Below are 55,717 nucleotides of genomic sequence, written 5' to 3' on the forward strand. Positions count from 1 at the left end.
CTCGGCGACCGACCGACCGGTGCGGATCGACTCGCCGAAGTCGCCGCGCAGGAGGTTCGTCACGTAGTCGAGGAACTGCACCGGGATCGGCTTGTCGAGACCGAGCTCGGCGCGGGTCGCGGCGACGAGCTCGGGCGAGGCCTGGATGCCGAGGGCCGCCCGCACGGGGTCGCCCGGCACGAGATGCACGAGGAAGAACGAGGCCACGACCACCACGACGAGCGAGACGAGGAGGCGGCCGAGACGGCGCAGGAGGAAGGTCGCCCGGGGCGACAGCCGCGGGACGGGCGCGCGCCCCTCCGCCCGCACCGCGAGGGCCGCGGTGGGGGCGCCGGCCAGGTCGGCGACGGCGGGCGGAGGGGTCGCGGTCATGTCAGCCCTGCATCCGGATCGAGGTCGGGTTGAGGAAGTTCGGCTGCTCGAAGGTCGCGCCGCTCATGTAGTTCGGCAGGATGTTGTCGATCACCGGGAAGGTGTCGAAGCGGTCGATCAGTTCCTTCTCGGCCTGCTGCCAGAGTCCGCACGCGGCATCCGGCGTCGCGGTCTTCGCCTGAGCGGCGAGGGCGTTGTACTCCGGGTTGTCGACGAACATGAAATTCAGACCGCCCTGATCGGGGGTCGCTCCCCCGAAGAACAGGTCGAGCACGACGGGGCTGCCCGGGGCGATCTGCACCCAGCCCGTGTCCCAATCGAAGCTCGTGTAGAGCTGGTCCGACCACGCTGCGGCGTCGTTGGCCGACAGTTCGGTGACGACGCCGAGCTTGTCCCAGGTCTCCTTGACGAGCTCCGCGGCGGGGGCGTGCGAAGCGGTCGGCGCGTCGTAGATGAACTTCACCGTCAACGGTTGGCCGTTCTTCTGGCGGATGCCGTCGGAACCGAGGGTCCAGCCGGCCTCGTCGAGCAGGTCCGCGGCGCGACCGAGGTCGGTCGCCGGCAGGGACCAGCCCGGCGGGTCCTGCACGCACAGGAGGGGCGTCTTCATGACGAGACCGCTGGAGGGCAGTCCCGTCGCCCCGGCGATGACCGGTCCGACCTCGTCGCGGTTGATCGCGGTCGACAGCGCCTCACGCACGAGCGGGTCGGAGAACGGTCGTCCCTCCCGCTCGTTGAAGAGGATCTGTCCGACGGGGTTGCGCACACCCGTGTACTCGATGCCCGCACCCTCGAGACGGTCCTGGTCGGGACCGGTGACCACACCGGTGTTCAGCTCGCCGGAGAGCAGGAGGTTGGTGACGGTGCTCTGGTCGGGCACGATGCGGGCCTCGATCGTGTCCGGGAGGCCCTCGGTGTCGCCGGTGACCCCGTACGGGCCCCAGGTGTACCCGTCGCGCTTGGTGAAGACGTAGGCATCGCCCGGTCGGGCTTCGCTGAGCTGGAACAGACCGGTGCCGTCGGTGGTGTCGGACAGCGAGGCGATGTCGGCGAGGCCCGCATCGCAGACCATCATGATCGAGCCGAGGTTGACCGCCAGGAACGGGTCGTTGACGGTGCTGGTGACCGTGACGACGTTGCCCTCGGCGGTGGCAGAGACGGCCTCGGTGATGACCGTGCCGTACGAGAAGGTCGCGTTCGCCGGGTCGGCGTTGTAGTTGAGGTTGTCGGCGACGGTCTGCCCGGTGAACGGCGAGCCGTCGGCGCAGGTGATGCCGTCTTTCAGGGTGAAGGTGGCGGAGGTGCCCTCGTCGGTCCAGCTCTCGGCGAGCCAGGGCTCGTACCCGCCGTCGGGAGTGACGTAGATGAGCGACTCGTAGGCGATCGTGACCACGTCGAACGTGTCGGGAGAGACCGTCTTCATCGGGTCGAGGTCGCCCGGGTCGTCGCTGATCGCTTTGACGAACGTGCCGCCCGAGACGACCGAGCCCCCACCTCCCCCGTTGTCGGACGGCGCGGCGCACGACGCCAGTGTCAGTGCGAGGAGGGCGGCCCCGGCGGCCGCCGGGACGAGGGTGCTGCGTTTCATGGCCTTGCTCCTTGATTCGGGTGAAGCGTCAGTGGTGCCAGACGTGGTGCTCGAGGGGTGGTGCGGGTGGGTGGTGCGGGCGTGTCAGCGCGCGGGGATGGGCGCGGCGAGGTGACTCAGGGGGCCGGCGGCTTTCACCGACACCTTGAGGGTGGGACGGGCCGTGTACGACAGCGACGTCTCGAGGACGTCGACGATCTCGACCGCGAGGGGATCGGCCCCCGCCTGGATGGCCTTGGCGATCGCCGTTTCCGAGGCGGCCGCGATCGCGGCATCCCGGTCGTCGGCGTCGGAGATCTGCTCGGCACGGCCTCCCGCGAGGGAGATGGCCGCACCGACCGCGTTGGCGACGTCGGCCCGGTCGGGGCGCAGGACGTCGCCGGCACCCGGCAAGTCGTCGGGGACGAGGAGGGCGCCACCGCCCACGACGACGAGGGGGAGGTCGACCCGGCCGAGCGACAGGCGCTCGACGGCCTCCTCGATGCGCTCGTGGGCGTGAGCGAGGGCGCGGCTCAGCAGGTCGCGCTGCCCCGACGACAGCGTCGGCAGCGAGCGGCCCGGGATGCCGTGGCCGGCCGCTGCGGCGGCATCGGTCAGGGTGGCGGTGGAGCCGCCGAAGAGCAGCCCCTCCTCGGCGATGCGGTACCCGACCGAGCGCGGGCCGACGGCACCGGTGCGCGGGTCGATGACCGTGCCGCCGCCGATGCCGAGGCTGAGGATGTCGGGCATGCGGAAGTTCGTGCGCACGCCGCCGATGTCGCGGGGGAGCGTGGACTCGCGGGGGAACCCGTCGACGAGCACGCCGAGGTCGCTCGTGGTGCCGCCGACGTCGACGACGATGGCGTTCTGCGCGCCGGAGAGGAACGCCGCGCCCCGGATCGAGTTCGCCGGTCCGGAGCCGATGGTCAGCACGGGGTAGCGCACGGCGTAGTCGAGCGACATGAGCGTGCCGTCGTTCTGCGCGAAGAACGTCGCGACGTCGAGACCCTCCTCCGCGACCACGTCGACGAGCGCGCGTGTGACGTCGCTCGCCACGCCGCGCAGGGCGGCGTTCAGCACGGTGGCGTTCTCTCGCTCGAGGAGTCCGTCGGGGCCGATGTCCTGGCTGAGGAACACCGGGACCGCCTCGCCGAGGTGGTCGTGCACGAGCTGCTCGACCTCACGCTCCTGCTCAGGGGAGGACGGGCTGAAGATGCCGCAGACGGCGACGCTGTCGAAACCGCCGCCCAGACCGTCGAGGAAGCGACGGATGCCGTCGCGGTCGAGCGGGGAGATGGGCGTGCCGTCGACCATGTGCCCGCCGCCGAGCATGGCCGCACCGGCCAGGACCTGGTCGCTGAGGTCGTCGGGCCATCCCGTGAGCGGCGGCCACTCGGTCGCGGCCGGCGCGCCGAGCCGCACGAGCGCGACCCGGTCGAGTCCGCGTCGCGCGACGATCGCGTTGGTGGCGTGGGTCGTGCCGAGCATCACGCGCGACACGCGATCGCGGTCGTCGTCGAGCTGCGCGAGCACCGCGGCGATCCCCGCCCGGATGCCGCCGATGACGTCGGCCGTCGTGGGCTGCTTCGTCCAGGCGATGACCGAGCCGGTGGCATCCACCACGACCGCGTCGGTGTTGGTGCCGCCGACGTCGACGCCGATGGACAGGTCGCGAACGGCGCTCATCGCGCGTCCTTTCGCTCGAAGGGGACGTAGGGCAGGTCGTAGCCGAAGGCGCGGGGCCCGGCGAGCTCGAGACCGCGCTCGGTGCGCCACAGCGGGTCGCACGCCCACGCGAGCACGGACACGCGCTGGCCGTACCGGAGCATCTCGGTGGAGATCGCGTGGCCCGTCTCGAGGTCGACGACGGTGATGAGATCGGGCACCGTGGCCAGCACTTCTCCGTCTTCCAGAACGACGAGGTTCTCGTTGCGCAGCTCGACGCGCTGCAGACGCCCGCGGTCGTCGCCGATGCCCGCGATCGTGATGGAGCCGCGGACGAAGCCGCCCTCGGTGCGCCGGGAGACGTCGACGATCTTGCCGGTGATCAGCACGTCGGCGTCGAGCTCCGCGGCGACCGCCGTCACAGGGTCGGTGGCCTCGAGGAGCGCGTGACCGACGCGGATCGCGGTGCTGATCGTGCCCGGGATGACGGCCCCCGGGGCCGTCTCGGCGGTGAGCAGGTAGTGCGCGCCGAGGCAGATGCCGCCGGCGGCGACGGTGACCGCGCGGGCGTGCCGTTCGAGCCAGCCGAGGTCGACGGTGCGCAGCGTGACGACGTTCCCGACGACGTCACTGAGCACCGCGAAGTCGCACGGCACGCCGGCGACGTTCGTGGAGATCATGGTCGCCTCGGGGAATGCGCGGCCCATGCCGTCGGCATCCAGGAGCGCGACGCCGAGGCGCGCGGCCCAGCCGGCCGGGGAGACGCCGTTGCTGCCGCCGATCTCGGCGGGCATGATCGCGGTGATCCTGCGCCCCGCGACGCGCTCGGCCTCGTGCAGGAGCGTCTCGATCTGCTGCACCGACGAGAGCATCTCGATTCCGACGGTGGGAGCGCCGATGCCGCTCATCATGATGACCGCGTCGTCCGGCCCGAGGTCGTCGACCGACAGCAGCCGCACCGGGCCGTGCTCGCGGATCGCGCGTTCGGTGGTGAGCTGCGAGGTGTAGACCGCCCCTCCGCCGCCGGTGCCGAAGATCGCGGCCCCCGCGGCGAGGGCGGCGATGTCGTCGGCGGTGACGTGCTCGGGGGCGCGGACCGCGGTCGACGGGACGAGGGACGGGGATGCCATGACACGACCCTAGGCAGCACCCGCGCGACCGACAATGTGGTGGCGCGACAGGGAATCGGCGTACATTGTGCTCGTGGCACAGCTCACCACCTCGGACCTCCTCTCCCAGGCTGAACGTCTCGGCGTCGCTCTCGCCGCGGGCCCCCGCGGCGGCGCCGTGATCGAGCGCGTCGACGTCGCCGCGCTGTCGGAGCTGCCCTCCCTCCCGGCGGGGACGCTCGCCGTCGTCGCGGGAGACGATCCGCCCGCCTCGTACCTCGTCGACGTGGCCCTCCGGCAGGCGAGCGCGCGGGGTCTCGCCGGCCTGGTGATGCCGGCCGGCTTCGCGCCCGCCGAGACCGCGAGCGCGCTCGCCGATCGCGGGGGCGTGCCCGTGCTCGTGTCGCTCGCGGCGCGCGCTCCCGACCTCGCCGTCACGATCGACCGCGTCATCAGCGGCGGCGCCGCGGAGTCGATGACGCGCGCGGCGTTCGCGGTCGAGAAGGCGACGGCCGCCGCGTCCGCCGGCGCATCCGACGCCGTGGCCGCGATCCTCGATGCCGCCGGCACCGCGCTCGGCGTGAGGGTCCGCGTGCAGGACGACCCCACGACGTCGTGGACCGACGCCGACGCCGTCTTCGCCGGCGAGGTGCCCATCGGACGGCTCGTCGCGGAGACCTCGGACCCCGCGGCGACGGTGGCCCTCCCCGTCGTCGCCTCCCTCGTGTCGCGGGCGATGCAGCGGCACCTGCAGGATCGCTTCGCCCCCAACCAGTCCCGCGCCGACCTCATCGTCGAGCTGATCCTCGCCGAGGCCGGTCGCGTCGACGGCTTCGTCGCGCCCGCCGCGCGTCTCGGCCTGCCCCTGCAGTTGTCGCACGCGGTGGCCTGGATGCGCCCGCAGCACCGCGTCGACACGGGGCTGCGCGCGCCGCGCTTCGTGGAGGCGGCCTTGGAGCTGTTCACGCTGCAGCTCATCGAGGACCGCGACGAGCTCTGGCACATCGCGTTCCTCCAGGACGACGTCATCCTCGTCAGCAGCGAGGACCACGGTGCCGGCGACCACCAGCGGCGCCTGCGCGACGTCATCGTGCGCGTGCAGGAGCAGGCGCGCCGGCTGGCGGGCGACGACTGGACGTACACGGTCGGACTCGGCACACCGCAGACGGGCGCCGCCGGGCTCCGGCAGTCCGCCGCCGAGGCTCGGGTCGCTGCGGACTCCGCGATCGCCGCGGGGCGACTGGATGCCATCGAGCTCACCGACGTGACGGGGCTGCGGCGCCTGCTGCTCGACTTCTACGCCTCCCCGGTCAGCCGCAACCTGCTCGACGACCTGCTGCATCCGCTCGACGCGCTCGGCGCGGAGCGATCGGCCACCGCCGTGCGTACCCTGCTGTCGTACCTCGGCAACCGCAACTCGCTGGCCCAGGCCGGACGCGAGCTGAACCTTCACCCGAACGCCGTGGGCTACCGCATCCGCCGCGTGCGCGAACTGCTCGACGTCGACCTCGACGACCCCGACACCCGCTTCGCCGTCGAACTGGCGTGCCGCGTGCGGCTCATCGGGTCGGGACGCTGAGGTCCTCGCGCGCGAGGTGTGCCCGGGGCACAGATCGACCCCTTGATCCTGTGCCCTGAAGACGATGAGCCGCGATCGGGCTCCGGGTAGCGTCGAAGGCATGCTCTCCACCGACTTCCGCGCGCTCGGGCTGGAGGAGATCCGCGGCACGCTGGGCGAACCCGAGGGGCCCTCGCTGCAGAAGATCACCGATCGCCTCGACGAGAACTGTCTGCGCTTCCTCGCCCACTCCCCCTTCGCCACCCTGGCCACCGCCGATCGCGACGGACGGTGCGACAACTCGCCGCGCGGCGACTACCCGGGCTTCGTGCGGGCGATCGACGACCGGACGGTCGCGATCCCCGATCGCCTCGGCAACAAGATCGCCGACTCGATGCGCAACATCGTCGACAACGGCCATGCCGCCCTGCTGTGCTTCGTGCCCGGCATGAGCGAGACGTTGCGCATCAACGGCACCGCGATCGTCACCGACGACCCGACGCTGCTGCGCACGCTCGAGCAGGACCACACGGTGCCGGACCTCGCGATCGTGCTGCGCATCGAGCAGGTGTACCTGCACTGCGGTCGCGCGCTGCTGCGCGGCGGTCTGTGGGATGTCGACATGCAGGACCTCGCGACGCAGGTACCGACCTCCGGCCAGATCTGGGCGAGCACCTCCGGGTGGGACGCCGAGGTGGGCGACGTCATCGACGAGGCGATGTCCGGCGCTTACCGGGCGCTGTACTGAATGCGCGGCCGGGAGGGACTGATGCCGCTGGTGGTGCAAGAGATCACCCGCGAGACGCCCGAGATCGTCAGCATCCGGATGCAGAACGCCGACGGCTCCCCCCTGCCGGCGTGGCAGCCGGGGGCGCACATCGACCTGCAGCTCATCACGCGGCACGAGCGCCAGTACTCGTTGTGCGGCGACCCGGCTGACACCGCGTCGTACCGCATCGCCGTGCGCCGCGAGGAGCTCTCCCGGGGCGGTTCGCACTACATCCACGCGTTCCTCCGCGCCGGCAGCACGGTCTGGGTGCGTCCGCCGCGCAACCTCTTCGAACTCGGCGAGGCTCCCGCGTACCTCCTGCTGGCCGCCGGGATCGGGGTGACGCCGATCCTCGCGATGGCGCGGCACCTGGCATCCGTCGGTGCGGACTGGCGCATGATCGTCGCCGCCCGCACCGGCGACGGGGTCGCGTTCGCCGACGAGATCGCCGCCCTGGGCGAGCGCGCGAGCGTCCACGTGAGCGGCGAGCGGGGCCGTCTCGACCTCGCCGCCGTCCTCGGCGGCATCGTCCCCGGCACCGACGTCTACGCGTGCGGCCCCGCGCCGTTCACCGACGCGCTGCTCGCCCTCGCCCCGACGCTGCCGGAGGGATCCGGCATCCACCTCGAGCGCTTCGAGCCGAGGAAGCGGGAGTTCGGCCCGAACGAGCCGTTCACGGCGACCGCGGCCCGCTCGGGCATCACCGTCGAGGTACCCGCGACCCGGTCGCTGCGCGAGACGTTGCAGGGGGCGGGGGTCGCGGTGAGCGGATCGTGCCTGCGCGGCGTGTGCGGGTCGTGCGCGATCCCGGTGCTCGACGGCGCGGTGGAGCACCGCGACTCGCTCACCGTCGACGACGACGCCCGCGTGATCTACACGTGCGTCTCGCGCGCGCGGGCGGGCTCGTCGCTGGTCCTCGACGTCTGAGCTCGAGCCCGCCCTGCGGCGGAACGCCCTCGCGGAGACGACGCCCGCCACGGCGCACGGCGTCTCTCTTCGGCGAGTCGCGTTCATCTCGGACACCGGGAGCGGCGCCACGCCGTCACACCGCCCGGTGCGTGAACCGCCCGCCGAGCAGGGTCGCGGCGACCGGCATGCTGCGCAGAGCATCGCGATCGCACGAAGAGGGATCCGCGTCGACCACGACCAGGTCGGCCGGCTGTCCCACCGCCAGCGTCGTGCGACTGCTCGCGGCGAGCGCGACGTCGAGCGGCAGGCGTTGTTCGGGATGCCATGCGTCGCGGTCCCCGCGACTGCGCGCCGTCGCAGCGGCGATCGCGTGCCACGGGTCGAGAGGGGCGACGGGGGCGTCGGAGCCGAGGCGCAACTCGGCTCCCGAACGATGGAGCGATCCGAACGCGAAAGCCCGCCCCGTGCGACCGGCCCAGTGCAGGTCGGCGATATCGCGGTCGTCCATGGCGTGCTCCGGCTGCACGCTCGCGACCAGTCCCGCCCTACGGAACCGCGCGAAGTCCGCATCGCGCACGAGCTGGGCGTGCTCGATGATGCCCGGCATCCCGAGTTCCTCGAACACCTCGATTACCTCGGTGTTCGCGCGGTCGCCGATCGCGTGGACGGCGGGCAGGATGCCACCCTCTCCCGCGCGCACGAGCAACCGGCGCAGTTCCTCGACGGGGACGCTCTGCACCCCGCACCCGTGCTCGGCGTGCGGGTCGGCTCCGGGGTAGGGGTCCCAGCACCAGGCGGTGCGGGTGTTCAGCGAGCCGTCGGAGACGACCTTGAGCCGGCCCATGGTCACGAGGCCGTCCGCGTCGAGGTCGTCGCCGGTGCGCAGCCCCGCGGCGAGCGCCTCCTCGAGCCGGTCGGGCCACACCGAGGCGTCGACGCGGAGGGAACGCACCCCGGCGGCGACCCGCTCGGGCCACTCACGGAAGTTCGGCACGTTCTCGTAGTCGACGATCCCGACGATCCCGCGCCGGGCCGCCGCCTCCGCGACCTCGCCGTATGCCTCGACCGGAATGGACGCCGCCTGCTGGAAGCGCTGCAGCGCGGCGATCCACTCGAACTCGGCGACGACGCCGCTGTCGTCCGGCCTGAGGCCGAGCCGCTCGGCGCCGCGCGAGTTCATCCACCCGGCGTGGAGGTCGCCACTGACGAGTACCACGGGGTCGTCGGCGAACGCCTCGTCGAGGGCGCGCAGCGAGGTCGGCGTCGTCCACAGCCCGTCGCGGTAGCCGTAGCCGACGAGAACGCCGTCGGTGCGCGGCGCTCCCGCGCGCAGCGCCCGGCGTACGGCATCCACGACCTCGTCGGGACCGTTCGTGCCGCCGACGTCGACGCGGCGGCTGGAGATGACCCACTGCGTGAAGTGCACGTGGGCGTCCCACAGGCCGGGGCCGACGAAGCGGCCGTCGAGGTCGACGACCTCGCCCGCGGCCGGCACCGCGCCCGTCGGGGCGATCGTCTCGATGAGACCGTCGCGCACGACGACGTCGACGGGCTCGCCGCCCCCGTACGGCCGGACGGAGAGCAGGGTGAGCGCGCTCACAGCGCCGGCACCGGCGAGCCGACGAGACCGAACAGGTCTTTGGGATCGTCGGGGGCGGCCACGAGGTCGATCTCGAGCGCGAGTTCCGTGCCCGCGACGCTGTCGCGGAGGAACCGCAGCGCCGAGAAGTCCTCGATCGCGAATCCGACCGAGTCGAAGATGGTCACCTGATCATCGGCGGTGCGACCGGGTCGCCGGCCGGAGAGCACCTCCCAGAACTCGGTCACGGGGAAGTCCGCGTCGACGCGCTGGATCTCGCCCTCGATGCGCGTCTGCGGCGTGTACTCGACGAACACGGGCCCGCGCGAGAGGATCGCCGGGTCGAGCTCGGTCTTGCCCGGGCAGTCGCCGCCGATCGCGTTGATGTGCATTCCGGATGCCACATCGGCGTCGCTCAGCACGGTCGCCGCCGCTTTGTCGGCGGTGCAGGTCGTCACGATGTCGGCGCCGCGGGCGGCATCCGACGCGGAGTCGCACACCACGATGTCGAAGCCGAGCGGGGCGAGGTTGCGCACGAGCTTGGCCGTGGCGGCGGGATCGACGTCGTAGACCCGCAAGCGGTCGACGCCGAGGATTCCGCGGAAGGCCAGGGCCTGGAACTCGGCCTGGCTCCCCGCGCCGATCATGGCCATGGTCGACGCGTCGGCGCGGGCGAGACGCCGCGCGACCATCGCCGAGGTCGCGGCCGTGCGCAGCGCCGTCAGCAGCGTCATCTCCGACAGGAACACGGGGTAGCCGTTGTGCACGTCGGCGAGGACGCCGAACGCGGTCACGGTCTGATACCCGCGGCCGGGATTGAACGGGTGCCCGTTCACGTACTTGAACGCGTACGTGTCGGGGTCGCTGATGGGCATGAGCTCGATCACGCCGAAGGGCGTGTGGCTGGCCATGCGCTCGACCTTGTCGAACGACGGCCACCGGCGGTAGTCCGCCTCCAGGTAGGCGACCATGTCGGTCATGAGTCGCTCAGCGCCGTGCGTGGCGACCCATCGCACCATGGCGTCCACGCCAACGAATCCGGTCATCGTCTGTTCTGTTCCTCTCGGGGGCGGATGGCATCCATGCGGTCGGCCAGGGCCGGGTTGGCGTAGGGGCCGGGGGCGCGCAGCGCCGCGATCACGCGGTCGACGACGGCATCCGGCTTGTCCTGACTGAGTTTCTGCTTCGCCTCGACGCGGGTCACGGGCAGGCGGAAGCCGACCGTTCCGTGCACGATGCGCTCGGCGTACGCCGTGTTCTCGAGGCTGTGGTGCATCAGGAAGGGGTTCGGCAGCGGCGCCTCGAACCGCGTCACGAGCCGATCGAGCACGGCGAGGTTCTCGTCGTCGCTCAGGATCTCGGGGATGCCGTACAGGTGCGCCACGACGAAGTTCCACGTGGGCACGGCGGGCGAGGTGTCGTACCAGCTCGGCGAGACGTACCCGCTGGGTCCCGACACGATCACCAGGACCTCGTGGGCGCCGAGCTCGTGCAGCGCCTCGTCGGGGCGGCCGACGTGGCTCACGAGGGCGAGGCCGTCGGCGGCGGCGTCGACGAGCACCGGGTAGTGGGATGCCACGAGCCCGCGCCCCGGGATGTGGCTGACGAGCGTGGCCCAGGGGTTCTCGTCCACGAGCGCGCGGACCGCGTCGAGGTCGTCGAGGGCGTAGTCGGCGTTGTGCCTCATGCCGCCGCCTCCCCGCGCGGCGGGCCGAAGACGAGCACGAGCTCGGCCGGCTCGGCGGAGGCGTTGCGCACGCCGTGCCGCAGACCGGCCGGGGCATAGGCCGCATCACCCGCGGCGAGCACGCGCTCGTCGCCGTCCGTCGAGAACACGACCTCGCCGCGCGTCACGATGTACATCTCGTCGCTGCTCTCGGCCGAGCAGCTGTCGGCCGCCCCGGTCAGGTGCCGGTGCTCGCCCTCGGACGCACCGGGGGCCAGGTGGTAGAGCATCACGTGGACACCGAGGGCCGTGGTATCCGCGAAGTACCACTCGATGCCGACCCGACCCTCCCCCTCGTATAGGCTCCAGTCGTGGTGACCGTCGCCGCGTCGTTGTACTTGCATGCCGGGCCTCACATCGCGGGGACGGCGGTCGCGTCGACCGCGAACGCCGCCAGGTCGTCGGTGGTGTCGCCACCCGTCGCGAGCTCGGCCAGGGCCAGACCGATCGCGGGCGTGAACTTGAAGGCGTGCCCCGCCCCGAGCGCCACGATGATGTCCGGGTGCTCGATGAGCGGCCCGATGACGAAACGGCGGTCGGGCGTGAGCGCGTACTGGCACGTGACCGTGCGCAGCGGCTCACCGCTGGAGGGGATCGTCGCGGCGAGGAAGGCCGCCAGCTCCGCGGTGCGCTCGGGCGAGGGCACGAAGGTGCGCTCGGCGGGCGTCATGCGGTTCTCCGAGACGTCGCGCGCGGCCTTGATCGTCGGCTCCCCGTACGTCGGGAACCCGTAGAAGCACTGCTCGTCCTCCCAGATCCACACGGGGAAGCGGTCACGGTCGAACACCTCGGGGTCCGCGGGAGCGAAGTAGCTGACCTGCTCCTGCATCACCTCGAGCGGGATCCGGATGCCGAGCGGCTCGAGCAGCTCGTTCGTCCACGCGTCCGCGGCGACGACGACGCGGCGCGCGCGCACGTCGCCCCCGGAGGTCGAGACGACGACGCCCTGATCGTCGGGGGTGAGGCGATCGACGCGGGTGCGATCCCGCAGCACGGCACCGAGCATGCGCGCGTGCATCTGCAGGGTCGCGACGGTGCGGGCGGCGTGCGCGATTCCCGAATCGGGGGTGTAGACGCACGTCACCCCCTCGGGGACCACGAACTGCGGCCAGCGTGCCCGCACCTCTGACGGATCGAGCAGCTCGAACGGCACGCCGCTGTCGGAGAGGCTGCGCGCGAAGTCGGCCGCGTCGTATGGACCGTCGTCAGGGATGAACACGACGCCGCCCGTGATCGTGAGCAGGCGCTCGCCCGTCGCCGCCTCCAGCGCCGCCCACTCGCGATAGGCCGCCTGCGCGAAGCGCACGTAGGCGGCCGAGCCGTACGAGGTGCGCACGATGCGCGAGGTGTCGTGCGAGGCGCCACGCACGTGCCCGAGCTCGAACTGCTCGAACGCGACGACGCGGACGCCCTGACGAGCCAGGTGGTACGCGGCCGCGCTGCCGAGCGCGCCGAGTCCCACGACGGCGACGTCGAATTCCTCCATGACGGATCCTCCCGAGAGCCGGACGGGCGCCCGGCGAATATCGGCAATTATTCGAATCGCTCGTCGCCGCCCTGTTACGGTCGCCATCTGCAGCAATTCATCGACGACCACTTTGCAGAAATCGAGAAGGCCATGACCGCACGCGTCGAGCAGGCCGTCGCGGTCCTTCGCGCGGTCGCTGGTCGTGGCGACCCCACCGCGCCGCTCCCCCTCGCCGAGATCGCCCGTCCGGCCGGCATCGGGCTCAGCACCGCCTCGCGCCTCTGCGCCGAGCTCGCCGACGCGGGACTCCTCCGGCGGGGCGACGGCTATGGGACGTACGGTGTGGGCACGCGGGCGGTCAGCCTGTCTGGACGCGCCGCCGCCGCCCTGGGGCCGACCGTGCACTTCGAATTGCACCGGCTCGCGCAGGAGACCGCCGAGACGGTCGTGCTGGCCGCACCCGAGAGCGGTGGGGCGCGGATCGTGGCGACCGTCGCGTCGGGGTGGACCCTGCACGTGCCCGCGATCATCGGCGACCGTGTGGACGACCCGCGACGCGCGCTCGTGCGGGCGGCGTCGCCCGACGGCGCCGGCGAGGTGGTCGTGGAGTCGCAGACCGGCCGTGCCGTCGAGATCGCCGTCGCCCTCACCGCCCCCGACGGTCGTCGTGTCGCCGTTCTCGCCGTATCGCTCCCGGTGTACCGCGCCGCCCGTGCACGCCCGCGCATCCGCCGCCTGTTGACCGACGCCCGTCACGCGTTCGAGCGGGCGCTCGCGCGGACGCACCGTCCGGAGCCCGCCCGCGATACCCCGACCGCCCGCGACGACGGGCCCACCGTCGCGCCGATCAGGGCGATCGAGGCAGCCGTGCGGATGGCGGAGGTCATCGCGGACTCCCCCCGTTCCGTCACGGCCGCCGCCTCCGCGATCGGGCTGCGCCTCGACCGCGCGCGTCGAGCGGCCGACGCTCTCGTGCGCACGGGCCTGCTCGCCCGCGACGCCGAGACCGATGCCCTGCACGTCGATCCCTCGATCCACGCGTGGCACCGTGCCGCCTTCGCCCCGACCCTCGCGCTTGACGGTCCCGCCCGCACGGCCGCGACCGCGGAGCGCGTCGGCGCGTGCGTCTTCGTCACGACGCTCACCGGCATGCGCAGCTTCACGATGGTCGAGCACATCGAGCCGCTCGGGGAGGGACTGCGCATGGCGCCCTGGCTCGGCCGCCCGCACCCCCTGGTCGGTTCCGACGGCGGCCCCACGCTCGCGATGGATTTCGACGCGGCCCAGCTCGCGCAGCTCTTCCCCCGGCGCCACGGCGCCGCGGAGTACGAGCAGTTCGTACGCCGCGTCGAGCGGGTGCGCGCCGATGGGACGCTCACGATGCGCTCGATCGACGAGTTCGGCATCACGTCGGTCTCGGCCCCGGTCCGCGACGCCGCTGGTCTCGTCGCGGCCGCGGCGTGCATCGTCGGGGCGACGGAAGATGTCTCGGCGCGGCTGCCCGAGCTCCGCGAGGCCGCCCGCGCCCTCGCGGCGGACCTGTCCCGTGACCTCGGCGCGACGTGCGCGGCATCCATCCCCGTCTCCGCCGGGGTGGGGTCCGCGCCCATACCGTCGCCCCGCTGACGCGGGCTATCGTCGCTCGCACACGACCCGAAGGACCCCGGATGCCGTTCACCCCCGACCCCGCGATCTTCTACGACACCGCGGGAGACCCCTCTGCGCCGACGGTCGTGCTGATCGCCGGCGGCGGCGCGCAGCTCATCGCCTGGCACGTCGACTTCGTGTCCGCGCTCGTGGGACGCGGCCTCCACGTCGTGCGCTTCGACAACCGCGACGTCGGCCTGTCGGCCCGCTTCGGCGGTCCCGACGACATCGACGGCGGCTACGGTCTCGAGGAGATGGGCGACGACGTCATCCGCGTGCTCGACGACCTCGGGATCGACGCGGCGCACCTCGTCGGGCACTCCATGGGCGGGATGATGGCGCAGATGGCCGCGATCCGGCATCCGCAGCGCGTGCGCAGCCTCGGCCTGCTCTCCACGATCCCGGGCCGCGACCCGCGCTACATCCTGCACGACGAGCGTCCCGAGCTCATGCGGGAACCGGTCCGCTACAGCCGCGACGAGGTGCGCGCCGGAGCGAGGGCTTTCGCCGCCTCTACCGCCGGCGAGCGCTACCCGCTCGACGTCGAATGGAACACGTGGGCCGCCGTCGAGGCGTTCGACCGCGGCTACGCCCCGGAGGGCTTCTCCCGTCAGTGGTCCGCGCTGCTGCGCGCTCCCGAGCGACTCGAGGCGCTCCGCGCGCTCGACGTTCCCGCACTGGTGTTCCACGGCCGCGACGACGACGTGCTGCACTGGAGCGCCGCCGTCGACATGGCCGAGGCCCTGCGCTCCGCCGAGGTGCAGGTGCACCCCGGTATGGGGCACTTCATCGTGCCCGAGCTGTGGCCCGAGCTGATCGCCGGTATCGAGCGCGCCGTCGAAGCCGGCGAGGCCCGCCGCGCCTGACTCGAGAGCGTTCAAATCGTCGACGCCCGCGGCCACGGCCCGGGACCGGCACGCGCCACATCAGCGACCGGCTGCGGCGGAGATCCCTGCGCCCGCGCGCAGCATCAGTGCCCGGCGTCGGCGGAGGAGTTGCGGCGCCCGACCCGCTGCACCCCCGTCACCACCCCGACGATGATCAACCCGAGCGCCAGCCCGAAGACCGCGGACATCGCCGTCTCCACGATCCACACGACGACCGGACCCGCCGCCTCGATCGCGTGCGTCACGAGGTGGACGAGCTCGTAGGGGCCCGCCCAGAACGTCTCCTCGAGGTTCTGCAGCACGAGGTGCCCGCCGACCCACAGCATCGCGACGGTGCCGATGACGCTGATGACGCGGAAGACGGCGGGCATGGATGCCACGACCCGCACCCCGAAGCGTCGGACCGCGCGCGAGGGGCTCTTCATGAACCGCAGCCCGATGTCATCCACCTTCACGAGGAGCGCGACGGCGCCGTAGACGACGAGCGTCATGGCGAGGCCGATGACGAGGAGTGCAGCGAGCGTCATCCAGATGCTCAGCCCGGGGTCGAGGCTGGACAACGCGATCAGCATGATCTCGGTGCTGAGGATCAGATCGGTGCGCACGGCGCCCAGCACGAGCTTCTTCTCGTCGCGGGGCTCGTCGGAGTCGTGCTCACCGTGGCTCACGCCGAACCACTCGAGCACCTTCTCCGCGCCCTCGAAGCACAGGAAGCAGCCTCCGATGATGAGCAGGTACGGCAGAACCCACGGTGCGAAGGCGGTCAGCAGCAGCGCGATCGGGATGATGATCACGTACTTGTTGATGATGCTGCCCAGCGCGATCTTCCACACCACGGGCAGTTCCCGCGCCGGGGACAATCCCTGCACGTACTGAGGGGTCACGGCCGCGTCGTCGATGACGACGCCCGCGGTCTTGGCGCTCGCGCGCATCGCGGCGCTGAGGATGTCATCGACGACGGCGAGCAGACCGACCGACATGTGCGTATCTCCCGGGGGTGAGGATGCCGGCGTGTGCACGCCGCGGGACGACACTAGCGGGTGCGCGGTGGATGCCGCGGTGGCTGGCGTCGCCGCCCGTCCCCTGTCGAGAGCCCGTCGGCGTGGCTAGGGTGATCCTCACGGGATCGGCAGGGGGAGCACATGTCATTCATCACCCGCGGCTTCGGCGGTCGTCGTCGGGAACGCGACCCCCGTCTGCCCCCGGGCCAGACCCTCGTGTCGGACTGGCCGGTGCTGTCGGCGGGGCCGACCCCCGCGGTGGACGCCGCGGCGTGGGAGTTCGCGATCGGCACCGAGAAGGGCGTCCATCGCTGGAGCCTCGAGGAGTTCCAGGCGCTCGGCATGGAGGACGTCACGGTCGACATCCACTGCGTCACGCACTGGACGAAGCTCGACATGCCCTGGCGCGGCGTCTCGCTCGACCGCGTCTTCGCGGAGGTCGAGACGAGCCACCGCTACGTGATGGTGCACTCCTTCGGCGGGTACACGGCCAACCTCGCCCTCGACGACCTGCTCGGGGGGAAGAGCTGGATCGCCTTCGAGGCCGACGGTGCGCCCCTCACCCCCGAGCACGGCGGCCCCGCCCGCCTGCTCGTGCCGCACCTGTACTTCTGGAAGAGCGCGAAGTGGGTGCAGGGTCTCATCACCATGGCATCCGACAAGCCGGGTTTCTGGGAGCAGAACGGGTACCACCTGCACGGCGACCCCTGGCGCGAGGAACGGTACGGGTGACGCGTCGACCGGCATCCTGGCACGCGGCCACCGTCGTCGCGACGCGCCCCGAGACGTCGACCGCGCGGCGCATCGAGCTCGACGTGCCCACCTGGCCGGGCAACGACGCCGGTTCGCACCTCGACGTCAGACTGACCGCCCCCGACGGCTACCAGGCGAGCCGCTCGTACTCGGTCGCCTCCTCGGGCGAGGGGACGCGGATCACGCTCGCGGTCGACGAGGTGCCTGACGGAGAGGTCTCTCCCTTCCTCGTGCACGAGCTGCGCGAGGGAGACCGCATCGAGGTGCACGGCCCGCTCGGCGCGTTCTTCGTGTGGACGCCGTCGGCCGACCCCGCGCCGGTTCAGCTGATCGCCGGAGGGTCGGGGGTCGTCCCCCTGTTCGCGATGGCGTCCGCGCACGCCGAGAGCGCCGACGCCTCCCCCTTCCGCCTGCTGTATTCGGTGAGATCGGCTGACGACATGTTCTTCCGCCACGAACTGACGGCGCTCGCGCGCGACGACCGCCTCGACCTCGAGGTCGTCTACACGCGAAGCGCCCCGGCGGCGTCGGCGATCCCGCCGGGGCGGCTGACCGCCGAGCGCCTGCGCGACGCGATCATCCCCGCGGCGGAGGAGCCACGGGTGTTCGTCTGCGGTCCGACGCCGTTCGTCGAGGCCGTGGCGGGGTGGCTGATCGAGCAGGGACACGCGCCGGCGCGCGTGCGCACCGAGAGGTTCGGAGGTTCGTGATGACCGTGCTCGACGGCAACGCCCTGGCCGGGCGCCTCGACGATCTCCTGGGGTGGGATGCGACCGGCTCCGAAGTGCGCTGCACGCACTGCGGCATCCGCGGCCTGCTCGCCACCGCCTCGGTCTACGCGTCCGCGATGGGCGCGGTCGTGCGATGCCGCTCCTGCGACGCGGTGCTGCTCACCGTCGTCGACGCCCCCGACGGTCGTTCCTGGCTCGGGATGCCGGGACTCAGCGCCGTGGAGCTACGGCGCGGGTAAGACCGGCGGTCACCGACGACATCGGCATCCGGAACGAGAAAAGCCCCGGCGGACCGGGGCTTTTTCTGCGGAGACGGAGGGATTTGAACCCTCGGTCCCCTTACGGGGACTCCACCTTAGCAGGGTGGTGCACTAGGCCTGACTATGCGACGTCTCCAGGTGATCGAACCTTGCGGCGCGAGCACACCGGTCAATACTAACCGGATGCCGCCCGGCATCCGAAACCGAAGTCCGGATGCCGGGCAGCGGGCCGGGCGTCACTGACGCACGTTGCCGTTCGAGCACGTCGCCTGGGCGGCGGTCTGACCCGCGATGCCCTCGGGGAGCACGACCGTGCCCGGGGTCGATCCCGGGGTCGGGGTCGCGTCGGCGCCCGCCGACGGGGCGTCGGTCGCGGCGTCGGTCGGCGCGGGAGCCGCGGTGTCGGACGGGGCCGGCGTGGCGTTCGCGTCGGCGATCACGCCGTTGCCGTCGCTGAGGTTGCCCGACAGCTGCAGCGGCTGGTTGGCGGCCAGCGCGGCCCACAGGGTGTCGGCGTCCTCGTGGTCGGGGACGACGCGGTTCGGGTCGGACGGGTCGGTGTAGGTCGGGTACTGGATGAACACGATCTCGCTGAAGGGGACGTCCTTCACCGCCGAGGCGATCTGGACGAGGGTCAGCGGGTTGGTCAGCGACGTCGACGGGTCGACGTTGCGCAGCGCCGTGGAGGCCAGCTTGTACAGCGTCGCGGGGTTCGAGAGCACTTCCTGGCTCTTCAGCTTGTTCGCCAGTCGCGACATGTACTGCTGCTGGTTCGAGATGCGGCCGAGGTCGCCGCCGTCGCCGACGCCGTGGCGGGTCCGCAGGAACTGCAGAGCGTCGAGGCCGACCACGGTGCGCATGCCGGCGGGCCAGTCGATGCCCGTGTACGGGTCTTTGATGCCGTTCGCGATGCACACGTCGACGCCGCCGATGGCATCCGTGATGTTGATGACGCCGCCGAAGCTGACCTTCGCGGCGAACGGGATCTCGAGACCGCTGAGGTCGGAGATCGTCTCCACGACGCACGACAGACCGCCGTAGGAGAAGGCGCTGTTGATCTGCTGCTTGCTCATCGCGGAGTGCTCGACGCCGTCTTTGTCGGTGCACGAGGGGATCGGCACCATGAGGTCGCGCGGAAACGAGATGACGGTCACGCGGCGCGGCGCGTCGGAGATGTGCACGAGCATGTTGACGTCGTTGAGGCTGCCCTCGGAGTCGGCGCCGGTGCACCGGTCGCCGAACAGCTCCGCGAACTCGGGCTCGCACTCGTCGGTGCCGATGAGCAGCATGTTGACGCCGCCCTTGAGCTCGCCGAGGTCCGGCGGTACCGCGGGCTGGTTCTTCAGTTCGACGGCGTCGGCGGTGAAGCTGCGAGTCAGGTCGACCGCGGCGTACGCCAGCACCGTTCCGCCCGAGACGAGCAGCACGGCGAGAACGATGGCGAGACCGCGGAACAGCTGACCGAGCGGACCGGGCGAGGTGAGCCGCCCGTGGCGGGCGACGGTCCTCGGACCGCGCGGGGTGGTGGTCTTGCTCACTCGGGTCCTTTCACGACGGATGCCACCGGCCCGGCAGCACGTCGACCTCGGCGCGGCGGCCGAAGGTCGCAGCAATACTAGGGACGCACGGCTGTGAATGCCGTGAAGACCGGGCGTTTCACCCGTTCCGGCGGCGACGACCGATGGTGGCGTCAGGATCGGTACGCGTCGCGCCGATGCGTGATCGAGACGATCTCGATGACGACCCGCTCGTCGATGATCCGATAGAGCACCCGATACTCCCCGCGACGGGCGGAGAACAGAGGGGCCAGAGGCTCGCGGAGCGGCTTGCCCACCCGGCGAGGATTCTCGGCGAGAGCCCCCACGATGAACTCGAACGCGGCGGCGGCCACCTTCTCGGGCAGATCGACTTCGAGCGCCCGGCGAGCACCCCGCGTGAAGACCACCTCGTACGTCATGCGGTGAGACGACCGCGCGCGATCATCGCCGCCCGTACCTCAGCCGCCGACGACGTCTCCCCCGCGGCGAGATCGGCGAGGCCGTCACGAACGGCGGCGACCTCGGCGGGCCGACTCAGCACGTCGACCGTTTCGAGAAGGGCGTCGTAGTCGTCCGCGCTCATCAGCACCGCGACGCGGTCGCCGTTGCGCGTGACGTCGAACCTCTCGTGCGTCGTGATGGCCGACTCGACGAGCTTGGAGAGGTTGGCACGAGCGTCGGCGAGCGAGAGCGTGGTCATGTACAGAATTCTAGCTCGCAGTCGGTATGCGATGGGGCTCCGCGAAGGCCGCCGGGACCGGCGGCGTGGACCCCACCCCCGTTCGACTCCCGCTCAGCCGGTCATAACGCGAAACGCGGACCCCTGCGGGGCCCGCGTTTCGCGTTGCGGAGGGTGTGGGATTCGAACCCACGGGACATTGCTGCCCACTGGTTTTCAAGACCAGGTCCATCGGCCGCTCGGACAACCCTCCCGGACGAGCCGAGTCTACCGACCGCCCGGGATGACGGCGTCCAGCCCCCGTGGCGTGACGCCGGGGCTCAGTAGCGTCGGACGCATGGCGACGAGAACGCGCGGAGCGCTGGCATCCTTCTTCCTCCGGCTCGGAAGCCGAGTGTGGGTGCGCGCGGCCATCTTCACGGTCATCGCGATCGTCGTCGCCCTCGCCGCCCGTTTCATCGGCCCGCTCCTGCCGTTCTCGTTCAGCTTCTCGCTGGGCGACGGCGCCGTCGACTCCCTCCTGCAGATCATCGCGACGGCGATGCTGACCGTCAGCACCTTCTCGGTGACCGCCATGGTGACGGCCTTCTCGTCGGCGACCACGACCGCGACGCCACGGTCGACGCAGTTGCTCATCGCCGATCCGACCTCGCAGAACGCCGTCTCGACCTTCGTGGGGGCGTTCGCGTTCTCGCTCGTCGGCATCGTCGCGCTCTCCACCGGGTACTACGAGCAGCAGGGGCGGTCCATCCTCTTCGTCGCGACGCTGGTGATCATCGCCATCGTCGTCGTGACGCTGCTGCGGTGGATCTCGCACCTGTCGACATTCGGGCGGATGGCCGACGTCATCGACCGCGTCGAGAAGGCGGCGGCGCTGTCGCTCGAACTCCACGCCGAGTATCCGACCCTCGGGGCCCGCGCCGCCGTGCCGGTTCCCGTCGACGCCGTCGCCGTCCACGCCGACGAGGTCGGCTACGTCACCCACATCGACGTCGCGGGGCTCGAACGAGTGGCGCGGCAGGCGGATGTCGAGATCCACGTGCGCGCCACCCCCGGGCGGACCGCCGACTCGCGCGTCCCCCTCGCCTTCGTCACCGGCGACCCCGGGGACGACGTGATCGCCGGGGTCGTCCGCGCCTTCCGCGTGGAGCACCATCGGACGTATGAGCAGGATCCGCGGTTCGGCGTGATCGCGCTCGCGGAGATCGGAACGCGAGCCCTCTCCCCCGCGACGAACGATCCCGGGACGGCCATCGACGTGATCGCCGCGCTTCAGCGCGTGTTCTCGCGCGCCCTCACCACCGATCGCGCCGAGCACGTCGATCACGAGCACGTGTTCGTTCCGGCCCCGCAGCTTCCCGACCTCGTCGCCGACGCCTTCCGTCCCCTGGCGCGCGACGGAGCGGGGCTCCTCGAGGTGCAGGTGCGCCTGCAGAAATGCCTCGCCTCGCTCGCGGCATCCTCTCCCCGCGACGCGGCGGTGTTCGCCGACGGTGCGCGCGCGGCGCTCGTGCGCGCACACCGTGAGCTCGCCCGCGCCGACCGGGCGGTGCTGGATGCGGCGGTCGCCACGGCGTGGGCGGCCACCCCCGTTCGACGAGGCGCCTTCCGCCGCTGAACGCCGTTTATGTCCGGGGTATCCATTCGCCTCGGGCGGACGCCGGTCGCCTCGGGCAGGAGTAGACCGGACCTCATCAGCCCACCACGACCCGCCGGGCCGTCTGAGATGAGGAGGCACCCCATGATCGTCACCACCCTGTCTTCGCAGATCGTTCTGGCGGTGTTCGCGCTCGTGTACGCGGCATCCCTGCTCGCCGCGGTCGTCGCGGTGCGCGATCCGCACAACGGCGTCGGACTCAAGGCCACGTGGGCCGTCGCCCTGCTGCTTCTGCCGCCGGTGGGACTGGTGGCCTGGGAGGCGTCGCGGATCGTCGACCACCGCGCCGTACGGGCCGGACACGCGGCACACGTCTGAGGTGCGGGACCGGTCCCTTAGACGGGCTCAGGGACCTCACGTGGCGCGTCAGGGCGAACGCGTGGCGGGCGCGATCACAACGCGCGCAGGATCGCGGCGACGCCGCCGTCGGTGACCGAGAGGCCGACCTCACCCGCGGCGGCGTGCACCTCGGGCGGACCCTGGTGCATCGCGATCGCGCGACCGCCGTTGCGGACCGCCCACTGCATCATCTCGATGTCGTTGCGGCCGTCGCCCATGACGAGCACGCGCTCCGGCGCGATGCCCAGCCACCCGCGAACCAGCTCGAGGGCCGTGGACTTGTCGACCCCCTTCGGGGCGATGTCGAGCCATGCGGTCCAGCCGATCGCGTACGAGACCTGCGTGAGGCCGATGCGCTCGACGAGCTCGAGGAAGTCCTGGTCGGTCTGCTCGGGGGCCACCACGACCACACGGCACACGGGCTGCGCCGACAGCTCGGCGAACGCGACCTTGTCGGCCTTCTCGAGGTTCCAGTCGTCGAGGTAGTCGGTGAACAGGCGCTTGCCGTCGGGGAGCTCGACGAGGAAGTGCGCGCCCGCGAGGTGCTCGCCCAGCAGGGTCAGCACCTCGGAGGGATCGAAGGTCTCGACGTGGGCGCGCACGTAGTCGCCGTCATCGCCGTCGCGTCGCATGACGATCGCGCCGTTGGAGCACACGGCGTACTCGGGACGGATGCCGAGGCGATCCATGATCGTGTGGGTGCTGTCCCAGCTGCGACCGGTGGCGAGCATGACCTCGTGACCCGCCGCCTGCGCGTGGGCGACGGCCTCGACGACTCCGGGGCTGAGCGTGTCGTCTTCGAGCAGCACGGTGCCGTCGATGTCGAGCGCGATGAGCATGCGCCCGACGCGGGCGTCGTCGGCCAGGTCGGCGACGACGTCGGCCGCCTCCTGCTTCGGGGCGCTCTCGACGGCACCGGTGGCGGGCAGGGCGGCCTCGTCGGTCATGCGATCGGCTCCATGACCTCGAGGCCGCCGAGGTAGGGCCTCAGCACCTCGGGCACCGTGACCGATCCGTCCTCGCGTTGGTGCGTCTCGAGCAGCGCCACGATCCACCGCGTGGTGGCGAGCGTGCCGTTGAGGGTCGCGACCGGCTGCGTCTTCCCGCCGTCGGCGGGACGGAACCGGGTCTCGAGGCGCCGGGCCTGGTACGTCGTGCAGTTGGAGGTGCTCGTGAGCTCGCGGTAGGCGCCCTGCGTGGGGACCCAGGCCTCGATGTCGAACTTGCGCGCCGCGCTGGATCCGAGGTCGCCGGCGGCCACGTCGATCACGCGGTAGGCGAGCCCCAGGTCCTGCAGCATGCCCTCCTGCATCGCGACGAGACGGTCGTGCTCGGCCTCGGCATCCGCCGGGTCGGTGTAGACGAACATCTCGAGCTTGTTGAACTGGTGCACGCGGATGATGCCGCGGGTGTCCTTACCGTAGGAGCCCGCCTCGCTGCGGTAACAGGTGGACCACCCGGCGTAGCGCTTCGCGCCGCGCTCCAGGTCGAGGATCTCGTCCATGTGATACCCGGCGAGGGGCACCTCGCTCGTACCGACCAGGTAGAGATCCTCCTTCGGCAGGTGGTACACCTCGTCGGCGTGCTGGCCGAGGAAGCCGGTTCCGCGCATGACCTCGGGGCGCACGAGCGTCGGCGGGATCATGGGGGTGAAGCCCGCCTGCAGAGCCCGGTCGAGCGCGAGGGTCATGAGCGCGAGCTCGAGCCGCGCACCGATGCCGGTGAGGAAGTAGAAGCGGCTGCCCGAGACCTTCGTGCCGCGCTCCATGTCGATCGCGCCGAGCAGCTCGCCGATCTCGAGGTGGTCGCGCGGCGTGAAGTCATAAGAGGGGACCTCGCCGTGCGTGCGCAGAGTGATGAAGTCGTCTTCTCCGCCGGCCGGGACGCCCTCGAGCACGATGTTCTCGATCTTCGCCAGCGCCGCCTCGGCGGCCTCCTCGGCGGCGGTCACGGCGTGCTGTGCCGCCTTGACCTGCTCGCTGAGCTGCTTGGCCTCCGCGACGAGCGCGGCCTTCTCGTCCTTCGGTGCTTGGGCGACGCGCTTGCCATGGGCGTTCTGCGACGCGCGCAGCTCCTCGAAGGCGGTGATGGCGGCGCGGCGGTCGCGGTCGGCGGCGAGGGCCTCGTCCACCGAATCCGGCGACTCCCCGCGGGCGATCTGGGAGCGCTTCACGAGCTCGGGATCTTCACGCAGCAGGGTCAGGTCGATCACGCGTCCATCCTACGGTCGCGCCCGACCGCTCCTTCCGCGTCGAGCGGGGCGCGTCGATCGACGACCGGCAGGCGCGACCGTGCGTGCCGGCATCCGTTCATGCCGTTCGATCCTCCGCGGAACGAGGGGAGACACGCGCGGCGCATGCGCGTGCGGCATCCCGCCGTCAACCCCGTCTCCTCGGCGGGTTGCGCCCGCCCGCGCGGTCCTATGGTGGATGCCATGGCCGCCCCTGACGAGCCGCGTGACGACGCGGAGTCCCCCGACAACGTCCCCGACGACGCCCCCGCCGACGTGCAGGCCGACGCGGCCGCGGCCGACGGATCGCACGAGCACTTCGACGCCGCCCGCCTGGGCGACGACGTGGCCGATCATCCGCGCAAGGACGTCCCGCACCCCAAGGACGCCGCAGAGCCCGACGACACCATCCATCAGCCGGAGGACGTCGACCCCGACTCCTCGGCCGAGCTCCCCGGCAAGACCCAGCGCGTGGACGCCGAGGGCGAGGACGCCCCGATGGACGCCGAGACCACGCAGAAGAAGCGCGCCGCCCTCGTCTACAACCCCACGAAGGTCGAGCCCGAGGTGCTGCGGGCGCGGGTGGCCGAACTCGCCGGCGAAGCCGGATGGGCTGAGCCGCTGTTCTACGAGACGACCGTCGACGACCTGGGCGACGATGCGACCCGCGCGGCGCTCGACGAGAAGGTGGATGCCGTGCTCGTGGCCGGCGGCGACGGCACCGTGCGCGCGGTCGCCGAGGCGCTCACCTCCACCGGCGTCCCCCTCACGATCGTCCCCAGCGGCACGGGCAATCTCCTCGCCCGCAACCTGAACCTCCCGCTGACCGACACCGACGCGATGATCCGAGCGACCTTCGAGGGCGACGTCCACTCCATCGACACGGGGCTCGCCCGCATCCGCCGCGCCGACGGCGAGATCGAGGAGCACGGGTTCTCCGTCATGGCCGGCATGGGCCTGGATGCCGCGATGATCCAGAACACGCGAGACGACCTGAAGAAGCAGGTCGGGTGGGTCGCCTACGTCGACGGCGCCGCCCGGTCTCTGGTCAACGCGAAGCCGTTCCGCGTGATGTACCAGCTGAACGGGCACCGTCTGCACTCGGCGAAGGTGCACAGCGTGCTCTTCGCGAACTGCGGCGCCCTGCAGGGCGGAGTGGCGCTGATCCCCGACGCCTCGATCGCCGACGGTCGCCTCGACGTCGCCGTACTGCAGCCGACCGGAGTGCTGGGCTGGCTGGGCGTGTGGCGGAGCATCGTGTGGGACAACTCGGTGCTGCGCAGGTTCCGCGCCGGCCGGCGCGTGCTCGAACGCCGCAAGGACTCCTCGGTGCGGTACCTGCGGGGCACGGGCATCGAGCTCGCGACCGCGCCCGCGCAACCGATCGAGCTCGACGGCGACGAGTTCGGTGAGGCGACGCGCATCTACACGCGCATCGTGGCGGGCGGTCTCATCGTGGCGCTGCCGAAGGGGCACGACGTCTCCTCGATCTGACGCGCGGCGTTCCGGCCCGGCGTCCGGCGCCCGGCGTCCGGCGTCCGGCGTCCGGCAACCGGCGTCCGGCGCCCGGCGCCCGGCATCCGGCGAGATGACACGAGTCGCTCGAGATCAGACGTCTCCGCGTCCGATTGCGCGTGACCTCGGCGGGGGCGTGTGATCTCGGCGACGGCTCAACCGAGGTGGCTCGCCGGGAGCGACCCGCCTGTCAAGCCCGGAGGGGCGGATGCCGGGGTGGATAGCGTCGAGGGATGGCATCGCCTTCGATCGTGTGGTTCCGTGACGACCTCCGCCTGACCGACAATCCGGCTCTGCGTGCGGCACTCGACCGCGACGAGCCGATCGTGGCGCTGTACGTGCTCGACGAGGAATCGGACGGCGTGCGCGAGATCGGCGGGGCGGCGCGGTGGTGGCTGGACGGGTCGTTGGCATCCCTCGCCGAACGACTCGAGGACCGCGGCGCGACGCTCGTGCTGCGCCGGGGGGCGGCGGCGACGGTGCTCCCGGCGGTGGTCGACGAGGTCGGCGCCGGCGCCGTCTTCTGGAACCGCCGTTACGGCGGGGTCGAGCGCGAGATCGACGCGGGTATCAAGGAGGAGCTGCGCGACGACGGCGTCACCGTGGCCTCGTTCGCGGCGAACCTCCTCTACGAACCGTGGACCGTTCGCACGCAGAGCGACAAGCCCTACGGCGTGTACAGCCCGTTCTCGCGCGCCGTTCAGAAGCTGCCCGCGCCGAGGCCGCCGATGCCGGAGGCGCGAAAGATCCCCGGGGTGTCGGCATCCGTCGACTCCGACGACCTGTCGTCATGGGGCCTGCTGCCGACGAAGCCCGACTGGGCCCAGGGCCTGCGCGAGACGTGGGAGCCGGGCGAACCGGCGGCCAAGGCGCGGCTGAGGGAGTTCCTCGACGACGACCTCGGCGACTACTCGAAGTACCGCGACGAATTCGCCGGCGGAGCTACCTCGAACCTGTCTCCGCGGCTGCGGTGGGGCGAGTTGAGCCCGTATCAGGTGTGGCACGACACCGTCGAGCACCGGGGTTCGGGCGAGCACGCCAAAAGCGCGAGCGGCTTCCTGTCCGAGCTCGTCTGGCGCGAATTCGCGTGGCACGTCACGTACCACTCCCCCGACATCGCCACCGTGAACTGGCGCCGGAACTTCGACGACTTCCCGTGGCCGAAGCTGAACCGCTCGCACCTCGAGACGTGGCAGAAGGGACGCACCGGCGTGGCCGTCGTGGACGCCGGGATGCGTCAGCTGTGGAAGACCGGCGTCATGCACAACCGCGTGCGCATGGTCACGGCATCCTTCCTCATCAAGAACCTGCTGATCGACTGGCGTCACGGCGAGCAGTGGTTCTGGGACTGCCTGGTCGACGCGGATGCCGCGAGCAATCCCTTCAACTGGCAGTGGGTCGCGGGATCGGGCGCGGATGCCGCCCCCTACTTCCGCGTCTTCAACCCCGAGACGCAACGCAAGAAGTTCGACCCGCACGACGCCTACGTGCGGGAGTGGGCGCCGGAGTACCTCGGTGAGGACCCGCCGGAGCCGATGGTCGACCTCGGCGAGACCCGCAAGCGTGCGCTCGACGCCTACGCGCACGTGCGGCACGGGGGCTGAGCCGGCGGGTCACCCTTGCGCGGGCGCCGCTCCGCGCGAGTCACCACCGCTGGCGTCGTCCTGCTCATCGTCGGATCGCCCCCATCCGCGTAGCCCGGAGGCGATGGCGACGCCGAATACCGCGGTGAGGATCATCCACACCGACCGGGTTCGCTGCGCCTCGCCGCACGCGGCCGAGACCTGGGCCCCCGCACGGGCCAGATCGTCGCTGGTCACGGCGTCGGACGAGCGCGACTCGAGCCACGCGTCGACCGCACGCCGCTGGTCGGCGGTGAGACCGTCTGTCAGATCCACTCCCTCGACGGGCGCGAAGACCGCCCGGCACGGCAGATCAGCGCCGTCGCTCAGAGCCGCGGACGTAGGCACGAACCCCATCACCGCGACACCGATCAGTGCCGATGCGGCGACCGAGGTCGTATTGAGCCAGGCCATGCCACCCCCCGGCTATCAGACTAGGAGGACACGGCGCCGGTATCCAGAGATTGCCGGGGAGGCCGGCACCCAGGTACGCGAAAGGGGCGCCACCTCGCGGTGACGCCCCTTTCGAAGCCGATGTCAGTTGACGCGCTGCTCGTCGGCGTCGTCCTCGTCGTCGTCGCCCGGGATGAAGACGTCGACCACGGTCACGTTGATCTCGGCCACCTTCATGCCCACGAGCTCGGTGATGGCCTGGTGCACGGCCGAACGCACGTTCGCGGCCACGCGCTGCAGCTGCTCGGGGTAGTCGACCTGGATCGCGATGTCGGCGGCGACCTCGGTCTCGCCGACCTCGACGCTCACGCCCTGGGCGTGGTCCTTCGCGCCGACGGCTTGGCGGATGTTGCCGATCACGCGGGCGGCGCCGCCGCCGAGGGCGTGGACCCCGGGAACCTCGGCCGCGGCGATGCCGGCGACCTTGGCGACGACGGCGTCGACGATGACGGTCGAGCCGCCGTCCTTCGTGGCGGGGGTGGGGGTGGCGGTGGTGGTGTTCTCAGCCATGTTCGCTTCCTTCCGTCGTTCCGGGACCGTGTGTCCCGCGATGTCATAGGTGAGACGCGCGGCGGAGAGGATTCGTCACGGAATTCTTCCTGGGAGAAAGCTGGGGATGGACGCTGGCTCCTCAGCCCTCTTCCCATTCGACCGACACGGGCTCGATCGTCGCCGTCTCTCCCGGAGTCTCCTCACCCCAGAGCACGACGCGGGTGTGAGCGGTGAACAACACGTGGACGTCTCGGTCGCCCGCCACGGTGAAGCGCTCGAACCGCCCCCCGTCATGCACGGCGGCCTCGATACGACGTTCGAGATCGGCGACGTCTTGTCCCGGCGCGAGCGAGAACGTCGCGTCATCCACGGTCATCACCGTGCGCACCACGGTCACCCCATCGGTCATGCGCGGCACGATAGGAACGCCTTCGTCGATCGGTCACGGGGGTTGCGCGCCCGCGCAAGAGGAATACGCTCCGCCCGATGCGCGTTCGCCTGAGGGTGAACGACGCGATCCCCTCCCTCTCCGTTCTCGACCTCGTGCCCGTGCGTCACGGGCAGACCAGCGCGCAGGCGGTGAGCGCGGCCCTCGATCTCGTCGAGCGCGCCGACCGCCTCGGCTACCGCCGCTACTGGTTCGCCGAGCACCACAACATGCCCTCCGTGGCATCCACCACTCCCCCGGTCCTCATCGCCGCTGCCGCCGCGCGCACGAGCCGCATCCGCGTGGGGTCGGGCGGTGTCATGCTGCCGAACCACTCGCCGCTCATCGTCGCCGAGCAGTTCGCGGCGCTCGAGGCGCTCGCCCCCGGCCGCATCGATCTCGGTATCGGCCGTGCGCCGGGCAGCGACCCGGTCATCACGCAGCTGCTCAACCGCTCCGGAACCACGAGCGACGTCTCGCGCTTCCCCGACCACGTCACCGACATCATGGCGCTCACGTCCCCCGACGGAGCGACCGTGCGCTTCACCTCCGGCAGCGAGTACCAGGTGAAGGCCACGCCCTCGGCATCCGGGGTGCCGCAGGTGTGGCTGCTCGGGTCGAGCGACTACTCCGCTCAGCTCGCGGCGTCGTTCGGCCTGCCGTATGTCTTCGCGAACCACTTCGCCGGCGAGGGGCTCGACCGGGCGCTGCACCTGTACCGCGACCAGTTCGTGCCCAACGAGTCCGGAGAGGGTCCCCGCACGTTCGTCACCGCGAACGTCGTGGCGGCGCCCACAGCCGACGAGGCCGAAGAGCGGGCCGTGCCGCAACTGCGCATGATGGCGCGCCTGCGCACGAACAAGCCGCTCGTGCCGCTCGAGACGGTCGAGCAGGCGAAAGCCGATCCGTTCGACGCGATGGCGGAGTCGATCATGGCCTCGACGCGGCAGAAGTGGTTCGTCGGAACCGGAGCCGAGGTGCAGGGTCAGCTCGCCGCGTTCGCCGCGCAGCACGGCGTCGACGAGATCATGGTCTCGCCGGTCGCGGGTGCGTACGACGGCGAGGGGTCGGAGGGCCGGGCGCAGACGCTCGAGCTGATTGCGGCGCGGGCGGCTGTGGCGGCCTGAGGCTGAGGTGGCTGAGCCTGTCGAAGCCACCGAATCACCGCAGGTCCCGGGCCCTTCGACAGGCTCAGGGACCTCGCGTCACGCCGGGCGCTTCGACAGGCTCAGGGCCCGGGGGCTCTGCGAGGAGGCTCGGGCTCAGCGACCCCCGCGAGACGAGCGGGCTGAGCCCGTCGAGGGCGCCGCGCGCGCTCAGGTCTCGGGCTCGCCGCTCAGCAGGCCGCGCAGCCAATCGCGCGCCTCGACGAACACGTCGTCGCCGTAACGGGGCGGGTAGCGGACGATCGCGCGGTCGGCCCGCGCGTACGAGCCCAGGAAGATGACCTTCGGACTGAAACGCCGCAACCCCAGCAGCGCGTCGGCCATGCGCTCGTCGTGCACGTGGCCGTCGGCGTCGATCACGAAGCGGTAGCGGCCGAGGGCGTCGCCGATGGGCCGGGATGCCAGCAGGCTGAGGTTGATGCCCCGGGTGGCGAACTGCTCGAGCAGCTCGAGCAGGGCACCGGGGTGGTCTTCGGGGAGCTCGACGATGAGCGAGGTCTTGTCGGCGCCGGTCGGGGGCGCGGGAGCCACGGTGCGGCTGACGAGCACGAAGCGCGTGACGGCGTTGGGGTTGTCGCCGATGCCCTCGGCGAGGACCGTCAGGTCGTGGTGCGCGACGATGCCGGGGGCGGCGATCGCGGCGTCCGCGGCGCTCGTGCCGTCGAGCACACCGAGGGCGCTGGCGACATTGCTCTCGGCGGGAAGGTGGGCGTGCGCGGGGACGTTCCGGCTCAGCCAGCCGAGGCACTGCCCGTAGGCGACGGGGTGCGCGGCGATGAGCGACACATCGGCGAGGGTCGCTCCGGGCCGTCCCACGAGCACGAAGTTCACGGGCACGAGGTACTCGCCCACGATGCGCAGACCCGGGACCGTCGCCAGAGCGTCCTGCGCGGTCGACACCCCGCCGTCGACGGAGTTCTCGATCGCGATCATCGCGGCATCCGAGCGCCCCTCGACGACGTCGGCCAGCGCCTCGCCGACGTTGCGTACGGGCCGCCAGACCTGGTCGCGGGCCTCGGGGACCTGCGCGAGCGCGGCTTCGGTGAACGTGCCGGCGGGTCCCAGGTAGCTGTAGGTACGGCGGGCGGGCACGGTCTCTGTGTCGGGCAGCACGGCGTACAGCCTAGACCGGCGACGCACGGCCTCTCTTCGTGGCCGGCGGGGGCGCTGCACGACGACGGATTCGCCGTGAATGCGCAACGGCGTGTGCGCATGTCGGAGGGAGCGGGCAGACTGGGCGCATGAGCAGTCGCGCAGGACAGCCCGCCGAGGCATCCGATCTCATCGACATCGACGAACTGATCGCCGCCTACTACGACCGCAAGCCGGATGCCGCGGTGCCCGAGCAGCGCGTCGCCTTCGGCACCAGCGGTCACCGGGGCTCGTCGCTGAGCACCAGCTTCAACGAGGACCACATCCTCGCCACCACCCAGGCGATCGTCGACTACCGCGCCGCGCAGGGCATCACCGGCCCCCTCTTCCTCGGACGCGACACGCACGGCCTGTCGCTGCCGGCCGAGCGCAGCGCCATCGAAGTGCTCGTCGCGAACGGCGTCGACGTGCGCGTCGACTCCCGCGACGCGTGGGTGCCGACCCCGGCGCTCAGCCACGCGATCCTCACGTACAACCGCGACCGTGCGACCGACGACCCGGGCCGGGCGGACGGCATCGTCGTGACGCCCTCGCACAATCCGCCCCGCGACGGCGGCTTCAAGTACAACCCGCCGCACGGCGGCCCCGCCGACACCGACGCCACGGGCTGGATCGCCGACCGCGCGAACGAGCTCATCGCCGCGGGCCTCGACGGCGTGCAGCGCACCCGTCACGCCGACATCGACCTCGACGGCCTCGGTCAGTACGACTTCCGTGACGCGTACGTGCGGGATCTGGCATCCATCATCGACGTCGACGCCATCAAAAGCGCCGGCGTGCGCATCGGCGCCGACCCGCTGGGCGGGGCGTCGGTCGAGTACTGGGCGCTCATCGCCGAGGTCTACGGCCTCGACCTCACCGTCGTGAACCCCGAGGTCGACCCGACGTGGAAGTTCATGACGCTCGACTGGGACGAGAAGATCCGCATGGATCCCTCGTCGCCCTCGGCGATGGCCTCGCTCGTCGCCGCGCGCGACGAGTACGACATCCTCACGGGCAACGACGCCGACGCCGACCGGCACGGCATCGTCACCCCCGACGCGGGGCTGATGAACCCCAACCACTACCTCGCCGTCGCGATCGACTACCTCTTCTCGCACCGCGAGGGCTGGCCGACGGATGCCGCGGTGGGCAAGACCCTCGTGTCGTCGATGATCATCGACCGCGTCGCCGCCTCGCTCGGCAAGACGCTGCTCGAGGTGCCGGTGGGCTTCAAGTGGTTCGTCCCGGGTCTGCTCGACGGCTCCGTCGCCTTCGGCGGTGAGGAGTCGGCCGGTGCGTCGTTCCTGCGCAAAGACGGCACCGTGTGGACCACCGACAAAGACGGCATCCTGCTCTGCCTTCTCGCTGCCGAGATCCTCGCCGTCACCGGCAAGACGCCCTCGCAGCGCTACGCCGAGCTCGAGGCCGAATTCGGCGCCTCGGCCTACCAGCGCGTCGACGCTCCGGCCTCGCCCGCGCAGAAGTCGGCCCTGTCGAAGCTGTCTCCGGATGCCGTGACCGCCACCGAACTCGCGGGCGAGCCGATCACCGCGAAGCTCTCGCACGCGCCCGGCAACGGCGCCGCGATCGGCGGCCTGAAAGTGCAGACCGAGTCGGCGTGGTTCGCCGCGCGCCCCTCCGGCACCGAAGACGTCTACAAGCTGTACGCCGAGTCGCTCCGCGGCGAGGAGCACCTGCGCGAGGTGCAGGAGGAGGCCCGCGCGGTCGTGTCGGCCGCTCTCGGGCAGGCCTGACCCGCGTCCGTCGAAGCGGCGTCGCCCTCCGGGGCGGCGCCGCTTTCGCGTGCGGCGGCGGGGCGCCCTAATGCTGATAAACGCTCGCTGCACCGGGAAACGCCCTCTGCGAGCGTTTCTCCGTGCAGCGAGCGTTTATCACGGGGGTGGGGGGATGCCGCGGGGTCGCGCACCGGAGGAAAGCGGGAACGCAGGAGTAAACGCCTTGCCGTGGGCGACACGACGGCGCGCGGCGTTTCTCACGCGGGACAGCGTTTCCTGGCGGGGGGGCGACACCCACGGCGCGCGAGCGGGCTGGGCGTCGAACGCCGCGGCCCCGGCGCTCCGAAGAGCGTCGGGGCCGTGGCATCCGGGACCGGGGCCGGGATTCAGCGCGTGGGGGTCACGCGGGGGCGAAGGTCTTCGCGTCGATGACGAAGCGGTAGCGCACGTCGCTGTTCAGCACGCGCTCGTAGGCGTCGTTGATCTGGTCGGCCGAGATGAGCTCGGTCTCGGGCGCGATGCCGTTCTCGGCGCAGAAGTCGAGCATCTCCTGGGTCTCGCGGATGCCGCCGATCGACGACCCGGCGAAGGAACGACGGTTCGTGAACAGCGTGAAGACCTGGATCGGCAGCGGCTCCGGCGGGGCGCCGACGTTGACCATCGTGCCGTTCAGTGCGAGCAGGCCCAGGTACTGCTTGAGGTCGAGCGGGGCGCTGACGGTGTTGATGATGAGGTCGAAGTGCTTCTTCAGCGTGGAGAAGGTCTCTTCGTCCTTCGTCGCGTAGTAGTGGTCGGCGCCCATCTTCAGGCCGTCGTCCTTCTTGCTGAGCGTCTGCGAGAGAACGGTGACCTCGGCGCCCATGGCGTGGGCGATCTTGACGGCCATGTGGCCGAGCCCGCCGAGGCCGACGACGGCGACCTTCTTGCCGGGGCCGGCGTTCCAGTGGTTCAGCGGCGAGTAGGTGGTGATGCCGGCGCACAGCAGCGGGGCGGCCTTCTCGTAGGGGATCGACTCGGGAACACGCAGCACGAAGTGCTCGTCGACGACGATCTTCTCGCTGTAGCCGCCCTGGGTGATCGTGCCGTCGACGTCCTTCGCGCCGTAGGTGCCGATGTTGCCCTTCTCGCAGTACTGCTCCTCACCGGCGAGGCAGTTCTCGCACTCGCGGCACGAGTTGACCATGCAGCCGACGCCGACGCGGTCGCCGACCTTGTGGCTGGTCACCTCGGAGCCGACCTCGGCGACCGTGCCGACGATCTCGTGACCGACGGTCAGGGGGTAGGGCACGTCGCCCCACTCGCCGCGGATGGTGTGGATGTCGGAGTGGCAGATGCCGGCGTAGGCGATGTCGATCAGCACGTCCTTCGGGCCGACGTCGCGGCGCTCGATGGTCGTGGGCTCAAGGGGCGAGGTCGCGGACGACGCCGCATAGGCGTTGACGTGCATGGGTCTCCTCGGGAGGGTCGATGCGGATGCATCCATCCTCCCTCTCGGCGGCATCCCCGGCGCGGGGTTGCACGGATGTGCGCGAAGTGCCAGGAATTCGCTCGCCGGGCCCGGTGAGCGACGATTCCTGGCACCTCGCGCGACGGGAAGGGTCAGGCGTGCGAGAGCAGAGCGGCCAGGCGCGGCAGCTGCGTGGAGTCCTCGAGAGCCGAACCGACCGCGGCGACGCGCACCCCGGCATCCAGGAACTCCGACACGTTGCCTGCGTCGAGGCCGCCGGTCGCGACGAACCGCACGTCGGGGAACGGGCCGCGGATCACGCGGAACCACGCCGGCCCGAGCCACGTCGCCGGGAACGCCTTGAGCCAGCGCAGCCCGAGCGAGACGGCGAGCTGCACCTCGCTCGGCGTCGCCACCCCCGGGAGGATCGGGATGCCGTGCGCGCGGGCCGCGGCGACCACGGCGGGATCGAGTCCGGGCGACACGAGATAGCGCGCACCGGCCGCCACGGCGACCGGCACCTGGGCGGGATCGACGATCGTTCCGGCGCAGACGATCCGGTCGCGCTCCGCCCCCGCGGCGCACACCGCGCGGAGGGCTTCCTCGTCGGCCGGGGTCTGCAGGGGGACCTCGACGTTGTCGATGCCGAGGTCCCACGCCGTCGCGGCGAGCGCGAGCGAGCGCTCCCGCCCCATGCCGCGCAGGATCGCCATCAGCGGAGCGGAGGTGAGAGTGTCGTCGAACCACGCGGCGGTGGCATCGGGAGGCGTCATGCGGAGGTCCTGTCGAGGTGCGGGGTCGGGAGTGCGGCCGTGTCGTGGATCGAGTCGCCGTAGGTGCGGAGGGTGAGGGCGGCGCGTTCGTGTCCGGCCGCGAGTCGGGCGGAGGCGTCGAGTCCGCGGGCGCGCGCGGCGAGGTAGCCCCCGGCGAAGGCGTCGCCGGCCCCCACCGCATCGAGCACCTCGACGCGCAGCGCGGGTACGAATGTGCGCCGCTCCGACTCGAAGACAGTGGCCCCGATGTCGCCGTCTTTGACGACGAGTTCGGCCACCGCGGGCAGGAGGGCGCGCACGTCGCCGTCGGTCGGGGTCGCCCACAGCGTCTCGGCCTCGTCGCGACCGACGAAGACGACGTCGGCGCGGGCCGCGAGGGCGGCGAGCACGGGGCCCGCCTCCGCCGCGGGCCACAGCGCCGCCCGGTGGTTCACGTCGAAGCTCACCGCGACGCGGACCGCGCGGGCGCGCGTGATGGCCGCGTCGAGGAAGGCGCGCGCCGAGGCGGAGAGGGCGGCGGTGATGCCCGAGACGTGCAGTACGTCGACGTCGTCGAGCGCGAGGGAATCGGCATCCGTCGGGGCGAGGTGCGAGGCGGCGGACCCGGCCCGGTAGTACCGCACCCCCCGTCCGGGGTCCTTGACGTAGAGCCCGGTCGGATGCCGCGCATCGCGCACCACGCCCGTGGTGTCGACCCCGCGCGCCGAGACCTGCCGCAGCACACGGTCGCCGAGGGCGTCGCGTCCGAGGCGGCTCGCCCATCGCGCCGTCATCCCGAGCGCCGCCGCGTGGGCGGCGACGTTGGACTCCGCGCCTCCCGCGTCGACGAGGAAGGTCGCGGCATCCACGACCCCTCCCCCGTCGGAGGGCGCGAGCATCGCCATCGTCTCGCCGACGGCGAGGAGCACGGGCGAGGGGGCGACCATCAGCGCAGGTCGGTGATGGGGGCGGCATCCATGTCGTCGAAGGACTGGTTCTCACCCGCCATGGCCCACACGAAGGAGTAGGCGGCCGTACCGACGCCCGAGTGCAGCGACCAGCTCGGCGAGATCACGGCCTGCTCGTCGCCCACGATGAGGTGCCGCGTCTCGTCGCGCTCGCCCATCAGGTGCACGACGCGCGCGTCGGCGGGGAGGTCGAAGTACAGGTAGCACTCGGTGCGGCGGTCGTGGGTGTGCGCGGGCATGGTGTTCCACATCGACCCGGGATGCAGCTGCGTCACGCCCATGACGATCTGGCAGCTCTTCACACCGTTCTCGTGGATGTACTGGTTGAGGGTGCGGCGGTTGCTGGTGACCTGGTCGCCGAGCTCGCGCACCGTGCCCTCGCCGGGGGAGACGAGCGCCGACGGGTACGCCGTGTGCGCGGGGGCCGAGAACAGGTAGAACCGCGCCCCCTCGCCCGTCGCGGCGTCGGCGAAGACCACGTCGCGAACGCCTCGGCCGAGATACAGGCACGCGCCGGTGACGAGCTCGTGCGCCTCTCCGTCGGCTGTGACCGTGCCGGGCGCGCCAACGTTGACGATGCCGATCTCGCGGTGCTCGAGGAAGTACTCGCTGCGGATCTCGGGGTAGCCGGTGAGTGTGAGCTCCGAGCCCGCGGGCACGGCGCCGCCGAGAACGATGCGGTCGTGGTGCGTGTAGGTCAGCCGCACCTCTCCGGCGACGAACACGTCGTCGATGAGGAACCGCTCGCGCAGCTGCGCGGTGGTCATGCCCGGGATCTGCTCGGGGTGGGTGGCGTAGCGCTGGGGGATGGAGGCGGTCATGCGGTTCTCCTGGGGTCGAGCCCGGCGAGCCGGGCGGGTCGGGGGCCGGCCGGGCGTTGCCGGATGCGGCGGGGCGGGGCGCTCGGGTCGAGCGCGGGGCGGGGTGTCGCTCGGGTGATTGGCTGCTCAGGTCACCGCACGAGCCACCCGCCGTCGACGGGGATCACGGCCCCGGTGACGTAGGCGGCCGCGTCGGAGGCCAGGAACACGAACGCCCCCTGCAGGTCGGCGGGCGTGCCCCAGCGGCCGGCCGGGATGCGGCCGAGGATCGAGGCCTCGCGGTCCGCGTCGGCGCGGATGGGGGCGGTGTTGTCGGTGGCCATGTAGCCCGGCGCGATCGCGTTGACGGTGACGCCGGAGGCCGCCCACTCGTTCGCGAGCGCCTTCGTGAGTCCCGCCACGGCGTGCTTGCTGGCGGCATAACCCGGAACGAGGATGCCGCCCTGGAACGACAGCATCGACGCCACGTTGACGATGCGGCCCCACCCTTGCGCGATCATGCGTCGTCCGGCGGCCTGCGAGAGGTGGAAGACCGCGTCCAGGTTGACCGCGAGCACGTCGTCCCAGTCCTGCGCGCCGTGCTCGGCGGCGGGGGCGCGACGGATCGTCCCGGCGTTGTTCACGAGGATGTCGATGCGCCCGAGCACCTCGGCGGCCTCGTCGATCGCGGCGGCGAGTTCGTCGCGCGAGGCGGAGACGAAGTCGCGGTGGATCGTGTGCACGCGACGCCCGAGTCCGCGGATCAGCTCGGCGGTGTGCGCGGCGTCGCCGCGGTCGATGAGCACGAGGTCGGCTCCGGCCTCGGCGAGCGCGAGGGCCGCGCCCTGACCGAGCCCGCGGCTCGAGCCGGTGACGACGGCGACGCGGCCGTCGAGGCGGAAGGTGTCGAGGATCATGCGGGCTCTCCCGGGGGTGCGATGAAACGGGTGGTGAGGTCGCCGAGGCCGCCGACGCGCACGGTGACCGCGTCGCCGGGGGCGAGCGGGCGGTGCGCCGCCTGCGCGGCGGGGAGCTTCTGCGGCGTGCCGGTCGAGATGACGTCGCCGGGCTCGAGCGTGACCACCTGGCTCAGGTGATGAACGACGAAGGCGACCGAGAAGATGGTGGTCGCCGTCGACTGCGACACGGTGACCTCCCCGTCGCGCACGACCTCGACAAGCAGGTCCTGCGGGTCGACCTCGTCGGCCGTGACGATCCACGGCCCCAGCGGGGCGAAGCCGTCGAAGCACTTGCCCAGCGCCCACTGGCTCTGCTTGCGCTGCCACGACCGGTCGGAGACGTCGTTGAGCAGCGTGTACCCGGCGACGTACGACAGGGCGTCGTCGACGCGCACCGCGTGCGCGCGCCGACCGATCACGACGGCGATCTCGCCCTCGTAGTCGACATCGTCGGCGACGGCGGGGATCACCACGGGGTCGTTCGGACCGCCGAAGGTGTTCGCCGTCTTGACGAAGACGTCGGGACTGGCCGGGTCGTCGGCGGTGGGGTCGACGCCGTCGGGCACGTGCCCGCGGTAGTTGTAGCCGAGGCAGAGCATCGTCCGCGGCACCACCGGTGCCTGCAGCGTCGAGGGATCCAGCGGCGGCAAGGTCGCGGCATCCGTCCGCTGCACGAGGGAACGGATGCCGTCGAGCTCGACGAACAGCTCGGGGACGGGGCGCGGGCCGAGGTCGAGCACGTGGTCGCCCGAAGGACCCGGCACGATGGCCGCCGAGCGATCGCCGACGCGCGCGAGCCTCACCACACGGGCCGCCACTCGGGTCGGGCCGCGCGGGCGAGCGCCTCGAGGTAGAAGTAGTCGCCCCAGAGGGTGCCCTCGTCGACGCCGACGTTCTTCGGCAGGTCGTACACGCTGTGCAGCAGCACCGTGTCGGCGTCCTCGGCTCGCTCCGGGGTGTACCGCGCGATGAGGGAGGCGAGGATCCTCTCCGCTGCGGCGCGCCAGCGCTCGGCACCCTCGGGATCGACCGCGGCGAGCTCGAACAGCCCGCACACGGCGATCGCGCCCGAGGAGCTGTCGCGCGGCGCATCGGCGTCGTCGCCGTAGACGAGGTCCCAGTAGGGCACGTCGTCGGCGGGGAGGTGGGCGAGGAAGTACTCGGCGCAGGTGCGCGAGGCATCGAGGAGCGCGGCGTCGCCGGTCGCCCGGTGGTTCATCGCGAACCCGTAGATGCCCCACGCCTGCCCGCGCGCCCAGCACGAGTCGTCGAAGGCGCCCTGCTCGGTGGCGCCGCGCAGGGGCTCGCCGGTCTCGGCATCCCAGTAGAAGGTGTGGAAGGTCGAGCCGTCGGGGCGCAGGATGCGCTGCCGCAGCTCGGCCGTGTGGCGGGCGACGACGTCGCTGTAGCGCGCGTCGCCGGTCTGCTCGGCCGCCCACGTCAGCAGCGGCATGTTCATGAGGCTGTCGATGATCGTGCGTCCGCGCTGCGCGGGGTCGGCGAGGTCGCCCCACGCCTGGATGATCCCCGCCGACGGCAGGTAGCGGGTCATGAGGTGGTCGGCCGCGGCGAGAGCGCTCGCGCGGGCCTCCTCGTCGCCGAGCAGGCGCCAGGGCGCGACGCACGACAGCGTGTAGAGGAAGCCCAGGTCGTGCGTGTCGAGGTCGCGTTCCCCGCGCACGCGGCGTCCGAAGTCGGCGGCGTGCGCCAGGGCGGCGTCGCGGAACGCCTCGTCGCCGGTCAGCTCCCACGCGATCCACTGCATGCCGGGCCAGAAGCTGGTCGTCCAGCCGCGGTTCTCCCCCTCGGCGAAGCCGGGGACGGCCGGACGCAGCGGATAGCGGTTGGCGCGGGTGGTGTCGTCGGGGTAACGGATGCCGAACGCCTCGATGTTCGCACGGACGGTGTCGAACACCTGCGCGAGGGCGCGGTCGACGTCGGCTCGAGGGGCGTCGACGCGCGCGGCGGCCGCAGCGGTCGGAGGGGAAGTGGTCATGCGGGGGAAAGTCCTTCGGTTCAGACGGCGGCGACCGAGGAGTCGGCCGGAAGCACGGGGCGGAGGCTGAAGCGGGCGTTCGCCCACACGAGGTAGAGGGCGGGCGCGGCGGTCAGGCCCAGCGCCAACGCGGGCGAGGTGGTGAACAGCACGGCCTGACCCGCCAGCACGAGCACGCTGACCAGGCTCAGGTACCAGCGACGGACGGCCAGCACGGCAGCCGTCGACAGCAGGACTCGCAGCGGCGTCCCCGGAGCCTCGACCAGCGCGGTGAGCGCGACCGGCGCGGTGGCCACGACCAGCAGCGCGACCGTGCCGCACAGCGGCACGACGACGACGGCCCAGGATGCCGCCGACACGGCGCGCACGTCGACGAGCACGATCGCGAGGACGGCCGACGCCAGCGCACCGACGACGAGCGCCTTGCGCAGCGTCCGCCGCCAGCCGGCGAAGAAGGCGCGGACGACCCGACCCTCGCCCATCCCGTGCGCCCGGAAGGCGGTGAGGGCGCCGGCGAGCGCGGGGGCGCACAGCGGCAGGGCGATGAGCAGGAGCGGCCACGTCTGCGCGGGATCGGTGGTGAGCAGCAGGAGCACCAGCGGCGCGCAGGTGACGAGCAGGAGCACGTTCACCATGAGCCCGAGGTAGACCGTCGAGAACACGCTCGCGTAGGTGTCGTGGGAGATGCGGCGCATGATCAGCCCTTCATCCCGCTCGTCGCGATGCCCTCGACGAAGTACTTCTGTCCGAAGAGGAACACGATCGCGATCGGCACGACCGACATCGTCAGACCCGCGAACAGCAGGGCGTAGTTGGCGTCGTACAGCGTGCTGACGAAGCTCTGCAGCCCCAGCTGGATGGTCCAGAGGTCGGGGTTGCGCAGATAGATGAGGGGTCCGAGGTAGTCGTTCCAGGTGTTCACGAACGTCAGCAGCGTGAGGCTCGCGATCGCGGGGACCGACAGCGGCAGCATGATCCGCGCCCAGATCCCGTACTCGCTGAGCCCGTCGAGGCGGGCGGCTTCGGAGAGGTCCTCGGGGATCGTGTCGTAGTACTGCTTCATCAGGAACACCCCGAACGCGCCGAAGGCCTGGATGAGGATGATCGCCCAGAGGGTGTTCGACACCTTCAGGTTCGACAGCAGGATGAACTGCGGGATCATGTACGACTGCCACGGGACGGCGATGGTCCCGATGTAGACGAGGAACAGCACATCGCGGCCCGGGAAGCGCATCCGCGAGAACCCGTACGCGGCGAAGGAGCCGGTGAGCACCTGCAGGAAAGTGACCACCACGGCCAGGAGCAGCGTGTTGCGGATCCACGTGAGCATGCCGGACTGCGTCCAGATGTCGATGTAGTTGCTCCACACCCACGTCTCGGGGAACCACTTCACGGGGGCGCTGAAGACGTCGTTCGGCGTCTTGAGCGAGCTCATGATCATCCAGAAGAACGGCAGCAGGAGGGCCGCGGCCGCGACGATCATCACGGCGTAGCCGACGATGCGTCCCACGCGGCGGGCGGGGTGGGCACCGGCGACGGGTCGACGGCGCGGCGGCGTGGCCCCCGCGGTGACGAGCGTGCGGGTGGCGTCGGGAACGAGGAGATCGGTCATCTGGCGTCCCGCTTCTTGTTGATGAAGAACTGCACGAGCGTCACGACGATGCACAGGAGGAACAGCACGATGGATGCCGCCGAGGCGTAGCCGAACTGGTTCTCCTGGAAGCCCTTCTGGTAGATGAACTGCGACAGCACGAGCGTCGACTGCCCGGGGCCGCCCTGCGTCATGACGAGGATGAGGTCGAAGATCTTGAACGAATTGATCGTGAGCATCACGGTCACGAAGAACGTGGTCGGACGCAGGCACGGCAGGGTGACGTTCACGAAGCGCTGCCAGACGTTGGCGCCGTCGACGCGCGCCGCCTCATGCAGCTCGCGGGGCACGGTCTGGAGCCCGGCGAGGAACAGGATCATGTAGTAGCCCATGTCGCGCCACGTGCTGATGATGACGACGGCGGGCATCGCCCACTCCGAGGAGGTGAGCCATCCCGGCGGGTTCTGCAGGCCGAAGAAGCGCAGGATCTCGTTGATGGGCCCGTACTCGGGGCTGAAGAGCAGGTTCCACACCACCGCGATCGCCACGATCGAGGTGATGTAGGGGAAGAAGGCCGCGGTGCGGAAGAACGCCACCCCGCGCAGCTTGTTGTTCAGCAGCAGGGCGAGGCCCAGCGCGACGATCATCGTCAGCGGGATGTGCAGCGCCGCGTAGTAGAGCGTGTTCAGCAGAGCGATGCGGAAGCTGCCGTCGCCGATGAGCCGTTGGAAGTTGGCGATGCCGACGAACGCCGACGAACCGAAGACGTTCCAGTTCGTCATCGACATGTAGAACAGCACGACGACGGGGACGAGCGTCAGGGCCGCGAAGCCCAGGAAGTTGGGGAGGATGAAGCTCCACCCGATGAGGGTGCTGCGCAGCGTCAGACGCGAGCGGCGGCGGGGCCGGCTCGGCTCGGTCTTCGACGCCCGGGGGCGCGTGTCGGCGATGGTCGCCATGGTGTCTCCAGATCGTGAGGGGTGACCGGCCCGGAGGGGTCCGGGCCGGTCACCGACCTGCGGGGTCAGCCGACGCCGACCTCGCTCTTGACGCGGTTCTCGGCGGTGGTGATGGCGTCGTCGATCGAGGTCGATCCCGACATCACGGCGGTGTGCAGGTCGAGCAGGATGTTCTGCACGGCGGCGGTCTTCGCCGAGGTGGGGTTCTCCGGCTTGGTCTCGTGCGTCGACCAGGCGAACTTCGACAGCTCGTCGGTGGGCGCCCCGGCGACGGCGAAGTACGTGTCGGCGACGCTCGAGCTCGTCAGCGCGGGCGTGATGCCCAGGCCCGCGAGCACCTGCGCGCCGTCCTCGCCGGCGGCGAAGGCGAGGAACTTCTTCGCGGCGGCGAGCTTCGTGGCATCCGCCGCCTTGTTGATCGCGAAGCCGGTGGGGTCGCCGAACGTGACGGGGGTCTCCGACTCGCCCGTGGTGGAGGAGTCGTACTGCGGGATGGGGGCGAAGCCCCACGAGAACGGGTCCGCCTCGCCCTTGGCCTGCTGGGCGATGAGGGTCGCGACGTACCAGGTGCCCATGGGCATCATCGCGGCCTGCTGCTTGCCGAACTCGGCCTGGTAGGTGAGCTTGTTGGCGGTGACGGTGTTGTACTCCACCTGCGCGCCGGCCGACTGCAGGCCGAGCGAACGCTCGTAGTACGGCTTCAGGTAGCCGTAGTCGCCCGAGAGGATGTCGACATCGGGCGACTGCGCGTTCGCGAAGCCCTGGACGGTCGACTGCCAGCTGTGCTGGTAGGTGCCGAGGGCGGCGGAGCCGGCGGCGCCGAGCTTCGAGGTCAGCTGCTCGGCGGCCTTCTCGTAGTCGTCCCACGTCCACGAGCCGTCGGGCTCGGCGACGCCCGCCTGGGTGAAGAGGTCCTTGTTGTAGAACAGCACCCACGAGTCCTGGCGGTAGGGCACGGCCCAGGTCGCGCCGTCGACCTCGAACGCCTGCGCCCCGCCGATGTCACCGGGCAGCTCGACGTCGGAGACGTCGGCGAGCTGTCCACCGGCCTGGTAGGTGATGAAGGTCTTGAGGTTCTTCTGGGTGACGATGTCGGGACCCGAACCGGCGGCGAGGTCGGCCGTCATCAGCGTGTCGTAGTTGGCGGAGTCGTACTCCTTGACCTCGACGGTGATGTCGGGGTTCTCCTCGTGGAACTTGTCGGCGAGGGCCTGGAACTCGGGCGTCGTGCTGAGGCTCCACCCCGACATAGACAGCGTGACGGGACCGCTCTGGGCGGGGGCCTCCGACGATCCGCCGCTGCAGGCGGTCAACGACAGAGCGGCGACGATGCCCACCCCGGTCGCGACGACGATCTTGCGCTTCATGCGTGCTGCTCCTTTGCGATTGCGTGCCGGGCACCGCTTCGGGCCCGAGAGTGCCGGTGCGCCCCGCGCGGGGCTCCGGAGTCTGTGAGAGGGGTGCGCGTGCGCCGGCCGTCGGGCCAGGTCACGTCGACGACCGTGTCCTCGCCCGCGCCCTCGATCGCGAGCCGCGGCTCGGCCGCCTCGGCGGTCGTGTCGCCGCTCAGGGTCACGAGCGCCGCGAACGGCACCCCGACCGCGGCGTCCCAGGTCAGGACGGGGATGGCGGCCGTCTCCCCCAGCGGGCTGGCCCCGCGACGGACCGTCACGCGCGAGGTGGCCTCGGGGGTGAGGGCCCGGATGCCGGACACCCGGCCGTCCGCGTGCGCTTCGGCCGCGCCCGTCGAGGTCGCGTGCGCGGGCTCGGCGCCCGCGAGCGCCCACCCGCCCATCCGCACGCGCAGCGCGTCGAGGTCGACGCCCGGAGCGACGTGATCGAGTCGCGCGATGCGCACCTCCCACGCACCCCGCGCGAGCGAGGTCACCGTCATCCGCCCGAGGGACTGCGCCGCGCCCGCGAGGCCGGCACCGTGACGGTGCGTGGTGGGGGTGGCGTCGATGAGGTGCACGTCGGATGCCGACGCGGCGACGCCGACGCCCTCGTGCACCGTCACGCCGAGCGGCTCGAGGGCGGTGCGATGCGTGGCGCGACCCGCGGCGTCGACGAGGACGACGGCCTGCTCGAGCGGGTCGCTCCACGCGAGGTCGTCGAGCAGCGGGGCCGTGGCCGTGGAGTAGCCGATGCGCGCGTAGAGCGGAGAGTCCGCCGTGCGCGTTCCGGGGCGGGCCTTGTCGGTGCCGTGATTGATGATGCGCACGATGCCGTCGGCGCGCGTGGCCGACACGATCCAGCCCGCGGCGACGACGGCGCGGAGATCGTCGGCCTCCGAGATCGGCAGGGGCTCGTCGGGAGCCGCCCAGACGTCGTGATCGGCGGGCAGCATGATGCCCATCAGTCCCTTGACCGCCCAGTAGGGCGATCCGGGACCGGAGTACGACTGAGCGAGAGCCGGCCACTCGTGGTGCCATCCGAGCGTCAGCAGGTGCTCGCCGTCGGGCGCGCCACGGGCGACGAAGTGGTCGACGATCGCACCGGCCGCGTGACGCAGACGCCCCGCGCCGAGCGACGGGACGCCCGCGACGGCCCCCGCCCAGAACGGCGCTGCGGCGGCGAAGCGGTAGATGAGGCTGCGGCCCTGCAGCAGGGGCGATCCGTCGCTTCCGACGAGGTGCACCGCGTCGAGGAGGAACCGGTCCAGCCGTGCGACGTCGAGCGCCCGACGCTCGCCGGCCAGGTCGGCCGCCCCCGTCATGCGGGGCCAGAGCACGGGGTAGACGTGCAACGCCCAGCCGACGTAGTGGTCGAAGGCGCGCTCGTCGCCGTCGGAGAGCCATCCGTCCTCGCGGACGAAGGAATCGTGGCGGGCGAGATCCGCGGCGATGTCGGCGGCCGACCAGGGCCCGCCGACCGAGCGGAGGAACGTCTGCACGACGATGCGGAACCACACCCAGTTCGTCTGCGGGTAGGTCTCGTCGCCCACGACCGGGGCCAGGTAGGCGATGACCCGCTCCCTCGTGCGTGCGTCGAGGGTGTCCCAGATCCATTCCCGCGTCAGATCGAGGGCGAGGGCGAGCGACGCGGCCTCCACTTTGGCCTGCGCGTGCTCGTCCGTCCGCACCCACCGGTCGGCCGCGTCGGGGTCGACCCCTGTCCGCACGCCCTCGGCGAAGAAGGCGATCAGCTCGTCGACGTCCTGCCCGCGCGCCCCGGCGATGCGGAACCCGGCGAGGAGGAAGACGCGGGCGAAGCCCTCGAGGCCGTCGACGGCCGCGCCATAGCCCCCCTCGGCGCCCGGGAACACGATGCGCCCGCGCCCGGGGCTCGCGTGCCGCAACGCCGCGTCGATCAGGGCGTCGGCGACGGCGAGCCAGTCGCTGCGCTGCCCACCGGCGAGGCGGGGAAGAGCGGAAGTCGCCACGGGTTCTCCTTCGAAGGCCGTCCGTCCACCCGAGCCATGGGGTGAACGAGTGCGAGCGTATCAATCAGAAAACAACACAGCAACATCTTTTCTGAATCCTAATGATCGTTTATGATCGTTTAAGCGATGCACCCCGCTCGAAGGAGACCGATGCCGTTCCCCACCGCCGCGTTCCGCGGCCCGCTCGCCGCGGTCGTCGAGAGCGCCGAACTGGTCACCCCCGATGACGCCCTCCCCGTCCCGCCGGCATACGTCCGCGCCGTCTGGGACCGCGAGCGCGGCACGGTCGACGGGGCCGCCGCGGACCGGATCCTGACCCGCGCCCACGCCGAGCGCGCCACGCCCTGGCCGCAGCCCCGCGCGAGCGACGCGGCGCGCGTCCACCGCGACGGCGACCGCACCGCATGGGAGGACGCCGCGTTCGCACGCCAACGGCGCCTCAGCCGCGCCGCGGTGGCCGCGGCGGTCACCCTCGACGACGACGCGATCGATGAGGTCGTGGACGGCGTGATGCTGCTGTGCGAGCAGAGCTCGTGGTGCTGGCCCGCCCACGACGACACCCGACGGGTGCACGGGTCGGTACTCGCGACCGTGACGGACCCGTTCGTCGACCTCGGCGCGGGCGAGGCCGTGGCCCAGCTCGCGTGGATCGACCATCTCCTCGGAGCCGCCCTCGACGCCCGTGCCCCCGGCATCCGCGCCCGGATCCGCCACGAGGCGCGCGTGCGCGTCTTCGAGCCGTTCCAGCGACGACGCGACTGGCACTGGATCGGCCTCGACGGCGACGTCCACAACTGGAACCCCTGGATCCACGGCAACGTCGTCGTCGCCGCCCTGCGCCTGCTCGACGCCCTCGCCGAGACCGAGGAGCGCGACCGGGTCGTCGGCCTCGCCGTCGAGGGACTCGACCGGTACGTCGCCGCCCTGCCCGCCGACGGCGCGATCGACGAGGGGTACGCGTACTGGTGGAACGGCGCGTGCCGCGCCCTCGAGGCACTCGACGTGCTCGCCCACGCGACGGCCGGCGCCGTCGACGCGACGGGCATCGCCTCGCTGCGCGAGACCGTGGCCTTCCCCCACCGCTCGCACCTCGGCGGCGACTGGTTCGTCAACCACGCCGACGGCCAGGCCCGGCCGCCCGCCGATCAGCCCTGGCACGCCCTGCAGCGGGCCGCCCGACGCTACGGCGATGACGACGCCGCCGCCCTGGCCGAAAGCCACCGGCATCCGGGATCACCCGCCGCGACGGAGCGCGAGGGCCTCGGCCGACTGCTGCGCGGTCTCACCGATCCCGCCTGGGTGACGGCCTCCGCCGGCACCCCTCCCCTTCCGCGCGACGTGTGGCTGCCCTCGACCGAAGTGGTGCTCGCGCGCGAGGCGGGAGGCTCCTCCACCGGCCTTGCGCTGGTCGCGAAGGGCGGCCACAACGCCGAGCACCACAACCACAACGACGTCGGCTCGTTCCTCGTCGCCGTGGACGGCGTGCCGGTGATCGTCGACGCCGGTCGCCCCACCTACACCGCCGCCACTTTCGGCCCCGACCGCTACGACATCTGGACCATGCAGAGCGGATGGCACAACGTGCCCGTCGTGCGCGGGCGCACGCAACCGGCGGGGAGGGATGCCGCCGCACGCGGTGCCGCGGCCGAGATCGGCGACGCGCGGACGACGTTCTCGCTCGAGCTCGCGGACGCCTACCCCGAAGCCGGCCTCGCGTCGTGGCGGCGGCGCGCGACGCTCGATCGCACGCAGCATCGCGTCGAGATCGCCGACGCATGGGTCTTCGTCGACGGCGCTCCCACCGGCACCGACACGGTGCTCCACGTGCTCGTCGCGGGCGCTGTCCGGCTCGAATCGGGCGGTGCGCGCGTCACTCCGATCGGGGAAGCACGCCCGGTCCGTCTGCGATGGCCGAGTGACGTCGAGGCGACCGAGGAGGTGCGGGACCTCGACGATCCGATGCTCACCGAGGTGTGGGGCGAGCGACTCACGCGCCTCGCCCTTCCCCTGGCATCCCGCACACAGCTCCGGCTCACGGTAGAACTGGACACACCGATCGAGGACCTCCCATGACCGACACCACCGGGCATCAGCCCCTGGCCGCGGAACGCCGCGCCCACATCCTGAGCACGCTGCACAGCGACGGCGCCGTGCGCATCTCACAGCTCACCGAAGACCTGGGGGTCGCCACGGTGACGCTGCGCCGCGACCTCGCCCAGCTCGAGAAGGAGGGGGTGCTGCGTCGGGTGCACGGCGGAGCCGTGGCCGGAGAGAGCACACCGGCGCGCCCCGAGCCCTCCGCCGACGAGACGCAGGCCGGATCGATCGCCGTCCTCGTCCCCTCGCTCGCCTACTACTGGCCGGGGGTCGTGCGCGGGATGGAGACGGCTGCGCAGCGCCTCGGCTACACGACGCTGCTGCGCGGAGCCTCGTACGAGCTGCAGGACGAACGTCCCGTGCTCGACCGCCTCGTCGCGAGCGGCGACGTCCGCGGGCTGATCGTCGCGCCGAACACCGACACCGCCCACGCCGGCGACGTCATGCGCTGGCTGGCCGACTGCCCCGTGCCGAGCGTCCTCGTCGAACGCGACGCCGTGCCCGGGGCGGGCGGCATCCCGATGGAGTCGGTGACGACCGACCACGCGCTCGGGGCCCTGCTCGCGGCCCGGCACCTCGCGACCCTCGGCCACCGCAAGGTGGGGCTGATCCTCTCGCGCCACTCCCCCACCTCGCGCAAGATCGCCGCGGGCTGGCAGACCGCGTGCGAGGAGCTCGCCCTCACCCCCGCCGACCACTTCGAGCAGACACTGCCCGACCGCACGAGCCCCGACTTCTCCGATGTGGTCAACGCGACCCTCGACTCGGCGCTCGCCACCGGCGTCACGGCCCTGCTCGTGCACTCCGACCCCGAGGCGATGGCCTTCGTCGACCTCGCGTTGACGAGGGGGATCTCGGTGCCCGACGACCTGTCGATCATCGCGTACGACGACGAGGTCGCCCAGCTGTTCACCCCCGCCCTCACCGCCGTCAGTCCACCGCGCGCGAGCGTCGGCGAAGCCGCAGTCGAACTGCTCGCCCGGCGCATCGCGAAGCCCGACCGGCCGGTGCATCGCGTGCAGCTCAGCCCGCGCCTGAATGTGCGCGCCTCGACGGCGGCCCCGCGATCATGAGCACGCCCTCGGCGCGCGACTTCTCGCCGTGGACGTTCGCGACCGAGGCCCCGCCCGAGGAGCGGGAGCGCGCTCGGGCGCACCTCGCCGCGCTGACGTCCGCGCATCCCGACTGGCGCGTCGGGGACGACGTCTTCCTCTCGGAGCACGCCGGTCTCGATCCCGAGGCCTTCGCGATCGGCGACCGCTCCTACGTCGCCACCGGCGCGTACCTCACCGGCACGATCGCCATCGGGGCGGACTGCTCGATCAACCCGTACGCCGTCGTGCGCGGTGACGTACGTCTCGGCGACGCGGTCCGGGTCGGCGCCCACACCTCGATCATCGGCTTCAACCACTCGTTCGAACCGGGCACCGAGGTGTTCCGCCAGCCCCTGACCTCTCGGGGCGTGCGCATCGGGTCCGACGTGTGGATCGGCTCGCACGTCGTCGTGCTCGACGGCGTCACGGTCGGCGATCACGCGGTGCTGGCGGCGGGAGCCGTGGTGACGAAGGACGTCGCCGCCGGAGCGATCGTCGGCGGCAACCCGGCCCGCCTCCTGCGCTGGCGCGTCCCGCCCGAGCGGGCCGGCGAGCCGCGGCGCGACGATCTCACCGCCTTCGCCGATCGCGCGCGCGACGAGCTTCCTGCGGTGCTGGGCCGCGCCCGGGTCGACGGGGGCTTCCGCGATCGCCCCGACGCCGCCCCGACCCTGCGCGCGGTGTGCGACGCCGTCGAGCTCTCCGCCCTGCTGCACGACGCGCCTCCCCCGGGCGACGACCGCGCCGGATGGACCGAGGTGATCGCCGCGCAGCAGCGCCCCGCGACCGGTCTCGCGACCGACGCGGCCACGCTGTGGGACGACCCCGACGCGGCGTACGGCGTGCTCAGCGCCGGCTACGCCCTCGACCTCCTGGGCGGCCGGTTCGCCCACCCGCTCGCCGACGTCGTCGACGCGGACGCGGCGGGCCTGATCGCACGACTCGACGCCCTGCCGTGGGACACCGACCCCTGGCGCGCGGGACACCACGTCGACGCGATCGGCACGGCCCTGCACTGGAGCGGCCGACGGCAAGATGCCATTCCCCCGGGGGTCGCCGAGGCGCTGTTCGGGTGGCTCGCCCTCCGCGCCGACCCGGGCACGGGCATGTGGGGCCGCCCCGGCGTCGACGGCGACCTCCGATTGCTCGTCAACGGCTTCTACCGTGCCGCCCGCGGCACGCTCGCCCAGGCCGGGCTCGACGTCCCGCACCCTGAGGCCGTGATCGACACGGTGCTGCGGCACGCACGCGATGACAGGTGGATGCGCCGCGACCGCCGCGACGCCTGCACCGTGCTCGACATCGCGCATCCGCTGTGGCTGACCCGCTCGACCGGCTATCGCCGTGACGAGGTGCGCACCCTCGCCGACGATCTGCTGCGGCACGCCCTCACCGGATGGCACGCGGGTGCGGGCCTCTCCTTCCGTCTGGATGCCGGCGAGCCCGGCCTGCAGGGCACCGAGATGTGGCTCGCGATCGTCTGGTACCTCGCCGATCTGCTCGAGTGCTCGGATGCGCTGGGCTATCGCCCGCGGGGCGTGCACCGGCCGGAGCCCGCTCCGCGCTGATCGCGTCCCCTCCCGAGGCCGGGCGACCAGCGCGCGACTGACGCGGCCGCGCCGCTCGCTCGAGGGCGAACGACGCGGCCGCGTGTTCTCGGGGTCAGCTCTCGGTGGAGCCGGCTCCGCGACGGCGGCGCCACAGCAGCACCCCGCCGAGCAGGAGCAGCAGCACCGCACCCGCACCCGTCACGGCGAGACCTTCGGCGTGCATGCCCGTGTTCGCGAGGCCGCTCGAGGAGCCACCCGCCGTCGAGCCGGAGCCCGACGACGAGCCGGAACCGGCGGGCGAACCGGAGCCCGTGCCGGAACCGCTCCCGGAACCCGTGCCCGGGTCGGTACCGGCACCCGGGCCGGTCCCCGCGCCCGGGTCGGCGCCCGGGCCCGGATCGGTGCCGGTGCCCGGGTCGACCGGTGCCGCTTCGGGCACGATCGACGCCGAGCGCGCCGACGCAGCGGTGAAGCCCTGCGCGGAGGCCGTGACCTCCACGGAGATCTCGCGGCCCTCGTCGGCGGCGGTCAGTACGTACGCGTCGGCCGTGGCCCCGTCGATCGCCGCGCCGTCGCGCAGCCAGGCGAACGAGAGCGCGGCATCCGCCGGGTCGGTCGCGGCCGTGGCCCGGACGGTCGAGCCGACGCGCGCCGCGCCGGCCACGTCGGGGGTGCCGATGCCGACGGTGCGGTTCACGGTCACCGTGTACGAGCGCGCGGTCCCGTCGGGTGCGGTCACCCGAACGGTGCCCACGCCGTCGGCGTCACCGGGCGGGGTGATCTCGACCGAGGCATCCTGGTCGACGGCCAGGGCGTGCAGGGTCGGCCACGCCGCTCCGGTGGACGAGACGGTGTAGGCGAGGGTGCCGGGCGCGAAGCCCTCCACCGGAGCGTCGCCGACGGTGAGGCGTGCGAGATCCGCGACACCGGCGGGCGCCGCCGAGACCGCGTAGATCTCGACCTCCGAGACGATCATGTGCGTCTGCGGGCGCGCGTTCAGGATGACGCGCACCTCGTCGGCCGCACCCGTGACGGGAACGTCGACCTTCGGGGCGCCACGGGACGGGTTCGGAACGGCGACCTCGTCACCCGGCACCCACTCGCCCCCGCTCACGCGGTGGTCGACGCGCAGGGTCGTAGGCCAGCTGAGGGTTGTGCCGTCCTGGAAGAACTGCACCGACACGTGGCTGAGGGTCTCGCGCTGGGCGAGGACGTAGCTCAGGGTGTCCTGCGTGTTCTTCGAACCGCCGCGCCAGTTCGACCAGCCCTTGTCGGTCGTGATGCCGTTGATGGTGTTGCCGACCGGGTAGCCCGACTCGGTGTACGTCGCCGAGGGCGCGCTCTGCGGGGCGACGTTGCGCTCCGACGCGGCGGTGACGATCACCGTCAGCGTCGCCTCCAGACGCTCGCCCGCCGGGCCGGTCGCCACACCCGGCACCGTGACGGTGCCCGGCTGCGCGAGCGCGGAATCGGTCACGCCGTTCCAGTCCCACTCGACAGGGAGTGCGAAGCCGGAGCCCGAGGGATGCAGTTCCGCCTCGACCGTGGTGTCGGCCAGGCTCCGCACCGCCGAGACCGCGCTGCCCGCCGCCACGGTCACGGAGGCCGGACGCGTGGCCGTGTACGGGCCCACCTCGACGGTGGCCGTCGCCTCGAACGCGCCGCCGAAGAGGTCGGTGCCGGTTCCCCGCACCGTCACGGTTCCGGGCCTCGACACGTCCACATCGTCGAGCTGCCAGGCGACCGCGGCGGTGCGCTGGATGCCACCGGCGTAGCGGACCGTCACGGTCGCGGGAAGCGTCGGGGTCACGCCCACCGCCGTGGCCGCCGACACCGGGTCGGTGCCGACGACGGTGGTACCGGCGATCTTCCACTGCTGATTGCCGCCGCCGTTGCTCGTCCACAGACCCACGGTCGCCCCGGGGGTGGTGCTGGCCTGGTTGACGTCGAGCACGCGCTCGCTCGCGACGTTCAGCAGCGAGTAGTAGTCGCCGTCGGTGGTCGAGGCCATCCACTGCGTCGCAGGATCGGCCGCGGCCGCGGCCGGCTCGGCGTCGACCAGGGCGGTGCCGCCGCTGCGGGAGGCGAGGAACTTCCCGGTGCCGTTCTGGAGCGTGAAGCGGTGGCGGTTCGTTCCCTCGCCGTCGATGGTGCGAACGGTCCAGGACTGCGCCCGAGCCGCTTCGGCCGTGGTCGCGGTGGCGCGGATCGCGAGACCCGAGGACGCGTCCAGGGCCAGGCCGCTCTGCACGCCCGTGAGCTGCACCGTCTGGCCGTCGCGGAACGCCGCGGCATCGGCGGAGACGCCGGAGACACCGTCGATGACGAAGGTCGTGACCGACTTCGCCGGCACCGTGACGGTCGCCGTGCGGGTCGTCGGGTCGACGGCCACCTTCGCGCCTTCCTTCAGCGCGTTGACGGTGGGCTGCGCCGCCGTGGACTGCGTGGTCACGACGGGGGTGACCGTGGCGCCGGGAGCGATCGTCGCGAAGTCGCTCAGATCGATCTGCACGGTCTTCTCCGATGCGTCGGAGTTGACGTGCACGATCGTCGCCCCTTGCCCGTCGGCGTCGATCGCCGCGGTGGACTGCGCGTTGTCGGTCGACATCAGGCGGTCGCCCGGGTGGATGTAGTGGGTGAAGTTGCGGACGGTGTTGTACTTCTCGTTGGTCAGCACCTTGCACGACGGGTCCGCCTCGCCGTCGGCGATGCGGCGGAGCGACTTGCCCTCGGCGTTGCAGTCGAAGTCGATGTAGACGCTCCCCCAGTTGAGGTTCTCGACCTTCTGCATGTTGTAGAGGTCTTCGACCGGCTGCCAGAACACCCACGCGCTCGGCTCGAGCTCGCGGAGGTCGCCGACGATGTGCTCGGCCATGCCGATGCCGTTGGTGATGTCGTTGGTCGTGAATCCCCCGGCGGTCCAGTTGCCCTCGACCTCGCTCATCCACAGGGGCTTGTCCGCGGCCTTGGCGATGTCACGCACCACCTGGCGCCCGCTCGTGCCGTAGGTGTGCACGTTGAGCTGGTGGACGAGGCTCTTCGACTGCGCCGACCAGGCGTTCCAGTTCGACGCGAAGATGCCGGGGTTGGTCTCGTCCATCGCCGAGATGACGGCATCCGTCGTCGTGCTCGGCTGAGCGAGCCGCGCGGAGAGCGCCTTCACCATGGCGTCCTGCGCCTGGGGGCCGATGTGCGCGCCCTCCTGGCGACCACCGGTGGGCCATTTCGCCCCGTTCGGGATCTGGGTCTGCCAGTAGTTCGTGTTGGGCTCGTTGAACGGGTCGATCGTGTCGAAGTGGATGCCGTGAGCCTTCTCGAGCTCGTCGACGACGTTGACGAGATAGCCGGCGAAGGTGTCCATGTCCGCGGGGGCGAGCTGCTCGCTGGTGGCGTTGTTGATGCCGCCGGAGACGTAGCCGCTTTGCGTGAGGAAGTACGGCGGAGAGTTGCTGAAGGCTTCCCAGTGGGTGACCTTGTCCTTGAGCGCGTCGAGCCACCAGCGCTGCGCGGAGTCCGCGTCGAAGTCGTAGGCGTTCGGGTCGTCGGGGTTCCACGCGGCCTTGTACCGCGCGCGGTCGGCGTAGTCGGAGGTGATGGCCCCCTGGGCGTCGCTCGCCTGCAGGTCGGGGTTCCAGAACCCGGGCACGGCGCCTCCGGGGCGCAGGTACGCGGGCACGTCGGAGGCGTTGCCGCCCCCGATGTTGTACCGGGCGATGTTGAGGTTCAGGCCGTCCTCGCCGAACACCGCGTCGAAGAGCTTCTGGCGCACATCGGCCGGGTAGTTGCCGGTGGCGTTCGCGAACCACACCAGGCTCGTGCCCCAGCCCTCGAACGGCTCCGCCGCGGACGCGGGGTTGGGCGTGATCCGCACGGCGGAGGGGGGCGCGGCAGCGGCCGAGGCGGCGGGGGCCACGCTGGTGGCCGCGATCCCGCCGGCAGCCAGGGCGACAGCGCAGGTCATCGACAACAGTCGAGCTGACTTCATCGTCATTTCCGATCCGGCCGCCACAGTGCGGCCTCGCAGGTGGTGATGTTGACGTCAACATGTTGACGTCAACACCCAACCTAGCCGACGACCCGGAGTGACACAACGCCTCCGGCGTGCGCTCAGCGAGCGGGGCCGGACGAGGCGCGCCGCACCAACGACGTCGGCACGAGCGTGCGCGCGTGCTCGCCGCCGGTGCCCTCGATGTCGGCGATCAGCGCCGTCATCGCCTCCTCCCCCACGCGCTCGAAGCGCTGGCGGACGGTGGTGAGGGGAGGCCAGAAGTTCGCCGACTCGGGCATGTCGTCGAAGCCGACGACGCTGACGTCGCCGGGCACGGTGCGCCCGGTCTCGTGGAGAGCGCGGATGACGCCGAGCGCCATCTGGTCGTTCGCCGCGAACACGGCCGTCACCTCGGGCATCGTGGCCAGCGCGAGGCCGATGCGGTGCCCCGACTCGGCCGTCCAGTCGCCGATCTGCACGTCGGGCACGCGGCATCCGCGCTGCTCGAGGGCCTCGCGCCAGGCGTCGCGTCGGCGCTCGGCCGCGAAGGACTCCGGCGGCCCCGACACATGCCACACCGTCTCGTGGCCGAGGTCGAGCAGGTGCTCGGTCGCGAGCTTCGCCCCCTGCGCCTGATCGTTGTCGACGACCGCGTACGGGTAGTCGGCGCTGGAGTCGACGACCACGACGGGCAGCCCCGACGGGATCGACAGCTCGTTCTCGCCCAGGCGGTGCGTCTCGATCAGGATGACGATGCCATCGACGGCGTGCTCGCGCAGACGGAGGAAGGCGCCCGACACGTCGGACTGCGACGCCGACTGCACGGTGATGAGGGTGATGGAGTACCCGGATGCCGCCGCCATCGACGCGAGGGCGTCGAGGGTGCGGGTGTTGCCGTAGGAGCTCAGCGAGAACATGATCACGCCGATGCTGCGGAACCGCCCGGAGCGCAGGGCGCGCGCCGCGCTGTTGGGGCGGTACCCCAGGGCCGACATCGCGTCGAGCACGCGCTGACGCGTCTCGGGATCGACGTTCGCACGCTCGTTCGCCACGCGCGAGACCGTCTGGCCCGACACCCCCGCCGCCGCGGCCACGTCGGCCATCGACACCTCCCTCCGACGCTCGCGCGTCGGGATCGCGGTCGA

General features: G+C 71.7%; 50 protein-coding genes and 2 tRNA genes (2 of these 52 only partly in view). 17 read left to right on the top strand and 35 right to left on the bottom strand.

All coding sequences use genetic code 11. The features are described 5' to 3' along the window. From ACFZA2_RS16620 to ACFZA2_RS16635, 4 genes are all read right to left on the bottom strand, one after another. Positions 1-372, bottom strand: the 5' portion of a protein-coding gene (locus tag ACFZA2_RS16620; RefSeq protein ID WP_391407035.1) for an ABC transporter permease. 672 nt of this gene lie to the left of the window's left edge; only the first 372 of its 1,044 coding nucleotides appear in the window; the start codon lies at positions 370-372; the stop codon falls past the left edge of the window. Position 373: 1 nt separating this feature from the next. Next, positions 374-1,960, bottom strand: coding sequence for an ABC transporter substrate-binding protein (locus ACFZA2_RS16625; protein ID WP_391407037.1), 1,587 nt, complete (start codon positions 1,958-1,960; stop codon positions 374-376). An 84-nt stretch (positions 1,961-2,044) separates the two neighbouring features. Then, on the bottom strand, positions 2,045-3,625 hold the full coding sequence (locus tag ACFZA2_RS16630) for a hydantoinase/oxoprolinase N-terminal domain-containing protein (RefSeq protein WP_391407039.1): 1,581 nt from the start codon (positions 3,623-3,625) through the stop codon (positions 2,045-2,047). After that, positions 3,622-4,734, bottom strand: coding sequence for a DUF917 domain-containing protein (locus ACFZA2_RS16635; protein WP_391407041.1), 1,113 nt, complete (start codon positions 4,732-4,734; stop codon positions 3,622-3,624). Before ACFZA2_RS16635 ends, ACFZA2_RS16630 begins: the two co-directional genes overlap by 4 nt. A gap of 73 nt (positions 4,735-4,807) precedes the next feature. On the opposite strand from ACFZA2_RS16635, the gene ACFZA2_RS16640 reads away from it, so the two are divergent. From ACFZA2_RS16640 to ACFZA2_RS16650, 3 genes are all read left to right on the top strand, one after another. Continuing rightward, positions 4,808-6,292, top strand: a complete 1,485-nt coding sequence (locus ACFZA2_RS16640; protein ID WP_391407043.1) for a helix-turn-helix domain-containing protein — start codon at positions 4,808-4,810, stop codon at positions 6,290-6,292. Positions 6,293-6,392: 100 nt separating this feature from the next. Further along, positions 6,393-7,019: an MSMEG_1061 family FMN-dependent PPOX-type flavoprotein gene (locus tag ACFZA2_RS16645; RefSeq protein WP_391407045.1), complete on the top strand. Its 627-nt coding sequence runs from the start codon at positions 6,393-6,395 to the stop codon at positions 7,017-7,019. A gap of 21 nt (positions 7,020-7,040) precedes the next feature. Further along, positions 7,041-7,967, top strand: coding sequence for a PDR/VanB family oxidoreductase (locus tag ACFZA2_RS16650; protein WP_391407047.1), 927 nt, complete (start codon positions 7,041-7,043; stop codon positions 7,965-7,967). A gap of 115 nt (positions 7,968-8,082) precedes the next feature. On the opposite strand, the gene ACFZA2_RS16655 is transcribed toward ACFZA2_RS16650, so the two are convergent. Genes ACFZA2_RS16655 through solA form a run of 5 tightly spaced genes read right to left on the bottom strand, consistent with a single transcriptional unit; the run spans position 8,083 to position 12,740 of the window. Next, complete coding sequence (locus tag ACFZA2_RS16655; RefSeq protein WP_391407048.1) at positions 8,083-9,549, bottom strand: amidohydrolase; 1,467 nt, start codon at positions 9,547-9,549, stop codon at positions 8,083-8,085. Then, complete coding sequence (locus tag ACFZA2_RS16660) at positions 9,546-10,574, bottom strand: ornithine cyclodeaminase (RefSeq protein WP_391407050.1); 1,029 nt, start codon at positions 10,572-10,574, stop codon at positions 9,546-9,548. The genes ACFZA2_RS16655 and ACFZA2_RS16660 overlap by 4 nt, the downstream gene beginning before the upstream one ends. Continuing rightward, positions 10,571-11,215 carry an FMN-binding negative transcriptional regulator gene (locus ACFZA2_RS16665; protein ID WP_391407052.1) on the bottom strand — a complete coding sequence of 215 codons (645 nt, stop codon included), beginning with the start codon at positions 11,213-11,215 and terminating at the stop codon, positions 10,571-10,573. Before ACFZA2_RS16665 ends, ACFZA2_RS16660 begins: the two co-directional genes overlap by 4 nt. Next, a complete protein-coding gene (locus tag ACFZA2_RS16670; protein WP_391407054.1) occupies positions 11,212-11,598 on the bottom strand; it encodes a cupin domain-containing protein in 387 nt (128 codons plus the stop codon). Before ACFZA2_RS16670 ends, ACFZA2_RS16665 begins: the two co-directional genes overlap by 4 nt. Positions 11,599-11,606: 8 nt before the next feature. Then, positions 11,607-12,740 (bottom strand): N-methyl-L-tryptophan oxidase, encoded by a 1,134-nt coding sequence (gene solA, locus ACFZA2_RS16675; protein WP_391407056.1) that lies wholly within the window; start codon positions 12,738-12,740, stop codon positions 11,607-11,609. 132 nt (positions 12,741-12,872) lie between these two features. Here solA and ACFZA2_RS16680 point away from each other — a divergent pair, with 132 nt between their 5' ends. Then, positions 12,873-14,348, top strand: coding sequence for a helix-turn-helix domain-containing protein (locus ACFZA2_RS16680; RefSeq protein WP_391407058.1), 1,476 nt, complete (start codon positions 12,873-12,875; stop codon positions 14,346-14,348). Positions 14,349-14,389: 41 nt separating this feature from the next. Beyond that, positions 14,390-15,235, top strand: a complete 846-nt coding sequence (locus tag ACFZA2_RS16685; RefSeq protein ID WP_391407060.1) for an alpha/beta fold hydrolase — start codon at positions 14,390-14,392, stop codon at positions 15,233-15,235. Positions 15,236-15,339: 104 nt separating this feature from the next. Here the strand turns inward: ACFZA2_RS16685 and ACFZA2_RS16690 are convergent, their stop codons facing one another. Continuing rightward, complete coding sequence (locus ACFZA2_RS16690) at positions 15,340-16,236, bottom strand: DUF808 domain-containing protein (protein WP_391407062.1); 897 nt, start codon at positions 16,234-16,236, stop codon at positions 15,340-15,342. 162 nt (positions 16,237-16,398) lie between these two features. Between ACFZA2_RS16690 and ACFZA2_RS16695 the strand changes: the two genes are divergently transcribed. The 3 genes from ACFZA2_RS16695 to ACFZA2_RS16705 are packed head-to-tail and all read left to right on the top strand — an operon-like array spanning position 16,399 to position 17,980. Further along, positions 16,399-16,989 carry a molybdopterin-dependent oxidoreductase gene (locus ACFZA2_RS16695; protein ID WP_391407064.1) on the top strand — a complete coding sequence of 197 codons (591 nt, stop codon included), beginning with the start codon at positions 16,399-16,401 and terminating at the stop codon, positions 16,987-16,989. After that, positions 16,986-17,720 (top strand): FAD-binding oxidoreductase, encoded by a 735-nt coding sequence (locus ACFZA2_RS16700; protein WP_391407066.1) that lies wholly within the window; start codon positions 16,986-16,988, stop codon positions 17,718-17,720. Before ACFZA2_RS16695 ends, ACFZA2_RS16700 begins: the two co-directional genes overlap by 4 nt. After that, positions 17,720-17,980 carry a DUF6510 family protein gene (locus ACFZA2_RS16705; RefSeq protein WP_391407068.1) on the top strand — a complete coding sequence of 87 codons (261 nt, stop codon included), beginning with the start codon at positions 17,720-17,722 and terminating at the stop codon, positions 17,978-17,980. Before ACFZA2_RS16700 ends, ACFZA2_RS16705 begins: the two co-directional genes overlap by 1 nt. 68 nt (positions 17,981-18,048) lie before the next feature. Here the strand turns inward: ACFZA2_RS16705 and ACFZA2_RS16710 are convergent. From ACFZA2_RS16710 to ACFZA2_RS16730, 5 genes are all read right to left on the bottom strand, one after another. Next, positions 18,049-18,137: transfer RNA gene (locus tag ACFZA2_RS16710), tRNA-Ser, on the bottom strand. Between the two features lie 100 nt (positions 18,138-18,237). Continuing rightward, the gene (locus ACFZA2_RS16715; protein ID WP_391407070.1) at positions 18,238-19,539 is read right to left on the bottom strand and encodes an LCP family protein; all 1,302 of its coding nucleotides are present in this window, start codon (positions 19,537-19,539) and stop codon (positions 18,238-18,240) included. 152 nt (positions 19,540-19,691) lie between these two features. Beyond that, positions 19,692-19,958, bottom strand: coding sequence for a type II toxin-antitoxin system RelE/ParE family toxin (locus ACFZA2_RS16720; RefSeq protein ID WP_391407072.1), 267 nt, complete (start codon positions 19,956-19,958; stop codon positions 19,692-19,694). After that, complete coding sequence (locus tag ACFZA2_RS16725; protein ID WP_391407074.1) at positions 19,955-20,239, bottom strand: type II toxin-antitoxin system Phd/YefM family antitoxin; 285 nt, start codon at positions 20,237-20,239, stop codon at positions 19,955-19,957. Before ACFZA2_RS16725 ends, ACFZA2_RS16720 begins: the two co-directional genes overlap by 4 nt. Positions 20,240-20,386: 147 nt before the next feature. Then, positions 20,387-20,471: transfer RNA gene (locus ACFZA2_RS16730), tRNA-Ser, on the bottom strand. Between the two features lie 84 nt (positions 20,472-20,555). Here ACFZA2_RS16730 and ACFZA2_RS16735 point away from each other — a divergent pair. Continuing rightward, complete coding sequence (locus ACFZA2_RS16735) at positions 20,556-21,836, top strand: DUF2254 domain-containing protein (protein WP_391407075.1); 1,281 nt, start codon at positions 20,556-20,558, stop codon at positions 21,834-21,836. A gap of 123 nt (positions 21,837-21,959) precedes the next feature. Then, a complete protein-coding gene (locus ACFZA2_RS16740; protein ID WP_391407077.1) occupies positions 21,960-22,193 on the top strand; it encodes a PLDc N-terminal domain-containing protein in 234 nt (77 codons plus the stop codon). A gap of 74 nt (positions 22,194-22,267) precedes the next feature. Here the strand turns inward: ACFZA2_RS16740 and ACFZA2_RS16745 are convergent, their stop codons facing one another. Further along, positions 22,268-23,161: an HAD family hydrolase gene (locus ACFZA2_RS16745; protein WP_391407079.1), complete on the bottom strand. Its 894-nt coding sequence runs from the start codon at positions 23,159-23,161 to the stop codon at positions 22,268-22,270. Next, a complete protein-coding gene (gene serS, locus ACFZA2_RS16750) occupies positions 23,158-24,426 on the bottom strand; it encodes a serine--tRNA ligase (protein ID WP_391407081.1) in 1,269 nt (422 codons plus the stop codon). The genes ACFZA2_RS16745 and serS overlap by 4 nt, the downstream gene beginning before the upstream one ends. Before the next feature lie 222 nt (positions 24,427-24,648). On the opposite strand from serS, the gene ACFZA2_RS16755 reads away from it, so the two are divergent. Together ACFZA2_RS16755 and ACFZA2_RS16760 are read left to right on the top strand one after the other, a co-directional pair. Beyond that, on the top strand, positions 24,649-25,938 hold the full coding sequence (locus tag ACFZA2_RS16755; protein WP_391407082.1) for a diacylglycerol/lipid kinase family protein: 1,290 nt from the start codon (positions 24,649-24,651) through the stop codon (positions 25,936-25,938). A gap of 254 nt (positions 25,939-26,192) precedes the next feature. Then, positions 26,193-27,563, top strand: coding sequence for a cryptochrome/photolyase family protein (locus ACFZA2_RS16760; RefSeq protein WP_391407084.1), 1,371 nt, complete (start codon positions 26,193-26,195; stop codon positions 27,561-27,563). 9 nt (positions 27,564-27,572) lie between these two features. Here the strand turns inward: ACFZA2_RS16760 and ACFZA2_RS16765 are convergent, their stop codons facing one another. The 3 genes from ACFZA2_RS16765 to ACFZA2_RS16775 form a co-directional block, all read right to left on the bottom strand. Then, positions 27,573-27,995: a hypothetical protein gene (locus ACFZA2_RS16765; protein WP_391407085.1), complete on the bottom strand. Its 423-nt coding sequence runs from the start codon at positions 27,993-27,995 to the stop codon at positions 27,573-27,575. 123 nt (positions 27,996-28,118) lie between these two features. Continuing rightward, entirely contained in the window at positions 28,119-28,544 is a 426-nt protein-coding gene (locus tag ACFZA2_RS16770; protein ID WP_391407087.1) for an Asp23/Gls24 family envelope stress response protein, read from the bottom strand. Positions 28,545-28,665: 121 nt separating this feature from the next. Further along, positions 28,666-28,935 (bottom strand): hypothetical protein, encoded by a 270-nt coding sequence (locus tag ACFZA2_RS16775; protein ID WP_391407089.1) that lies wholly within the window; start codon positions 28,933-28,935, stop codon positions 28,666-28,668. 77 nt (positions 28,936-29,012) lie between these two features. On the opposite strand from ACFZA2_RS16775, the gene ACFZA2_RS16780 reads away from it, so the two are divergent. After that, entirely contained in the window at positions 29,013-30,080 is a 1,068-nt protein-coding gene (locus ACFZA2_RS16780; RefSeq protein WP_391407090.1) for an LLM class flavin-dependent oxidoreductase, read from the top strand. 189 nt (positions 30,081-30,269) lie between these two features. Here ACFZA2_RS16780 and pheA read toward each other — a convergent pair whose 3' ends face one another. After that, a complete protein-coding gene (gene pheA / locus ACFZA2_RS16785; RefSeq protein ID WP_315994502.1) occupies positions 30,270-31,232 on the bottom strand; it encodes a prephenate dehydratase in 963 nt (320 codons plus the stop codon). 128 nt (positions 31,233-31,360) lie between these two features. On the opposite strand from pheA, the gene pgm reads away from it, so the two are divergent. Continuing rightward, entirely contained in the window at positions 31,361-33,007 is a 1,647-nt protein-coding gene (gene pgm / locus ACFZA2_RS16790; RefSeq protein ID WP_315994501.1) for a phosphoglucomutase (alpha-D-glucose-1,6-bisphosphate-dependent), read from the top strand. 382 nt (positions 33,008-33,389) lie between these two features. Here the strand turns inward: pgm and ACFZA2_RS16795 are convergent, their stop codons facing one another. From ACFZA2_RS16795 to ACFZA2_RS16850, 12 genes are all read right to left on the bottom strand, one after another. Further along, on the bottom strand, positions 33,390-34,436 hold the full coding sequence (locus ACFZA2_RS16795) for an NAD(P)-dependent alcohol dehydrogenase (protein WP_391407092.1): 1,047 nt from the start codon (positions 34,434-34,436) through the stop codon (positions 33,390-33,392). 152 nt (positions 34,437-34,588) lie between these two features. Continuing rightward, complete coding sequence (locus tag ACFZA2_RS16800) at positions 34,589-35,209, bottom strand: bifunctional 4-hydroxy-2-oxoglutarate aldolase/2-dehydro-3-deoxy-phosphogluconate aldolase (protein ID WP_391407094.1); 621 nt, start codon at positions 35,207-35,209, stop codon at positions 34,589-34,591. Further along, entirely contained in the window at positions 35,206-36,135 is a 930-nt protein-coding gene (locus ACFZA2_RS16805; protein ID WP_391407095.1) for a sugar kinase, read from the bottom strand. Before ACFZA2_RS16805 ends, ACFZA2_RS16800 begins: the two co-directional genes overlap by 4 nt. Continuing rightward, a complete protein-coding gene (kduI, locus tag ACFZA2_RS16810) occupies positions 36,135-36,977 on the bottom strand; it encodes a 5-dehydro-4-deoxy-D-glucuronate isomerase (protein WP_391407097.1) in 843 nt (280 codons plus the stop codon). Before kduI ends, ACFZA2_RS16805 begins: the two co-directional genes overlap by 1 nt. Positions 36,978-37,108: 131 nt before the next feature. Then, entirely contained in the window at positions 37,109-37,873 is a 765-nt protein-coding gene (kduD, locus tag ACFZA2_RS16815; protein WP_391407099.1) for a 2-dehydro-3-deoxy-D-gluconate 5-dehydrogenase KduD, read from the bottom strand. Then, complete coding sequence (locus tag ACFZA2_RS16820; RefSeq protein WP_391407101.1) at positions 37,870-38,679, bottom strand: fumarylacetoacetate hydrolase family protein; 810 nt, start codon at positions 38,677-38,679, stop codon at positions 37,870-37,872. Before ACFZA2_RS16820 ends, kduD begins: the two co-directional genes overlap by 4 nt. Before the next feature lie 35 nt (positions 38,680-38,714). After that, complete coding sequence (locus ACFZA2_RS16825) at positions 38,715-39,911, bottom strand: glycoside hydrolase family 88 protein (RefSeq protein WP_391407102.1); 1,197 nt, start codon at positions 39,909-39,911, stop codon at positions 38,715-38,717. 20 nt (positions 39,912-39,931) lie between these two features. Then, positions 39,932-40,606 (bottom strand): DUF624 domain-containing protein, encoded by a 675-nt coding sequence (locus tag ACFZA2_RS16830; protein ID WP_391407103.1) that lies wholly within the window; start codon positions 40,604-40,606, stop codon positions 39,932-39,934. A 2-nt stretch (positions 40,607-40,608) separates the two neighbouring features. Then, positions 40,609-41,523, bottom strand: coding sequence for a carbohydrate ABC transporter permease (locus tag ACFZA2_RS16835; RefSeq protein WP_315994492.1), 915 nt, complete (start codon positions 41,521-41,523; stop codon positions 40,609-40,611). Next, the gene (locus ACFZA2_RS16840) at positions 41,520-42,461 is read right to left on the bottom strand and encodes a carbohydrate ABC transporter permease (protein ID WP_391407105.1); all 942 of its coding nucleotides are present in this window, start codon (positions 42,459-42,461) and stop codon (positions 41,520-41,522) included. The genes ACFZA2_RS16835 and ACFZA2_RS16840 overlap by 4 nt, the downstream gene beginning before the upstream one ends. Before the next feature lie 65 nt (positions 42,462-42,526). Then, positions 42,527-43,828, bottom strand: coding sequence for an ABC transporter substrate-binding protein (locus tag ACFZA2_RS16845; protein WP_391407107.1), 1,302 nt, complete (start codon positions 43,826-43,828; stop codon positions 42,527-42,529). Next, positions 43,825-45,843: a DUF2264 domain-containing protein gene (locus tag ACFZA2_RS16850; protein ID WP_391407109.1), complete on the bottom strand. Its 2,019-nt coding sequence runs from the start codon at positions 45,841-45,843 to the stop codon at positions 43,825-43,827. Before ACFZA2_RS16850 ends, ACFZA2_RS16845 begins: the two co-directional genes overlap by 4 nt. Positions 45,844-45,993: 150 nt before the next feature. On the opposite strand from ACFZA2_RS16850, the gene ACFZA2_RS16855 reads away from it, so the two are divergent. Genes ACFZA2_RS16855 through ACFZA2_RS16865 form a run of 3 tightly spaced genes read left to right on the top strand, consistent with a single transcriptional unit; the run spans position 45,994 to position 50,602 of the window. Next, complete coding sequence (locus ACFZA2_RS16855) at positions 45,994-47,916, top strand: heparinase II/III family protein (RefSeq protein ID WP_391407111.1); 1,923 nt, start codon at positions 45,994-45,996, stop codon at positions 47,914-47,916. Then, a complete protein-coding gene (locus tag ACFZA2_RS16860) occupies positions 47,913-49,013 on the top strand; it encodes a substrate-binding domain-containing protein (RefSeq protein WP_391407113.1) in 1,101 nt (366 codons plus the stop codon). Before ACFZA2_RS16855 ends, ACFZA2_RS16860 begins: the two co-directional genes overlap by 4 nt. Then, positions 49,010-50,602: an acyltransferase gene (locus tag ACFZA2_RS16865; RefSeq protein WP_391407115.1), complete on the top strand. Its 1,593-nt coding sequence runs from the start codon at positions 49,010-49,012 to the stop codon at positions 50,600-50,602. The genes ACFZA2_RS16860 and ACFZA2_RS16865 overlap by 4 nt, the downstream gene beginning before the upstream one ends. Positions 50,603-50,696: 94 nt before the next feature. Here ACFZA2_RS16865 and ACFZA2_RS16870 read toward each other — a convergent pair whose 3' ends face one another. Continuing rightward, entirely contained in the window at positions 50,697-54,545 is a 3,849-nt protein-coding gene (locus tag ACFZA2_RS16870) for an Ig-like domain-containing protein (RefSeq protein WP_391407117.1), read from the bottom strand. Between the two features lie 146 nt (positions 54,546-54,691). Continuing rightward, on the bottom strand, positions 54,692-55,717 hold the 3' portion of the coding sequence (locus tag ACFZA2_RS16875) for a LacI family DNA-binding transcriptional regulator (protein WP_391407119.1). It continues 21 nt past the right edge of the window; the window shows 1,026 of its 1,047 coding nt (coding positions 22-1,047); the start codon falls outside the window, past its right edge; its stop codon occupies positions 54,692-54,694.

The organism is Microbacterium sp. NPDC007973, assembly GCF_042958465.1.
Taxonomy (GTDB): domain Bacteria; phylum Actinomycetota; class Actinomycetes; order Actinomycetales; family Microbacteriaceae; genus Microbacterium; species Microbacterium galbum.

Excerpts from the sequence above, each read along its gene's own strand:
- ACFZA2_RS16625 (WP_391407037.1), bottom strand. The coding sequence starts at position 1,960 with ATGAAACGCAGCACCCTCGTCCCGGCGGCCGCCGGGGCCGCCCTCCTC.
- ACFZA2_RS16630 (WP_391407039.1), bottom strand. The coding sequence starts at position 3,625 with ATGAGCGCCGTTCGCGACCTGTCCATCGGCGTCGACGTCGGCGGCACC.
- ACFZA2_RS16635 (WP_391407041.1), bottom strand. The coding sequence starts at position 4,734 with ATGGCATCCCCGTCCCTCGTCCCGTCGACCGCGGTCCGCGCCCCCGAG.
- ACFZA2_RS16645 (WP_391407045.1), top strand. The coding sequence starts at position 6,393 with ATGCTCTCCACCGACTTCCGCGCGCTCGGGCTGGAGGAGATCCGCGGC.
- ACFZA2_RS16650 (WP_391407047.1), top strand. The coding sequence starts at position 7,041 with ATGCCGCTGGTGGTGCAAGAGATCACCCGCGAGACGCCCGAGATCGTC.
- ACFZA2_RS16660 (WP_391407050.1), bottom strand. The coding sequence starts at position 10,574 with ATGACCGGATTCGTTGGCGTGGACGCCATGGTGCGATGGGTCGCCACG.
- ACFZA2_RS16665 (WP_391407052.1), bottom strand. The coding sequence starts at position 11,215 with ATGAGGCACAACGCCGACTACGCCCTCGACGACCTCGACGCGGTCCGC.
- ACFZA2_RS16670 (WP_391407054.1), bottom strand. The coding sequence starts at position 11,598 with ATGCAAGTACAACGACGCGGCGACGGTCACCACGACTGGAGCCTATAC.
- solA (WP_391407056.1), bottom strand. The coding sequence starts at position 12,740 with ATGGAGGAATTCGACGTCGCCGTCGTGGGACTCGGCGCGCTCGGCAGC.
- ACFZA2_RS16680 (WP_391407058.1), top strand. The coding sequence starts at position 12,873 with ATGACCGCACGCGTCGAGCAGGCCGTCGCGGTCCTTCGCGCGGTCGCT.
- ACFZA2_RS16685 (WP_391407060.1), top strand. The coding sequence starts at position 14,390 with ATGCCGTTCACCCCCGACCCCGCGATCTTCTACGACACCGCGGGAGAC.
- ACFZA2_RS16690 (WP_391407062.1), bottom strand. The coding sequence starts at position 16,236 with ATGTCGGTCGGTCTGCTCGCCGTCGTCGATGACATCCTCAGCGCCGCG.
- ACFZA2_RS16695 (WP_391407064.1), top strand. The coding sequence starts at position 16,399 with ATGTCATTCATCACCCGCGGCTTCGGCGGTCGTCGTCGGGAACGCGAC.
- ACFZA2_RS16705 (WP_391407068.1), top strand. The coding sequence starts at position 17,720 with ATGACCGTGCTCGACGGCAACGCCCTGGCCGGGCGCCTCGACGATCTC.
- ACFZA2_RS16720 (WP_391407072.1), bottom strand. The coding sequence starts at position 19,958 with ATGACGTACGAGGTGGTCTTCACGCGGGGTGCTCGCCGGGCGCTCGAA.
- ACFZA2_RS16725 (WP_391407074.1), bottom strand. The coding sequence starts at position 20,239 with ATGACCACGCTCTCGCTCGCCGACGCTCGTGCCAACCTCTCCAAGCTC.
- ACFZA2_RS16735 (WP_391407075.1), top strand. The coding sequence starts at position 20,556 with ATGGCGACGAGAACGCGCGGAGCGCTGGCATCCTTCTTCCTCCGGCTC.
- ACFZA2_RS16740 (WP_391407077.1), top strand. The coding sequence starts at position 21,960 with ATGATCGTCACCACCCTGTCTTCGCAGATCGTTCTGGCGGTGTTCGCG.
- ACFZA2_RS16745 (WP_391407079.1), bottom strand. The coding sequence starts at position 23,161 with ATGACCGACGAGGCCGCCCTGCCCGCCACCGGTGCCGTCGAGAGCGCC.
- ACFZA2_RS16755 (WP_391407082.1), top strand. The coding sequence starts at position 24,649 with ATGGCCGCCCCTGACGAGCCGCGTGACGACGCGGAGTCCCCCGACAAC.
- ACFZA2_RS16760 (WP_391407084.1), top strand. The coding sequence starts at position 26,193 with ATGGCATCGCCTTCGATCGTGTGGTTCCGTGACGACCTCCGCCTGACC.
- ACFZA2_RS16765 (WP_391407085.1), bottom strand. The coding sequence starts at position 27,995 with ATGGCCTGGCTCAATACGACCTCGGTCGCCGCATCGGCACTGATCGGT.
- ACFZA2_RS16770 (WP_391407087.1), bottom strand. The coding sequence starts at position 28,544 with ATGGCTGAGAACACCACCACCGCCACCCCCACCCCCGCCACGAAGGAC.
- ACFZA2_RS16775 (WP_391407089.1), bottom strand. The coding sequence starts at position 28,935 with ATGACCGATGGGGTGACCGTGGTGCGCACGGTGATGACCGTGGATGAC.
- ACFZA2_RS16780 (WP_391407090.1), top strand. The coding sequence starts at position 29,013 with ATGCGCGTTCGCCTGAGGGTGAACGACGCGATCCCCTCCCTCTCCGTT.
- pgm (WP_315994501.1), top strand. The coding sequence starts at position 31,361 with ATGAGCAGTCGCGCAGGACAGCCCGCCGAGGCATCCGATCTCATCGAC.
- ACFZA2_RS16795 (WP_391407092.1), bottom strand. The coding sequence starts at position 34,436 with ATGCACGTCAACGCCTATGCGGCGTCGTCCGCGACCTCGCCCCTTGAG.
- ACFZA2_RS16800 (WP_391407094.1), bottom strand. The coding sequence starts at position 35,209 with ATGACGCCTCCCGATGCCACCGCCGCGTGGTTCGACGACACTCTCACC.
- ACFZA2_RS16805 (WP_391407095.1), bottom strand. The coding sequence starts at position 36,135 with ATGGTCGCCCCCTCGCCCGTGCTCCTCGCCGTCGGCGAGACGATGGCG.
- kduI (WP_391407097.1), bottom strand. The coding sequence starts at position 36,977 with ATGACCGCCTCCATCCCCCAGCGCTACGCCACCCACCCCGAGCAGATC.
- kduD (WP_391407099.1), bottom strand. The coding sequence starts at position 37,873 with ATGATCCTCGACACCTTCCGCCTCGACGGCCGCGTCGCCGTCGTCACC.
- ACFZA2_RS16825 (WP_391407102.1), bottom strand. The coding sequence starts at position 39,911 with ATGACCACTTCCCCTCCGACCGCTGCGGCCGCCGCGCGCGTCGACGCC.
- ACFZA2_RS16830 (WP_391407103.1), bottom strand. The coding sequence starts at position 40,606 with ATGCGCCGCATCTCCCACGACACCTACGCGAGCGTGTTCTCGACGGTC.
- ACFZA2_RS16835 (WP_315994492.1), bottom strand. The coding sequence starts at position 41,523 with ATGACCGATCTCCTCGTTCCCGACGCCACCCGCACGCTCGTCACCGCG.
- ACFZA2_RS16840 (WP_391407105.1), bottom strand. The coding sequence starts at position 42,461 with ATGGCGACCATCGCCGACACGCGCCCCCGGGCGTCGAAGACCGAGCCG.
- ACFZA2_RS16845 (WP_391407107.1), bottom strand. The coding sequence starts at position 43,828 with ATGAAGCGCAAGATCGTCGTCGCGACCGGGGTGGGCATCGTCGCCGCT.
- ACFZA2_RS16855 (WP_391407111.1), top strand. The coding sequence starts at position 45,994 with ATGCCGTTCCCCACCGCCGCGTTCCGCGGCCCGCTCGCCGCGGTCGTC.
- ACFZA2_RS16860 (WP_391407113.1), top strand. The coding sequence starts at position 47,913 with ATGACCGACACCACCGGGCATCAGCCCCTGGCCGCGGAACGCCGCGCC.
- ACFZA2_RS16865 (WP_391407115.1), top strand. The coding sequence starts at position 49,010 with ATGAGCACGCCCTCGGCGCGCGACTTCTCGCCGTGGACGTTCGCGACC.
- ACFZA2_RS16870 (WP_391407117.1), bottom strand. The coding sequence starts at position 54,545 with ATGACCTGCGCTGTCGCCCTGGCTGCCGGCGGGATCGCGGCCACCAGC.